At 40.5% G+C, this 57,671-nt stretch carries 46 protein-coding genes (1 of these 46 running past the window's edge); 19 read left to right on the top strand and 27 right to left on the bottom strand.

Annotated elements, in window-relative coordinates:
- The 3 genes from MMU07_RS17110 to MMU07_RS17100 form a co-directional block, all read right to left on the bottom strand.
- On the bottom strand, positions 1-166 hold the start of the coding sequence (locus MMU07_RS17110; RefSeq protein WP_241127646.1) for an ORF6N domain-containing protein. It extends 737 nt beyond the left edge of the window; only the first 166 of its 903 coding nucleotides appear in the window; its start codon is at positions 164-166; its stop codon lies beyond the left edge, outside the window.
- Positions 167-507: 341 nt separating this feature from the next.
- Positions 508-966 (bottom strand): virulence RhuM family protein, encoded by a 459-nt coding sequence (locus MMU07_RS17105; protein ID WP_241127643.1) that lies wholly within the window; start codon positions 964-966, stop codon positions 508-510.
- Positions 967-1,295: 329 nt separating this feature from the next.
- Positions 1,296-1,817 carry an ORF6N domain-containing protein gene (locus MMU07_RS17100; RefSeq protein WP_241127640.1) on the bottom strand — a complete coding sequence of 174 codons (522 nt, stop codon included), beginning with the start codon at positions 1,815-1,817 and terminating at the stop codon, positions 1,296-1,298.
- Between the two features lie 472 nt (positions 1,818-2,289).
- On the opposite strand from MMU07_RS17100, the gene MMU07_RS17095 reads away from it, so the two are divergent.
- From MMU07_RS17095 to MMU07_RS17080, 4 genes are all read left to right on the top strand, one after another.
- Positions 2,290-2,505: a hypothetical protein gene (locus MMU07_RS17095; RefSeq protein ID WP_241127636.1), complete on the top strand. Its 216-nt coding sequence runs from the start codon at positions 2,290-2,292 to the stop codon at positions 2,503-2,505.
- 1,589 nt (positions 2,506-4,094) lie between these two features.
- On the top strand, positions 4,095-5,177 hold the full coding sequence (locus MMU07_RS17090) for an efflux RND transporter periplasmic adaptor subunit (RefSeq protein WP_241127635.1): 1,083 nt from the start codon (positions 4,095-4,097) through the stop codon (positions 5,175-5,177).
- Between the two features lie 30 nt (positions 5,178-5,207).
- Positions 5,208-8,357, top strand: a complete 3,150-nt coding sequence (locus tag MMU07_RS17085) for an efflux RND transporter permease subunit (protein ID WP_241127633.1) — start codon at positions 5,208-5,210, stop codon at positions 8,355-8,357.
- Between the two features lies 1 nt (position 8,358).
- Positions 8,359-9,735, top strand: coding sequence for an efflux transporter outer membrane subunit (locus MMU07_RS17080; protein WP_241127631.1), 1,377 nt, complete (start codon positions 8,359-8,361; stop codon positions 9,733-9,735).
- 433 nt (positions 9,736-10,168) lie between these two features.
- Here the strand turns inward: MMU07_RS17080 and MMU07_RS17075 are convergent, their stop codons facing one another.
- The 3 genes from MMU07_RS17075 to MMU07_RS17065 all read right to left on the bottom strand — a co-directional run bounded on the left by MMU07_RS17075 (position 10,169) and on the right by MMU07_RS17065 (position 14,478).
- Complete coding sequence (locus tag MMU07_RS17075) at positions 10,169-10,990, bottom strand: maleylpyruvate isomerase N-terminal domain-containing protein (RefSeq protein ID WP_241127629.1); 822 nt, start codon at positions 10,988-10,990, stop codon at positions 10,169-10,171.
- Positions 10,991-11,001: 11 nt separating this feature from the next.
- Positions 11,002-11,997, bottom strand: a complete 996-nt coding sequence (locus MMU07_RS17070) for a glycoside hydrolase family 43 protein (RefSeq protein ID WP_241127627.1) — start codon at positions 11,995-11,997, stop codon at positions 11,002-11,004.
- 636 nt (positions 11,998-12,633) lie between these two features.
- The gene (locus MMU07_RS17065; protein ID WP_241127625.1) at positions 12,634-14,478 is read right to left on the bottom strand and encodes a glycoside hydrolase family 2 protein; all 1,845 of its coding nucleotides are present in this window, start codon (positions 14,476-14,478) and stop codon (positions 12,634-12,636) included.
- 325 nt (positions 14,479-14,803) lie between these two features.
- On the opposite strand from MMU07_RS17065, the gene MMU07_RS17060 reads away from it, so the two are divergent.
- Together MMU07_RS17060 and MMU07_RS17055 are read left to right on the top strand one after the other, a co-directional pair.
- A complete protein-coding gene (locus MMU07_RS17060; RefSeq protein ID WP_241127623.1) occupies positions 14,804-16,189 on the top strand; it encodes a 3-keto-disaccharide hydrolase in 1,386 nt (461 codons plus the stop codon).
- 14 nt (positions 16,190-16,203) lie between these two features.
- Complete coding sequence (locus MMU07_RS17055) at positions 16,204-17,556, top strand: Gfo/Idh/MocA family protein (protein WP_241127621.1); 1,353 nt, start codon at positions 16,204-16,206, stop codon at positions 17,554-17,556.
- A 67-nt stretch (positions 17,557-17,623) separates the two neighbouring features.
- Here the strand turns inward: MMU07_RS17055 and MMU07_RS17050 are convergent, their stop codons facing one another.
- On the bottom strand, positions 17,624-18,637 hold the full coding sequence (locus MMU07_RS17050) for a LacI family DNA-binding transcriptional regulator (protein ID WP_241127619.1): 1,014 nt from the start codon (positions 18,635-18,637) through the stop codon (positions 17,624-17,626).
- A gap of 210 nt (positions 18,638-18,847) precedes the next feature.
- Between MMU07_RS17050 and uxaC the strand changes: the two genes are divergently transcribed.
- From uxaC to uxuA, 3 genes are all read left to right on the top strand, one after another.
- A complete protein-coding gene (gene uxaC / locus MMU07_RS17045) occupies positions 18,848-20,266 on the top strand; it encodes a glucuronate isomerase (protein ID WP_241127617.1) in 1,419 nt (472 codons plus the stop codon).
- Between the two features lie 11 nt (positions 20,267-20,277).
- Positions 20,278-21,084: an SDR family oxidoreductase gene (locus tag MMU07_RS17040; RefSeq protein ID WP_241127616.1), complete on the top strand. Its 807-nt coding sequence runs from the start codon at positions 20,278-20,280 to the stop codon at positions 21,082-21,084.
- A 226-nt stretch (positions 21,085-21,310) separates the two neighbouring features.
- Positions 21,311-22,492 (top strand): mannonate dehydratase, encoded by a 1,182-nt coding sequence (gene uxuA / locus MMU07_RS17035; protein WP_241127614.1) that lies wholly within the window; start codon positions 21,311-21,313, stop codon positions 22,490-22,492.
- 24 nt (positions 22,493-22,516) lie between these two features.
- Here the strand turns inward: uxuA and MMU07_RS17030 are convergent, their stop codons facing one another.
- Both MMU07_RS17030 and MMU07_RS17025 read right to left on the bottom strand, forming a co-directional pair.
- Complete coding sequence (locus tag MMU07_RS17030; RefSeq protein WP_241127612.1) at positions 22,517-23,218, bottom strand: LytR/AlgR family response regulator transcription factor; 702 nt, start codon at positions 23,216-23,218, stop codon at positions 22,517-22,519.
- A gap of 1 nt (position 23,219) precedes the next feature.
- Positions 23,220-24,275, bottom strand: a complete 1,056-nt coding sequence (locus tag MMU07_RS17025; protein ID WP_241127610.1) for a sensor histidine kinase — start codon at positions 24,273-24,275, stop codon at positions 23,220-23,222.
- Positions 24,276-24,624: 349 nt separating this feature from the next.
- Here MMU07_RS17025 and MMU07_RS17020 point away from each other — a divergent pair, with 349 nt between their 5' ends.
- On the top strand, positions 24,625-25,500 hold the full coding sequence (locus MMU07_RS17020; RefSeq protein WP_241127608.1) for an alpha/beta fold hydrolase: 876 nt from the start codon (positions 24,625-24,627) through the stop codon (positions 25,498-25,500).
- 228 nt (positions 25,501-25,728) lie between these two features.
- Here the strand turns inward: MMU07_RS17020 and MMU07_RS17015 are convergent, their stop codons facing one another.
- From MMU07_RS17015 to MMU07_RS16975, 9 genes are all read right to left on the bottom strand, one after another.
- A complete protein-coding gene (locus MMU07_RS17015) occupies positions 25,729-27,714 on the bottom strand; it encodes an alpha amylase C-terminal domain-containing protein (RefSeq protein WP_418884521.1) in 1,986 nt (661 codons plus the stop codon).
- Between the two features lie 323 nt (positions 27,715-28,037).
- Positions 28,038-28,163 carry a 30S ribosomal protein THX gene (locus MMU07_RS17010; RefSeq protein WP_241127604.1) on the bottom strand — a complete coding sequence of 42 codons (126 nt, stop codon included), beginning with the start codon at positions 28,161-28,163 and terminating at the stop codon, positions 28,038-28,040.
- A gap of 394 nt (positions 28,164-28,557) precedes the next feature.
- A complete protein-coding gene (locus MMU07_RS17005) occupies positions 28,558-29,589 on the bottom strand; it encodes a LacI family DNA-binding transcriptional regulator (RefSeq protein WP_241127602.1) in 1,032 nt (343 codons plus the stop codon).
- A 401-nt stretch (positions 29,590-29,990) separates the two neighbouring features.
- Positions 29,991-31,706 carry an OmpA family protein gene (locus MMU07_RS17000; protein ID WP_241127599.1) on the bottom strand — a complete coding sequence of 572 codons (1,716 nt, stop codon included), beginning with the start codon at positions 31,704-31,706 and terminating at the stop codon, positions 29,991-29,993.
- Between the two features lies 1 nt (position 31,707).
- Positions 31,708-32,679, bottom strand: a complete 972-nt coding sequence (locus MMU07_RS16995) for a deoxyhypusine synthase family protein (RefSeq protein ID WP_241127597.1) — start codon at positions 32,677-32,679, stop codon at positions 31,708-31,710.
- Between the two features lie 98 nt (positions 32,680-32,777).
- Positions 32,778-33,386 carry an OmpH/Skp family outer membrane protein gene (locus MMU07_RS16990; RefSeq protein ID WP_241127596.1) on the bottom strand — a complete coding sequence of 203 codons (609 nt, stop codon included), beginning with the start codon at positions 33,384-33,386 and terminating at the stop codon, positions 32,778-32,780.
- A gap of 84 nt (positions 33,387-33,470) precedes the next feature.
- Complete coding sequence (locus MMU07_RS16985) at positions 33,471-33,704, bottom strand: hypothetical protein (RefSeq protein WP_241127594.1); 234 nt, start codon at positions 33,702-33,704, stop codon at positions 33,471-33,473.
- 5 nt (positions 33,705-33,709) lie between these two features.
- Positions 33,710-34,612 (bottom strand): histone deacetylase family protein, encoded by a 903-nt coding sequence (locus MMU07_RS16980; RefSeq protein WP_241127592.1) that lies wholly within the window; start codon positions 34,610-34,612, stop codon positions 33,710-33,712.
- Positions 34,613-34,674: 62 nt separating this feature from the next.
- A complete protein-coding gene (locus MMU07_RS16975; RefSeq protein ID WP_241127590.1) occupies positions 34,675-35,238 on the bottom strand; it encodes a hypothetical protein in 564 nt (187 codons plus the stop codon).
- Between the two features lie 127 nt (positions 35,239-35,365).
- On the opposite strand from MMU07_RS16975, the gene MMU07_RS16970 reads away from it, so the two are divergent.
- Positions 35,366-35,794 (top strand): AlbA family DNA-binding domain-containing protein, encoded by a 429-nt coding sequence (locus MMU07_RS16970; protein ID WP_241127581.1) that lies wholly within the window; start codon positions 35,366-35,368, stop codon positions 35,792-35,794.
- 10 nt (positions 35,795-35,804) lie between these two features.
- Here MMU07_RS16970 and MMU07_RS16965 read toward each other — a convergent pair whose 3' ends face one another.
- Entirely contained in the window at positions 35,805-36,170 is a 366-nt protein-coding gene (locus tag MMU07_RS16965; RefSeq protein ID WP_241127579.1) for a phage holin family protein, read from the bottom strand.
- A gap of 371 nt (positions 36,171-36,541) precedes the next feature.
- Here MMU07_RS16965 and MMU07_RS16960 point away from each other — a divergent pair, with 371 nt between their 5' ends.
- Positions 36,542-37,291, top strand: a complete 750-nt coding sequence (locus tag MMU07_RS16960) for an acyl-CoA desaturase (RefSeq protein WP_241127577.1) — start codon at positions 36,542-36,544, stop codon at positions 37,289-37,291.
- Positions 37,292-37,547: 256 nt separating this feature from the next.
- Positions 37,548-37,913 (top strand): BlaI/MecI/CopY family transcriptional regulator, encoded by a 366-nt coding sequence (locus MMU07_RS16955; protein ID WP_241127575.1) that lies wholly within the window; start codon positions 37,548-37,550, stop codon positions 37,911-37,913.
- Between the two features lie 102 nt (positions 37,914-38,015).
- Here the strand turns inward: MMU07_RS16955 and MMU07_RS16950 are convergent, their stop codons facing one another.
- A complete protein-coding gene (locus tag MMU07_RS16950; protein ID WP_241127550.1) occupies positions 38,016-38,498 on the bottom strand; it encodes a SixA phosphatase family protein in 483 nt (160 codons plus the stop codon).
- A 156-nt stretch (positions 38,499-38,654) separates the two neighbouring features.
- On the opposite strand from MMU07_RS16950, the gene topA reads away from it, so the two are divergent.
- The 3 genes from topA to MMU07_RS16935 all read left to right on the top strand — a co-directional run bounded on the left by topA (position 38,655) and on the right by MMU07_RS16935 (position 43,117).
- Positions 38,655-40,979, top strand: coding sequence for a type I DNA topoisomerase (gene topA / locus MMU07_RS16945; RefSeq protein ID WP_241127548.1), 2,325 nt, complete (start codon positions 38,655-38,657; stop codon positions 40,977-40,979).
- Positions 40,980-41,103: 124 nt separating this feature from the next.
- On the top strand, positions 41,104-41,796 hold the full coding sequence (locus tag MMU07_RS16940) for an SIR2 family NAD-dependent protein deacylase (protein ID WP_241127547.1): 693 nt from the start codon (positions 41,104-41,106) through the stop codon (positions 41,794-41,796).
- Positions 41,789-43,117 carry a flavin-containing monooxygenase gene (locus tag MMU07_RS16935; protein WP_241127545.1) on the top strand — a complete coding sequence of 443 codons (1,329 nt, stop codon included), beginning with the start codon at positions 41,789-41,791 and terminating at the stop codon, positions 43,115-43,117. Before MMU07_RS16940 ends, MMU07_RS16935 begins: the two co-directional genes overlap by 8 nt.
- Positions 43,118-43,254: 137 nt before the next feature.
- Here the strand turns inward: MMU07_RS16935 and MMU07_RS16930 are convergent, their stop codons facing one another.
- Positions 43,255-43,422: a hypothetical protein gene (locus tag MMU07_RS16930; RefSeq protein WP_241127543.1), complete on the bottom strand. Its 168-nt coding sequence runs from the start codon at positions 43,420-43,422 to the stop codon at positions 43,255-43,257.
- Between the two features lie 222 nt (positions 43,423-43,644).
- Between MMU07_RS16930 and MMU07_RS16925 the strand changes: the two genes are divergently transcribed.
- Entirely contained in the window at positions 43,645-44,157 is a 513-nt protein-coding gene (locus tag MMU07_RS16925) for a nuclear transport factor 2 family protein (RefSeq protein WP_241127541.1), read from the top strand.
- 252 nt (positions 44,158-44,409) lie between these two features.
- Here the strand turns inward: MMU07_RS16925 and MMU07_RS16920 are convergent, their stop codons facing one another.
- From MMU07_RS16920 to MMU07_RS16905, 4 genes are all read right to left on the bottom strand, one after another.
- Positions 44,410-46,383, bottom strand: coding sequence for a sensor histidine kinase (locus tag MMU07_RS16920; RefSeq protein ID WP_241127538.1), 1,974 nt, complete (start codon positions 46,381-46,383; stop codon positions 44,410-44,412).
- Between the two features lie 122 nt (positions 46,384-46,505).
- Positions 46,506-47,387, bottom strand: coding sequence for an SDR family oxidoreductase (locus MMU07_RS16915; protein ID WP_241127537.1), 882 nt, complete (start codon positions 47,385-47,387; stop codon positions 46,506-46,508).
- A gap of 21 nt (positions 47,388-47,408) precedes the next feature.
- Positions 47,409-48,704, bottom strand: coding sequence for a nucleotide disphospho-sugar-binding domain-containing protein (locus MMU07_RS16910; RefSeq protein WP_241127535.1), 1,296 nt, complete (start codon positions 48,702-48,704; stop codon positions 47,409-47,411).
- 40 nt (positions 48,705-48,744) lie between these two features.
- Positions 48,745-50,040 (bottom strand): nucleotide disphospho-sugar-binding domain-containing protein, encoded by a 1,296-nt coding sequence (locus tag MMU07_RS16905; RefSeq protein ID WP_241127533.1) that lies wholly within the window; start codon positions 50,038-50,040, stop codon positions 48,745-48,747.
- Positions 50,041-50,266: 226 nt separating this feature from the next.
- On the opposite strand from MMU07_RS16905, the gene MMU07_RS16900 reads away from it, so the two are divergent.
- Both MMU07_RS16900 and MMU07_RS16895 read left to right on the top strand, forming a co-directional pair.
- Positions 50,267-51,259, top strand: a complete 993-nt coding sequence (locus tag MMU07_RS16900; protein WP_241127532.1) for an SDR family oxidoreductase — start codon at positions 50,267-50,269, stop codon at positions 51,257-51,259.
- Positions 51,260-51,332: 73 nt separating this feature from the next.
- Entirely contained in the window at positions 51,333-54,569 is a 3,237-nt protein-coding gene (locus tag MMU07_RS16895) for an adenylate/guanylate cyclase domain-containing protein (protein ID WP_241127530.1), read from the top strand.
- 194 nt (positions 54,570-54,763) lie between these two features.
- Here MMU07_RS16895 and MMU07_RS16890 read toward each other — a convergent pair whose 3' ends face one another.
- Together MMU07_RS16890 and MMU07_RS16885 are read right to left on the bottom strand one after the other, a co-directional pair.
- Positions 54,764-55,405: a response regulator gene (locus MMU07_RS16890; protein ID WP_241127528.1), complete on the bottom strand. Its 642-nt coding sequence runs from the start codon at positions 55,403-55,405 to the stop codon at positions 54,764-54,766.
- On the bottom strand, positions 55,377-57,326 hold the full coding sequence (locus tag MMU07_RS16885; protein WP_241127526.1) for a sensor histidine kinase: 1,950 nt from the start codon (positions 57,324-57,326) through the stop codon (positions 55,377-55,379). Before MMU07_RS16885 ends, MMU07_RS16890 begins: the two co-directional genes overlap by 29 nt.
- Positions 57,327-57,671 lie beyond the last annotated feature (345 nt).

Raw genomic sequence — 57,671 nt, 5'->3', positions numbered from 1 at the left:
ATTGAAAAATAAAAGCATTAGGAAATCTAAGAGGATTTCTTTTTACTGCTCTGTTGATAAACTTAGTTTCTGTTCCGTAAAGAAGTGCCAAGTCACTATCGAGCATTACCTGCATCCCTCTTACAGTGAAAATTTTGTTTTCTATATGGCTTATGGTGAACTCCATAGGATTACTATTTTTTAATTATTCACGCAAATCTGAAATTGTGTGCCTTGTTTGGACTTGACACGGTAACCACTAGAAATGATGAAATCAAGGTTATAATGTTATGTAAACGTAGTTTGGGTTTTGCCCCCTATTGCACCGTGCTGAGTGGTATGTGCAAAAAATGCACTAACCACTTTTTCGTCTAACTCATCTTCTTTGAAGATGTTCTTGAGGTGTTTTGTTATAACACTTCGCTCTCTTCCAAACAGTTGGGAAATCTGCTCTTGAGTAAGCCAGAGCGTTTCTTTATCTTTATCAAGCCGTTCTTCAATATGTTCAACAAGTTCATTGGGGCGGTATTATACAATCTCGTCTTTCATGAACCTTCTAATAATTAAATTTGATGTTGCAATACATTTTTTGAAACCTTTATCGGTTTCTGAGAATACCCATGGCAAATACTTGCGGTGTTGCCCTCTACCGGGCTTTTCATTTAAGGTGCCAATCTGGAACCTTAAAGCATCCCATTTATTTCCGCAAATACGGAAATGGGTGACTTGCCTTGACTTGACACGATAACCAACAGAAATGATAACATCGCGATTATTTTTGACAACCGTTTTATCAGAATTAGGAATATGCATTTTTTGCACATTGTTTTTTTTATCAATTTCACCTTCTTTAAAAACAAATGGCAGAGCCCCTCCGAGACTTTGTTTAGAAGGTATCGAATTTTGCGATACCATTAAATCTAATTCAATATCAGTTTGTGCAAGTCCAACTTGCACTATTGGGAAATCAGGATAGTCACTCGTCATGACATCTGTATTTTATTGAGATTTTCAGCAATGATTTTATTAAGTTGGGCTTCCTCCTGCAACTGAGCTTCCAATTCTGCTTTTAAGGAAACAAAGCGAACAGCAAAATCAAAATCATCCTCTGTTTGGCCATGTAGGTAATCGCTAGAGGATTTAATTTTTGATTTGCTAAACTAGTTCAAAAATCCTTTTGTTCCCTATCCCGTGAACAGGGTATTTTTCAAAAAATGGATAGAAGGGTAATATTCCAAAGTAGAATCATGTCATGGTATCCGGGCATGTTTCCCTACCCCTCAAGTATATTCCCGCCCACCTTTCCTTACCCATGGTTAATCTTTTCTAAATCCTACTGTTTTGCGTTCCGTATATGCCGGCCTTACTAGTTCTTCTATTATTTTGTAAATATTTCTGATATGTTCATTGTGCTCGCTTTGATTCTCCCTGAGGTCATCTATTTTTTTCAGCAAATCTTCGTAGTTGGCTGCCCACTGTCTCATTTTTACAAAAACTCGCATAATAGAAATATTAACCTGAATCGCAATAGGGCTGTTAATGACTGACGAAAGCATGGCTACACCTTGTTCAGTGAACATAAAAGGAGGGGTCCTACGGCCTCCCCAACTTGAGGTCGCAAATTGCGACTTCAAGTTTTCCCATTCTTCTTCAGTCAGCTGGAACATGAAGTCTTCAGGGAACCGGTCACTATTTCTTTTGACTTGTTCATTAAGTCTTTTTGTTTTTACACCATACATTTCAGCCAATTCATTGTCGATCATCACCTTGTGGTCTCGAATCAAATAAATGGCTTTTGTGATTCGCTCATGTAAAAGGATCTCTTTTTTATCACTCATATAGATGAAATTTTTTTAATGAATTGATTCTTTATGCGTTCCACACTTTCACCCTTGCAATGAATCAGTGGGTTATTATCGGCATTCGAATCTGATTTGCTAATCTACACCTAAAATCTCTTTTTTCTCCATCCCGTGATAAGGGTATTTTTCAAAAAATTGATAGAAGTGAAATATTCCAAAGTAGAATCATGTCATGGTTTTGGGTATGTTTCCCTACCCCTCCGGTATAGTCCCGCCCACCATGTCCTATACTCCCCCTACCCATACTCCGCCTCTTAGTTAGGGATACTCCGTGTTCTAGCTACCGATACTCCGTGTCTGGGTTACCCTTGAGCTACTTCCTATCTACACTCTTCTTGATGTTCCTTACTAAATTACCCCTACCATTTCGGTATTGTAGATTCTCCTACTTTACAAAATCCATGACCGAAATAAAAATATCGGCATTCCTATTTAACCATGGGCTGCGGTGGATACAGACTCTGGAAAGTATGAAGATGGATTTAGCACCTTACCCATGGCTACAAATATTTCGCTCCGCCGCGGCGGACTGAATGTTTGGAGAAATCTTTGGAACGGCAAGTTTGATAATCAAATACTTAAGGAAAATCCTGTTTTGGAAAACTGGTGGGGAGGAGGATCCGCCGCGGCGGACCGGGCCGGCGGTGGCCGTGTGCGCGGATAGGATTAAAATTTCTTGCCTTTTTTGGTTACTTTTTGTGGTAAGACAAAAAGTGACACAAGGAGATAACATAAATCATTTAATCATCAGGTTTGAAGAGTTGAAATGATAAAATTTTCCCAACCATTTCGGTATTTGAGATTCTTGTATTTACAAGATTCGTGACCGAAATCCCGCAATCATCCGATTCTAAACCATGGGCTGCGGCGCATGAGGATTTGAGAAAGTATGAAAATCAGTGTAGCACCTTACCCATGGCTACCAATATTTCGCCCCGATGGGGCTAGAGCTCCTAGAACATTGGCGACCATTGCGAAACCTTGGTGTCCTTTGCGAAACCTTCCCGTCCTTTGCGGTAAAAAATATCAACTCACGCGGAGCCGCGGAGGAAAAGAATGTTTGTGGAGACACAAACATTGGCAGGTAGAGGATACGAATTTTTGTGGAGACTCAAACATTGGCGGAGAGCCATCTGTGTCAATCTGTGCCATCTGTGGTAGAAAAATAAAACTCCAATTCTCTGTGCCCTCCGGGAGCTCTGTGGTAAAATAATTATTACCTGCTTCTGGAGAAGCAGGATAACGGGAGACATCTGCGTCAATCTGCGATATCTGCGGGAGAAAATTAAACCTCCTATTCTCTGTGCCCCTTGTGTGCTCTGTGGTAATTTTTCATCCAGCTTCTGGAGAAGCAGGATAACGTGAACCATCTGTGTCAATCTGTGCCATCTGTGGTAGAAAAATAACCATCCAATTCTCTGTGCCCTCCGGGAGCTCTGTGGTAAATTAATTATTACCTGCTTCTGGAGAAGCAGGATAGCAGGAGCCATCTGTGTCAATCTGTGCCTTCTGTGGTAAAAAAATAAACCTCCAATTCTCTGTGCCCTATGGGAGCTCTGTGGTAAAATAATTATTACCTGCTTCAGGAGAAGCAGGATAACGGGAGACATCTGCGTCAATCTGCGAAATCAGCGGGAGAAAATTAACCTCCTATTCTCTGTGCCCACTGAGGTAAAACAATTTCATCCAGCTTCTGGAGAAGCAGGATAACGCGTGTTTGAGGAGCTACAAACATCGACGGACATTCATATTCAGAAATATACCCCTTTTGGGAATTGACATACTTGCCAAATTTTGTAAGGAAAAATTGAATTTCATAAATTTATTATTAACCGAAAACCTGATAATTGTCATGTTTGGTTTTTTTTTCTATTTTCGAAAAAAGTATTAATTCTAGAAAAAAGTGGATGTACTCTACTCTTTGAAATTTTGATTTTTTATTGAAAATTCAAGGATAGAATTAAAACGATACAACAACTTATGATTTTCTTTTCCTAAAAAAATCAATGTTTCAGGTTTATTTAGGAATATCAAACCGGGATTTATAACTGTAATGGAATATTTTTCCTCATGGAATCCAAGCAGTATTATTCTTTTTGAATGAAATTAGTAATTGACCGAATACACTTCTTTAAAATTTCAAATAAAAAACAGTCCTCAGACTTTCCTTCCTTCAAGATTATGAGATTTTACCACACCTATTTGCGATTCCTCCAAAAGCCGACTCTGTATTTAATGACAATTGGCTTGGTCATGGGTTGTTCCAAAAAAGAGGAGATCGTTCTTCCTCCTGTAAAAGTTAATGTCGTAAAAGCCATTCAAAAGGATGTCCCCATTTATGAAGAGTTTGTGGCTCAGGTATATGGGGAATCAGATGTGGATATAAGGGCGAGAGTAGAAGGTTGGGTCACTTCTGTCAATTTCAAGGAAGGATCCTTTGTGAAAAAGGGTGATTTGCTTTATATCATCGATGATATCCAATATAAAAACAGGGTTGACCAAGTCAGAAGTCAATTGACCGCCACGCAAACAGAAATGGTACGAGCAGAAGGAGAACTTAGCCGGGTCAAGCCTTTGGCTGAAATGAATGCCTTGAGCAAGCAGGACCTTGACAATGCCAAAGCGAAGTATGAAGCTTCTCAGGCCCAAGTAAGGGCTGCTGAAGCTTCGCTTGAAAATGCCAAAGTAGAATATGGTTATACGAGGGTATATGCCCCATTTGATGGATTGGTCGGAATCTCCAATTTTAGAGTGGGCGATTACGTCACCAGGTCAGGTACCACTTCCGTATTGACGACCATATCCAGTATCGGTGCAGTAAGGGTAAGGTTCCAGATCAGCGAAAGGGAATACCTCAGGTTGACTCAAATGACTACTGAAGAATTGGAGACCGCCAAGAAAAACATTCAACTCATCATGGCGGACGGTTCACTTTATCCTGAGACCGGAGAAGTTGACTTTGCGGATAGAGAGGTAGACCCAAAAACGGGTACACTGACCATTGAGGCAAGATTCCCTAATCCAAGAGGAATATTGAGACCGGGACTCTTTGTCAAATCAAGGGTTTTAATCAAGACCTTTCCAGGTGCCATTATGGTACCGCAGCGTGCTGTCATGCAGTTACAGCATATTTCGAGGGTTTTTGTGGTGACAGATTCCAGTACAATTAAGGCAATTGCTGTAGAAACAGGTCCAAAGTCTGGCGATGGGTGGATCATTTCCAAAGGTATAAATGCAGGTGACAGGATAGCCATCGTAGGATCTGCAAGTTTGACACCGGATGCCAAAATAGAGGTAGTCGAACAAAAATGGCCGGAGAACTCTCCCAATCAATAAAATCAAAACCTTAAACTGAGACCAGTTTTTATGAGTGAATTTTTCATCCGAAGGCCAATAGTTGCAATGGTAATTTCGATCCTGATGATCATCATGGGATTGATTACCCTAAGGGGAATACCTGTTTCCAAATATCCTGAAATCACCCCGCCGATGGTTCAGGTCACCACCAATTATACCGGTGCGAATGCCGTCAACGTCGAACAGGCAGTTGCTACCCCTATCGAACAGCAGGTAAACGGGGTGGAAAACATGCTTTATATGAAATCCATCAATGCCGCAGATGGAACATTGATTCTTCAGGTTTCTTTTGAGGTGGGCACTGATCTGGACAACGCCAACATGCTGACCCAAAACAGGGTCTCGCAAGCAACGGCAAAAATGCCTACAGAGGTCAAGAATTTTGGGGTTACGACCAAAAAATCATTGGTTTTTCCTTTGATGCTCGTTTCTCTTACTTCTCCCAACAAAACCTATGACGGACTTTTCCTGAACAATTATGCGAATATCAATATCGTCGACCAACTGAAGCGACTCAAAGGAGTTGGAGATGTGTTCCTTTTTGGAGGGGCAGATTATTCGATGAGGATATGGTTGAACCCCGACCAACTCACCAAACTCGATCTCACGGTAAATGATGTTTCCAATGCTGTCAGAAAGCAAAACGCAATCTCTCCCGGTGGAAAATTCGGTGCAGCCCCTACCCCTCCAGGTGTCGATTACACCTACACGGTAGCGCTGCAGGAAAGATTGGTGACAGAAGAGGAATTCGGCAATATCATTGTCAAATCTGACGAAAAAGGATCCATAGTCAGGTTGAAAGACATCAGCAGAATTGAGTTGGGAATGGACAATTACAGTTCTTCAAGTAGGTTGAATGCAAATTCTGCCTCAACCATAGTCGTATTTCAAATCCCGGGTTCCAATGCCCTTGAGGTATCAGAGGATGTGAAAAATACCATGAATGATTTGGTAAACTATTTTCCTGAAGACCTCCAATATGAAGTATCCTTGAATACTACCCGGGCAATTTCTGTCGGTATAGAAGAAATTATCCATACGCTTTTTGAAGCGGTATTTTTAGTGATTTTGGTGGTGTTCTTATTCCTTCAGGACTGGAGGGCCACATTAATTCCTTTACTGACAGTGCCGGTTTCTTTGTTGGGCACTTTTATCATTTTCCCTCTTTTAGGATTTTCGGTCAATGTGTTGTCTTTGCTCGGTTTGGTTTTGGCCATTGGACTTGTGGTGGATGATGCGATTGTGGTGGTGGAAGCCGTGATGCACAATATAGAACATGGCATGAAACCAAAAGAAGCCACCCAAAAAGCCATGAAAGAAGTCGGTGGCCCTGTGATTGCCATTGCCCTGATACTTGCAGCTGTATTTGTTCCTGTAGCTTTTGCCGGGGGTATCACCGGTCGTCTGTACCAGCAATTTGCCATCACCATTGCCATTTCGGTTTTGTTTTCCGCATTCAATGCCTTGACACTCAGCCCTGCGCTTTGTGCCATACTTTTAAAGCCAAAGAAAGAGTCAAATAGTGGGTTACAAAGGTTCTTCAATGGTTTCAATAGGTTATTTGACAAATTCACATTGGGATATACAGGTGTTGCCGGGATTGTGGCCAGAAAATCAATCCGCTCGGCGATGATCATTGGGGTTGTCATGGTTTTTGTGGTTTTGTTGGGCAAAGGAATTCCCGGAGGATTTTTACCGGAAGAAGACGAGGGTTACTATTTGGTCAATATCCAATTGCCGGATGCTTCTTCTATTGAAAGGACTGACCAAGTGGCTAAAAAGGTTGAAAATATTCTTTCCGGATTTGAAGAAATCGAATATTCCACCATGGTATTGGGGTACAGTTTGATCACAGGTTCTTATTCTACCAACAATGCTTTTGTGTTTATTTCGCTGAAGCCTTGGGATGAGCGTAAGCGAACAGCAAAAGAATTGGTAGCTGCCACCAATTTTGCTTTCCGAAATTTGGTGTCAGAGGCATCGGCCATTGCTTTTGGACCACCGCCGATCGAAGGTCTTGGAACCTCTGCCGGATTTACCCTACAGCTTCAGGACAGATCCGGGAACACACCACAGTATTTGGATGAACAGGCGCAGCTTTTTATCGCCGAAGCGAAAAAGAGACCTGAAATAGGTAATATTTTCACCCTCTTCAGGTCTAATGTTCCCCAAAAGAAAATCAGTATAGATTATGACAAAGCAGAAAAACTTGGCATTGACCTATCCGAAATTACCAGTACCATTTCTACATACCTGGGAAGTGCGTACCTGAATGATTTCAATAGATTTGGCAGGCAATACAAGGTCTTTGTACAAGCTGAAGGGGAAGATCGTCTCGACCCCTCCGATTTGTCCAAATATTATGTAAGGAGCAAGAAAGGAGAAATTATTCCCTTGGGAACGGTCACCACTGTGGAAGATATTTCAGGACCGGCCACTACAAACAGGTTTAACATGTACCGTTCCGCTGAAATCTCAGGCGCTCCGAAGGCCGGATTCAGCTCCTCGCAAGCCATCAAGGCCTTGGAAGAAGTTGCGGCTGGGCTACCAAAGGAACTCAGCATCGCTTGGAGCAATATGTCTTACCAGGAAAAAGCCGCTGAAGGCACCGGAAGTACCATGTTCTTAATGGCTTTGGTCTTTGTGTTTCTGATTCTCGCTGCGCAATATGAAAGTTGGAAATTGCCTTTCAGCGTATTGCTTGGTGTTCCTGCGGCCATTCTTGGGGCCTATCTCGGCTTATGGTTGGGAGGTTTTTGGAGCTCAAGCTATGTCAACAATGTATTTGCCCAAATCGGATTGGTAATGCTCATCGGTCTTACTGCCAAAAACGCCATCCTGATTGTTGAATTTGCGAAGATGGAATATGAAGGTGGAACGCCACTGTTGGAAGCTGCACTTAAAGCTGCAAAACTCAGGCTGCGACCGATTATAATGACATCCCTAGCTTTTATGCTAGGTGTCGTTCCTTTGCTTACAGCATCCGGCGCAGGCTCGGAAGCCCGAAAAGTCATGGGAATGGCGGTTTTCAGTGGCACCTTGATCGCGACCATAATCGGAGTCATTGTGGTTCCGGGATTATATGTACTCATTGAAAGCATCGGAGCAAAAAAGAAAAAATCAGATGCACCTATTTCACCATCAGAACCGGCACATTGATATGAAGAATATATATTTTCTCCTGTTTGTCCTGATTGCTTCATACGGCTGTGCGGTAGGACCAAGATATTCCCGACCCGAAACACAAAAGCCTGTTGGCTATGTACAAGCTATGTCCCAAACTGATTCCATCACCAATCTGAAGTGGTGGGAGGTTTACCAGGACAGTTTGTTGCAAAGTCTGATACAAATTTCGATTGATTCTAACCTCGACCTGATGACGGCTGTTTACCGGGTGGAAGAGGCCAAGGCAATCTTGGGTTATAACAAAGCCAATCTCTATCCTTTCCTTGATTACAGTGCCATGGGAAGGACTACCGAATTCAGAAATTTATCCGAACAGGCAGGAGTGACTTTTTCACCCAATATGGTGGGATTGTTGGGTAATGTGTCATGGGAAATCGACCTGTGGGGCAAGCTCCGCCACGCCAACCGTGCTGCTTTCGCGGAATTGATGGCAACAGAAGAATCAAAGAAATCATTGTACATCAGTTTGGTCGCCCAAGTGGCAGAATTGTATTTCAGGCTTCGGGGATTGGATGAAAGGCTTGAAATCGCCCAACGTGCCTATGAAACCCGCCTGGAATATCTGGAAATCATCACCGCCCGGTTTGAAAAGGGGAATGTATCTGAATTGGATAAACTCCAGGCAGAGCAAATCGCAGCTGTTGCAAAGGCTCAGATCTACAGCCTTGAGCGAAATATCATCCTCACCGAAAATGCCTTTAATGTCTTGTTGGGAAGAACATATATTCCGATATCTAGGGGCTTGGAAAATAACCAACAGCAGTTGCCTTTGGAAATCCCAAGTGGATTGCCTTCCGAATTGCTTGAAAGAAGACCCGATATCAAGATCGCTGAGCAGCAGCTTATTGCACAGACAGAACGCATAGGTGTTGCCGTTGCTTTGAGGTTTCCTTCTCTCAGCTTGACAGGTTTGTTGGGAGTGGCAAGCCCACAAATCTCTACGTTGTTTGGCAATCAGGCAGGACTTGGAGTTCTCTCCGGTCAATTGGCCGGGCCGTTTTTCAGGTTTGGCCAAAACAAAAGACGGGTTGAGGCTGAAAGGGCAAAAGCTTCTCAGTTGGGATTTCAATATGAGAAGACTGTACTGACGGCTTTTGCAGAGGTAGAAAATTCATTGGCAGAAATCAGGACTTACAGCAATGAATTTGAAGCAAGGAGCACCCAAGTCGCAGCCACCGAAAAATCCTTGATGCTCTCCAAGGCGCTGTATGACAATGGCTATACCTCATTCCTGCAGGTACTTGATGCAGAAAGGGAGTTTTTCAATTCAGAATTTGAAAAATCTTTGGCTTTGGAAAATCAACTCGTATCCACTGTCAGATTGTATAAAGCATTGGGAGGTGGTTGGTAGGATTTACCGACCATTTCTTTTTTGTAATGGCGATTGGTGTAGCCCCATCCTGAGGCCTTCACATTTTAAAATGTTCAGAAAAGGAATGAGGGTTGGTGTTGCGTCATTCTGAACCGCAGCTTGCGAAGGTGAAGAATCTCATTATTCTTTGAGACTCTTTGCTACACTCAGAGTGACAGAAATGGAATTTTCCCCTTCGACAAGCTCAGGGACCTGAGATTCGGCGTTTGGAGGGGGGAGGAGGAAAAAGCGGCTGCGCCGCTTTTTCCTCCTCCCCCTTTCTCAAGCACAACCTCGGTGGCCGAGTTTGCCGAGGCCAAAATAAAATCGTTTCAAAGTCATTCCTTTTCTGAATGTTTTTTTGAAAATTTTTGAGACTCAAGGTGACGACTCCGATAAATTCGTCATTGTTACCGGGCTTGGTTTGGTTTTGTCAAGCCATGACTGAAACCATATCAAGGACTTTTCTTCCCAAATTGAAATCTCCTGAAATATCCACTTGACCCAAAACTTCAACCGGTCGAAGGTTTTTGCAAAAAAGTTTCCAAGCTATTTTATCTTCTAATTGGACAATTGAAGTCGGTGGGTTACTTACCTGATTGAGTAACTTCCAATAATCTTGGTTTTTTTCAAGCCACCAGGATTTTGTAAACTCTCCGCCAATCCTGATTTCTATCACGGTGCCATTTGCTGCATTTTCTTTGGCAAAAGCAAAAGGCAATGCCATCATAAAAGTGGCCATCAGAGGTTCGAAATACCTTACCTGAAGTAATCCGGGTTTACCTACTGCATCCCTGATTTGCTGTTGGTGATGCCATTTTTCAGTGTATTCCCTAGCGAGATGCATCCAATTCAAGCTCTTCTCCTCCCCTGCCCATGCCACAGAAAATATCGCTTCTTCCATATCAGGAAGGCTGACATAATAATCTGAGACTTCTTTCCCACTACTTTCCAATAGTGAAATCAAAACATTTGGACTTAGCCTCTTGGTGGCCTTGATCCAATCTGCATTCAATAGGTTGAGCCAAGCTACCAAATCATCGTAGCCATTGATCTTGGGAGGTTTTTCTCCAAAATGTCTATCTCTTTGGATACTTAAAGTGCGCAAGTTGGTGTCCAATAAATGAGAAGCAACATCCTTCACATTCCAAAGTTTGGCTGAAGTAGTTTTTTCCCAGTCGGAAGGTTCCAGACTTTTGAGCAAGTCAATCAGAAGGATGTCCAATTCATGGAAAAGATGTTTTACTTCAATCATAACCGTATGTGCTACAATGGATTGGCAGCCACTCCTTCAAAAGTAATTTTAACAGGCTTGATAAAACCTTTTTCGTCAAATTCCATTTTGTCGATGCAGGTTACACGGTGGTTTCCGTCGGTTTCACCCAAAGGTCTCCTGTGGTATACCATGTAGTACTGCTCTGAACCGGGTTCAAATAAAACAGAATGATGTCCTGCCCCTGTCGCTACTTCAGGATCCTGCTCGAGGACAACCCCGATTCTTTCAAACGGCCCAAAAGGGCTATCTGAAATCGCATAGGCTACTTTGTAATCAGGACCTGTCCAACCCCCTTCCGACCACATGAAGTAATATTTGTCATCGCGGACAAACATAAATGGTCCTTCTACATAACTTTTAGGAGTCACTTCTTTGTAATATTCTCCATTTTCAAAAGGGAGCAATCCGGTAAATTCATCATTTAACCTGACCACATTACACTTGCCCCAACCTCCATAATACATCAAAAAACTGCCGTCTTTATCTTTGAAAATAAACTGATCAATAGGCTGCGCACCGTTTACGATGTCATTGATCAAGGGCTTACCAAGCAAATCCTTAAAAGGTCCCTGAGGTTGGTCGGCTACAGCCACGCCGATGCCTCCTACCTGACCTTCGTGCACATCGTTGGCGGCAAAGAAAAGGTAATACTTCCCTTTGTTTTCAATCACGCCGGGAGCCCACATCGCTGAATCAGCCCATTGGACCGCCGCGGTGTCGATGATCCGCTCATGTTTGGTCCAATTGACCAGGTCTTTGGAAGAAAAACAATCCATAAAAACCTGTTTGGAAAACTTATCAGAATAAGTGGGGTAAATCCAATAGGTATCCCCATAGATGATCGCCTCCGGATCGGCATACCATCCTTCAAAAATCGGATTGCCCGAGAGTTGGATTTCTGAGGATTTTTTTTCGGGGGAGCAAGATATAATTGCGACCAATATGAATGGAAAAATTACAGAAAATCTATAAGGATTTTTTTTCATGATGTTCAATTCTCAATTTGGATGTCAGTGAGGCGGGAAAAGTGCTTTTTATTTTTGGTTACCAAAATCATCTTTAAAGGTGTTCTTTGGGCTACAGGAAATCGAGTCGTCATTTTTACAGCTACTTTTTTTCTTGACAAAAAAAGTAGCCAAAAAAGTCAAGACGGCGAAATCCTATCCACCCACAAGGCCAGTGCCGGCCCGGTCCGCCGTCATTCCTCCCCACTTCGACCATTTAAGATTTCGTTTTAAATAAGGAGATTTCAGAGATATAAAGATTTTCAAATCCTATTTGTCCAATTTTTTCAATTAATCCATATCTACCTTTCAAAAAGTAAATACAGATATTGGTGTCAAGTAAATAGTTCATCACAATTCCTCAATGTTTCGATCTGTTTTTCTACTCGATCTTAGGTCTTCAATAATCTCTTCGGCACTTTTTGTTGATTCCCAAGCTCCAAAAAGCTCCTTCCTAGAATCCTCAGTTTTACTTTTTTCGCCTGTAGATCGGTAATCTAAATTAAATCTTGCCTCCAAACTGAAATGCCCGGTACATCGGTCTTCCGACTTCCGTCTTCCGTCACACTTGAAGAATAACATAGAGTTACAAGCAAAGAAACGGATCACCATATAAAATTACCTATACAACTCCCCATGTAACTTTTTCAAAACATCCACAGGCATTTTGATCACTTTCCGGTCGTAAGTCATGACTCCGTTGGTCTCAATTTCGACATCTGTCGTTTGTGTGTAGACAGCTGCTGCCAAGCCCTTTGGAATCAGGTCTTGCAGGTCTTTCATCAGGATTTTATACCTGTCCAACAGTTCTTCTTTGGACTTGAAACTCTGGTATCCCCAATTGTCTTTTTCCTGCCAGGTATGTCCTTCGACAGGTAATCCCAATCCGCCAAACTCTCCCAAAACAAGGATCTGAATTTTTCCAAACAACTCAGCAGAAGGCATCACCGGATCCGGATAGTTGTGAATGTCCAAGATATCACCGGCGATTTTTGCTCCTTTCAGTTCAAAATTCCCTCCGCTGGCGCTGTTGACCAATCTCGTCGGATCATAGGATTTGGTCCAATCGGATATCTCATGGGTTTTGAACTGACCCCAAGCTTCATTGAACGGCACCCAAACAACGATAGAAGGAAAATTGTAATTGGCATCAATGATGGCTTTCCATTCGTTTTTGAAAATGGCTTCGGATTCAGGAGTCCTTTCCCGATCAGTCCCTTTTCCGATTACGCCTAGCTTTTGTTCCCATCTATTTCCCATGTCCCCGCTAGGCATGTCCTGCCATACCATCATGCCCAATTTGTCACAATGATAATACCAGCGGGCCGGCTCGACTTTGACATGTTTTCTGATCATATTGAAGCCCATTTCTTTGGTTTTGATGATGTCAAAAGCCAAAGCTTCATCTGTTGGAGCTGTATACAATCCATCCGGCCACCAACCCTGATCCAAAGGACCATAGTGGAATACCTGTTTATCATTTAATGCAAAACGCTGCATTCCTTTGGAATCATAAACAATGGAAACCTTTCTCAAGGCGCCATAGGAAGTGACTTTGTCAAGGACATTTTTACCTTTTAGCAAGCTGATTTCAAAGTCATATAGGTGAGGATTCTCCAACGACCAACTGATTGGATTGGGGATTTTAAGGATTGATTCTTTTCCAAAAGTCCCTGAGCTTTCAGCCACTTTGGAGCCTTTGTCCATAGCAATGATTTTATAAGTCAAAGTCGGATCTGAAGTATTGGCATTTATGGAAAATTGAAAAGTCCCGTTGTCCCAATCAGGCGTGGTTTTGATGTGGCTGATGTAGGTAGTTGGAACAAACTCCAACCACACAGTCTGCCAAATGCCTGTTACAGGCGTATACCAAATCCCTCTGGGTTGGTTGACCTGCTTTCCGCGAGGCTGAGGACCTTTATCGCTTGGATCCCAAACCCTGACGGTGATTTTTTGATCCACACCTTTGGCTAGAAAATCCGTGATGTCAAATGAAAAAGGATCATATCCTCCCTGATGTTTGCCAACTGATTTTCCATTGACAAAAACCTCCGATTCCCAATCCACTGCTCCAAAGTGAAGCAATACCTTCCCCTTTCTTTCAGTATTGGAAACGTGAATGACCTTATCGTACCACAATTCCTTTTCTGCACCGACCGCCTTGGTCACTCCGGAAAGGTAAGATTCAACAGGAAAGGGAACAGTGATCTTTCCATCAAAGGTTACAGGAGCTCCATTTCCTTTTTCTGAAATGGCGTAATCCCATTGGCCGTTGAGATTTCTCCAACTTCCTCTGACCATCTGAGGCCTTGGATATTCCGGATGAGGCGCATTGGAATCTACATTCCCCCCCCATGGAGACAGTATGGGTTTGGTATTGATCTGCTGTGCAAATGAGGGTGAATATGATCCTAAAAGAAATATCAGGATGAAGTATAAAAAACTCAAGGATTTGGTTTTCATAGGTTTTATTTTGGGAAGATAGTTAATAAGCATTCACTGGATTGGATTTCAATATAATAGAAACTAAGTCAAACTAAAAGAAAGAAATTTCCAAAAGGATGCTGCTAGATTTGGGAGGAGAATTTCTTCATTTGGGAGTATTGGCTCAAACATCCAATTGTCCTTTTGTCAATTCCGGGAAATTTATTCTCTTATAATTTTTTACCTTGTTAAAATAAAGTTTGACAATAGCCAACTCGAAATCGATTGCGTAATTTAGAACTTGTTAACCTTGAAAATGACCTTGTTTTTAAGGACTTTGGTATCTGAAATAAAACCCAATTTTATGAATAGAACTTCAATTCAATTACTCTCCCTAGTTTGTTTTATGGCAATTTTTTCTTGTCAACCCAAGGAAAAAAATACTGCGGATGTATGGACCGAAGTATTTAACGGTGAAGATCTTAAGGGATGGAAAATCTTGGGTGGAGAGGCTGAATTCAAAATTGAAAATGGAGAAGTTGTAGGATATGCAAAAGCGAATACGCCCAACACTTTTTTGGTCACAGAGCAGGAATTTGGTGATTTTATACTGGAATTGGACCTCAAAATCGAAGACCTTTCAAGCAATTCCGGAATCATGGCAAGGGGACAATATGATCCTGCCGGTAGGGATGGGCAAGGTTTGGTCTTTGGCTATCAGATCGAGGCAGATCCTACAGAAAGGGCTTGGTCAGGAGGATTGTACGATGAGGCAAGAAGGGGTTGGTTGTATCCTTTAGATTTGAATCCGGCGGCAAAGTCAGCTTTTAAGATGGGGGAATGGAATTCCTACCGGATCGAGGCGATAGGGAAGGAAATAAAAACATGGGTCAATGGCCAAGAAGTCGCCTATGTTGTAGATGACATGGACGCCAAAGGTTTTATAGGACTGCAGGTTCACAGTATCAACAAGCCTGAAGATGAAGGAAATAAAACTTATTTTAGAAATGTAAGGGTACAAACCGAGAACCTGACCCCTACCCCATTTACAGGGGATGTTTTTGTGGTCAATACAGGATTGAATGAATTGACATCATTTGAAGAATCGAAAGGATGGAAACTGCTTTTCAATGGACAGAATGCTGAAGGTTGGAAAAGTGCCAACAAAGAGACATTTCCTGAAAAAGGATGGCATATAAAGGATGGGATTTTGACTATTCAAAGTGCAGATGGCGGCGAATCCAGCAATTTCGGAGACATTGTCACAGTGGATAAATACAGTGCATTTGACTTGGCTTTTGATTTCAAATTTACCGAAGGGGCAAATAGCGGTTTGAAGTATTTTGTCACACTAAATGAACAGACCTCAGGTTCGGCGATCGGATTGGAATACCAGATATTGGATGACGAAAACCATCCCGATGCCAAAATGGGAATCGAAGGAAACAGGACTTTGGCGTCACTTTACGATCTGATCAAGGCAGACAAGCAGCCCCGTTTTGTGAAAGGTCCCGGAGAATGGAACAAAGGCCGTGTTGTGGTGTATCCTGACAACAAAGTAGAACATTACCTCAATGGGGTCAAAGTGGTAGAATATGTGAGGGGTTCGGAGGAATACAAAAAACTGGTAGCCATCAGTAAGTATAAAATATGGGAAAATTTTGGCGAAGCATCCGAAGGCCATATCCTGCTACAGGATCACGGAAATGAAGTACATTTCAAAAGCATAAAAATCAAAGAACTGAAGTAAATAACCCAATAACCATGGACAACAATAATAACAACCGAAGGGAATTCATCAAAAAAGCAGCTTTGGCCACAGCGGGAGTTTCTTATTTGGGAGCTTTGGGATTTTCAGCCAAAAGCTACGGAAACATTATCGGTGCAAATGACCGACTCAATGTCGCAATAGCAGGATTGGGAAGAAGATTAGGCGCATTTTACGAGCCGATTGCAATGCCGAAAAGCAATGTCAGACTCGTTACATTATGTGATGTGATGAAATCCCAAAGGGATAATGCCGCCGCGAGTTTTTCCAAGCATATAGATTATTCACCCAAGCTTGAAAACAGCATTTTAAAAGTCATTGAAGACAAGGAAATAGATGTCCTGATCAATGCTACCCCTGACCATTGGCATGCGCCCGGGACTTGGATGGCTGTGGAAGCCGGAAAACATGTCTATGTAGAAAAACCTTGTAGCCACAATCCTTGGGAAGGTGAATTATTGATTGCTTATAAAAACAAGTACAACAAGGTAATCCAAATGGGTAACCAACAGCGGTCCTCTGACCATACCATTGAAATCATCAATCAGATCCATAATGGCATTATTGGTAAAGCTTTTAGAGCCGTTGCTTTTTATATCAATGGCCGGGGCGAAGTTCCCTTGCAGACAGCAGCCAATCCACCTGAAGGATTGGATTGGGAGCTATTCCAAGGACCGGCACCAAGGAGAAATTATACCCACAATACCTGGGATTATAACTGGCATTGGTATGGTTGGGATTATGGGACAGCCGAAACAGGAAACAATGCCACCCATGAGTTGGACGTGGCACGTTGGGCACTTCAGGTGGAATTCCCTAACCATGTGACCGTAGATTCAGGCAAATACCATTTTGTCAACGACGGTTGGACCATGTACGATACCATGCTTGCTACTTTCAAATTTGAGGGTGACAAGACCATCCTTTGGGATGGGAAAAGCAGAAACAACTACGCCACTTATGGTTCTGACAGGGGAACTATCATCTATGGTTCTGAGGGTTCTGTATTTGTAAATAGAGAATTTTATAGGCTCTTTGACCGCAATGGCAAGCTCATCAAAGAAGTGAAAACCGGAAATGTAGAGGGAAGCACCAACTTGGGCGGCGGCGGAGATATGACTACAGTCCATGTGACAAATTTCTTTGAAGCCATCAGAGGTAAAGAGAAGCAAAACTCTACCATCGATGAAGGTGCTGTCAGTACTTTGCTTTGTCATTTGGCAAATATCTCCCACCGAATCGGGGAAAACTTCGAATGTGATCCTACAAACGGTCACATCAAAAATAAAAAAGGAATGGAGCTTTGGTCGAGGCCATATGAAAAAGGATGGGAACCGAAGCTAAAGTAATTTCTCTTGTTCAACCTATTAAACAGCCCTATCGGAAATTTTCGATAGGGTTTTTTTTATGGATTTCTCAGTTTGATGATTCCCTAAAATCTATTTGTGAAGGCATTTGGATAACCTTGTTTTCAAAGGCAGGTTGATTGGGTTTGGTAAGTTTTTTCATGAGTAGCTTTGCCATTTCGGATCCAATCTCAAAGGCCGGCTGGGAAATGGTTGTTAAAGACGGTTTTAATAAACCTGCGATTTTCATATTGGAAAAACTTACCATTTTAAAATCCTTTGGCATTTCAAGTTTTGTTTCGCGAGCTGCATGGTAAGTCGCAATGGCTAACTTTTCTACAGAAGCCAAAATTCCGTCCGGTCTGTCCAAGCCGTATAGAATCTTGGCAATCAGTTTGATATTGGCCTCCTCGGATTGACTGCACTGGACAATCCAATTTTCTTCGTAAGGCAAACCATGTTTTTTGAGTGCATCCTGATAACCACGCAAGCGTTCTTTCCCTATTGATATTTCTTTTGACAACATTAAAAAGAATATTCTTTTGCAACCCTTTTCAATCAGGTGTATAGTGGCCTTGAAACCATTCTCATAATCATTGCTGATAAATTTTGTGGTCGGGATTTCCTGGCAGATTCGGTCAAAAAATATCAGAGGAACAGCTTTTTCAAAGACAGTTTCGAGATGATCTGTTTTTTTTGTTTGACTGGAAACAGACATCACGATCGCATCGACACGTCCATTCAATAGGTAAGAGACTATTTTTCTTTCGGTCTCGACATTTTCATGGGTACTGTAGACCAAAAGATGGTAGCCATATTCTTGGGTGATTTCTTCAATCCCATCTATTACCTGACTAAAAAAATTATTGATCCTTTCGGGGATGATGACTGCAATGGTTTTACTTTTTTGTTCCCGAAGACTTCTCGCAAATGGATTGGGTTGGTAATTGAGCTCTTTTGCCATTGCTACGACCCTCTCTTTGGTCGGTTGGCTGATTTCATAGCTGTCATTGAGCGCTCTGGAGACCGTTGAAGGGGAGAGTTTCAATTTTGCAGCGAGGTATTTGATGTTAACTTCTGCCATTTTTTCTTTGCAAAGAGTAATTCATTTTTAAAATAACCATCCTTTTTTCGATTAAGCAAACTAACCACAATTCCTTGATCTTAACAGTTAAAATTGAACCTTTGACCCGAAATCGTTTGCATCAATATTTGAATAATGATTAATTGGAATTCTCTTTAATGGATTAAATTGACATTATCTTTGTAATCCTTGAAACCCATGCCTGTGTCAATGTCAAAAGTAAGCCCATCATTTATAACAGAAGATTTTTTGCTGGAAAATAAGTATGCAAAGATTCTATACCATGACTATGCTGCCGGTCAACCCATCATTGATTACCACAATCATTTGGCTCCGGATCAAATAGCAGAGAATAAAATTTTCGAAAACATTACTTCCATTTGGCTGGCAGGTGATCATTATAAATGGAGGGCAATGCGTGCTTTGGGTATTTCCGAAGAATACATCACAGGAAAGGCAAGTGATTGGGAAAAATTTGAAAGATGGGCCTATGCCGTTCCCTATACCATGAGAAACCCGCTATACCATTGGACCCATTTGGAACTGATGCGGTATTTTGGAATACATCATACACTGAATCAAAACAATGCAAGGGAAATATATGACTTGACTAACAGTCAACTTCAATCTCCCGAATTCAGTACCCAAGAATTACTTTCAAAAATGAATGTGAAGGTGGTCTGCACGACAGACGATCCTACAGACAATTTGATCCATCATCAGAATTTTGCCAAACAAGAAACAGGTTTAAAAATGAAACCGGCTTTCCGGCCTGATAAAGCCTTTGCGGTTGAAAATCCATTGACTTATCACAGCTATATAGAAAAGCTTTCCGAAGTGACTTCCATTTCCATTAACTCATTCGCAGATCTTTTGGCAGCACTTCAAAACAGGATAGATTTTTTTCATCAGGTTGGTGGCCGATTATCCGATCACGGATTAGAGAGCCTATATTTTGAACCAGATTCAAAGCTTGATTTGGATACCATATTCAAAAAAGTAATTTCAGCACAGGTTCTCAGCAAGGAAGAAATCTCCTTCTTCAAATACCGGACATTGATAGAATTGGGAAAAATGTACCATGCCAAAGGTTGGGTACAACAGTTCCATTTGGGTGCTTTGAGAAACAACAACACCAGAAGTCTTACTAAATTGGGACCTGACACCGGATTTGATTCCATCGGGGATTTCAGTCAGGCTTCTGCCCTGTCGGGATTTCTCAATGAATTGGATAAATCAGACCAATTGGCAAAGACCGTCATCTACAACCTCAATCCATCGGACAATGAAGTAATCGCTACCATGGCAGGCAATTTCAACGATGGAAGTGTCAAAGGAAAAATTCAGTTTGGGTCGGCTTGGTGGTTTTTGGATCAAAAAGACGGCATGGAAAAACAGATCAATTCATTGTCAAATATAGGCTTGATATCCTGTTTTGTCGGGATGCTTACAGATAGCAGAAGTTTTCTTTCCTTTCCCCGTCATGAATATTTCAGGAGGATTTTATGCAACCTATTTGGTAGAGATATCGCAAATGGAGAATTACCGAATGATGAGCAGTGGATTGGAAAAATCATCAGCGACATTTGTTATAACAATGCCAATGAATACTTCGATTTTGGCAATTAACCCAAAAAAGCATGTTTGATATCACTGACAAAAAAATCATCATCACAGGTGCCACGGGAGTATTGGGCGAAACGATGGCTTTTCACCTAGCTAAGGAAGGTGCCAACGTCTTGGTTATTGGCAGGACAGCATCTAAGGTTGAAAAATTAGTCAGCGAAATCAGGTCTAGAAATGGGAAAGCAGATGGTTTTTTAGCGGATGTGACCAAAGAACCCCAAGTCGAAGCTGCAGCAAGACAGATTCAGACGAGGTATGGAACCGTTGATATCCTTATCAACCTTGCCGGAGGAAACTTGCCCGGTGCTGTAGTCAGGCCGGATCAGACGATAGGTGAATTGTCCGTAGAGGCTGTAAAAAATGTGATGGATTTGAATTATCAGGGGACTTTTATCCCCATCAAGCACTTCATTCCCTTGATGCTACCAAATGGCAAAGGAAATATCATCAACATCTCCTCCATGGCTGCAAGCAGACCGATGACCCGTGTAGTGGGCTATGCTTCTGCCAAAGCTGCTATCGATAACCTGACCAAATGGATGGCCGTAGAGCTCAATACCAAATATGGACCTGAGTTCCGGGTCAATGCCATTGCTCCCGGATTTTTTCTGACAGAACAAAACAGGTCATTGCTCACAGAAGTGGATGGTAGCCTTACCCAAAGAGGAAATCAGATCATCAACCACACACCAATGGCCCGATTCGGAAAACCCGAGGACTTATTGGGAACACTTCAGTGGCTTTGTTCTGATGCTTCAAAATTTGTGACAGGAACCATAGTCGCAGTCGACGGGGGTTTCAGTGCTTATTCAGGTGTTTGAAACGAAGTACGAAGTACCAAGTAAGAAGGAAAGTACGAATAAAGCAAATGAAAAGAAATCGCGCCTCTTCCAACTTGATAACCTGACAACGCGAAGCAGAGAACTCGAGAACTTGACAACGCGAAGCAGACAACTTGATAACCTGACAACGCGAAGCAGACAACAATTACAACCACTACAACATTTCCAACCACTACAACAATTACAACCCTTATAACAAAATACTATGGCTTATAAAATGGAGCAAACCATGCGTTGGTACGGACCCAAAGATCCAGTAAGCTTGGCAGCTATCCGTCAGGCGGGTGCCACAGGGATAGTTTCTGCCCTTCACCATATCCCAAACGGAGAAATTTGGACCAAAGAGGAAATAAGGACCCGAAAAAAAACCATCGAGTCAGCAGGCTTGAAATGGTCTGTCGTGGAATCTGTTCCTGTACATGAAAACATCAAAACCAGGTCAGGGGATTTCCTAAGAAACATTGAAAATTATAAAACCACCTTAGAAAACCTTGCTTCAGAGGGCATCCATATCGTCTGCTATAATTTTATGCCGATTTTGGATTGGACCAGGACAGAATTGGCATGGACACTTCCCAATGGCGCAAAGGCACTTCGGTTTGAGAAAAAGGAAGTCGTGGCCTTCGATTTGTTTATGTTGAAAAGAAAAGGTGCCGACAAGGAATATACTCCACAGGAAATCCAAAAAGCCAAAGAATTTTATGAAAATGCATCCGAGGAAACTCTCAAAAGGGTGAATGACAATATCCTCAAAGGTCTTCCCGGATCTGAAGAAGGATACACCATGGAGCAGTTTCAGACCGCTTTGGATTCTTACCAAGGAATCGGACATGCAGAGTTGGAAAATAATCTGAAGTTATTTTTGGATGCAATACTGCCGATTGCTGAGAAAAATGGGGTCAAAATGGCCATACATCCCGATGACCCTCCTTTTGATGTGTTTGGATTGCCAAGAGTGATGAGTACCGCAAAGGATATGAAAAGGCTCATTTCGGATAATAACAGCCCAAATAATGGATTTACTTTTTGCACAGGATCTTATGGTGTCAGAGCGGACAATGACCTTCCTGCAATGGTGGAGGAGTTTGGTGACCACATCCATTTTATCCACCTCAGAAGCACGAGAAGGGACGTTGATGGCAACTTCTATGAAGATGATCACTTGACCGGCGATGTCCCCATGGAGGCAGTGATCCATCAAATTCTGAAAGTCCAGCAAAAACGTCAAATATCCATTCCGATGCGACCAGATCATGGCCATCAGATGCTTGATGATATCAAAAAACCGATTGTAAATCCAGGCTATACCGCAATAGGAAGGTTGAAAGGATTGGCGGAAATCCGGGGAGTAGAAGCAGGTCTGATCTATTCTGGGATTCTCCGGTAATTTTGAGCGAAAAATTACAAGAAATCACCTCCCTATCAGTTCATCGATGATTTCATTTCTTCTATTTCTGGACATGGGAACTTTTGTTTTTCCCATGTCTATTTCATTTCCTTCTATTCCCTTGACGTGCTGTTTTGAAATAATGTAGGTCTTGTGAATCCTCAGAAATCTGTCAGTAGGAAGGTTTTCCTCCATGCTTTTCATAGTCATAAGGGTAATCAGCCGACCTTCGCCGGTGTGGATCGCTACATAATTTTCCATTCCTTCTATGTAAATGATATCCTGAAGCAGGACCCTTTTCAGGATATTATCGACTTTGACAAAAATCGCCTCTTTTTGAATCGGGTTTTCTTTAGGATTTTGTCTCAGCTGGAATAAATCCTTGGCTTTGTTTACAGCTTTCAAAAACCTGTCAAAGGGATAAGGTTTGACCAAATAGTCCACCACATCCAATTCAAATCCCTGTAGGGCATAATTGGGATAAGCAGTGGTCAGGATCACCATCGGTGGCGTTTGGAGAGATTTGAGAAAGTCAATTCCTGTGATTTTGGGCATTTGGATATCCAAAAACATCAGATCCGGCTTTTCTATTTTGAGCACCTCATTGGCTTCAAGGGCATTTTCACAGGTAGCACAAAGCTCCAAAGAATCAATTTCCCTGACATAGCTTTTCAGTCCTTCCCTTGCCAACGGTTCGTCCTCTACAATGATTGTCCGGATTTTCATATTACTTAATTCTGATTTTCAACTTGACTTCGTAACTGTCATTTTCCGCTTTGGTTTCAATCCAATGGGATTTTGGATAGAGCAGTTCTAGCCTCCTTTTGATATTTACAAGTCCTATTCCCCCTGTATTTCTTGCCTGATTTTTTTCTTTGGGTTCGGTAGTGTTGTAAAAATAAGCCAAAAGGAAACCATCCTCCAACCAAATTTTAACCTTGACTATATTGGGTCGATCGGTATGGGTAGAGAGATGTTTGAAGCAATTTTCAAGAAACGGAATCAAAATCAACGGGGCAATTGAAAAGTCTTCAAGATTATCGCCTTCTTCAAAGGTCAGTTCGAGGCGCTGTCCTTTGCGGATTTTTTCCAGTTCAATATAATTTTTGAGATACTCGATTTCCTGCTGTATTTCAATCTTTTCGGCCGAAAAATCATAAAGTTGGGAACGAAGCAAATTGGAAAGTTTGATCAAAGTATCCGATGCCAATTCGGGATTGATCCGGATCAAAACATACACACTGTTGATTGCATTGAAAAGGAAATGGGGATTGACTTGGGATTTCAGAAACTGCAACTCGCTTTCAAGTCTTTCTTTCTCTAGCAGTTCATTTTTTCGATGCATTTTTCGGGTATCAAAATACCCCTTTATCGCCAACATGATTCCTGAGGCAAAGAAATTGGAGAAGAAAAAAACAGAAATGATTTGGAAAAAAGAAGCTTCAAAAAGGGCATCGGGAGATTTACCCATGATCAATGCTATTGCTGCATACATCGCTAACGAAAGCAATACACATAGACCCAAAAATGAAACGAGAAAAAGAAAATACCGGTCTTTCTTCAATAATTTGGGATTGAGGAAATACTGAGAGGTATAATAAAGTGTCGCATGCGAAAACAGATACACCGAGGTTACCTTCATGAGTAGCCCAAAGTCCTTATACATACCCTTGTATGTAAATAGCCAAAACACATAATACAACATCCAAAACAGGACATGATGTATTTTATACCTGCCTACTTTTGAAAGAACACCATAGGTCCAATTTCCGAGATTTACCATTTTAAAATTTGATTAAAAACACTCTTGGTCTTACAGTAGGATCCGTATCCTAGTCAAGATTCAAACCAATCAAATCAAAACTCTGCATATGTTTCGATGCTAAATTAACCATACTCCTGTTTTCAAAATATTGGTATTGACCAAAAATAAGAATTACTTGACCAAAGGGATAATATGAAGGACAAACCAAGATAAATCACCATATCAAGATTATCAAAAGGGTAAAAACGCTCTTTTCCAAAAATTGACCCAATTCAAGCAGATGGTCAGGAAGTACTCTCTCTTGGTCAAATGATTTTTCTCAGTTGGTTTTCAACCTCCAATTTTGGACAAACAAAAACGAAAAACTATGAAAACCAACAAAATCAAATGGATGTCAGTGGTCTTTTTGATGGCCATTCTCAAATTGTCAAATCTTTATGCCAGTCAGGAATTGATCTCAACGACAATTGTCGGAAAAGGAAAGCCCATAATATTAATCCATGGAATGGCCTGCGCACCTGAAGTTTGGGATGAGTTTGTCGAAAAATACAAAACCAAAAATGAACTCCACCTGGTCAGGATCAAAGGATTTGGAAATGGAGAAAAAGGCGAAGCAAATCATTATCTGGAAGCGGTCAAAAATGAATTGATTGCTTATGTAAAGGAAAACAAACTGAATAAACCAACCCTTATCGGGCATAGTATGGGTGGCTTTTTGGGTCTTTGGGCTGCTTCTGAGGCACCGGATATTTTTGGCAGAATCGTGTCAGTGGACGGTGTGCCCTATTTCCCTGTTTTGGTAATGCCCGGAATTACTGCAGAGACAGCCAAAGCAGTATCTTCCCAAATGACCACGGCAATGTCAAACATGTCACCTGAGGCTGCAATGGCAAATCAAGAAATGATGATTGCCTCTATGATAGCTACTGAATCTAAGCGTCCAAAGGTGGTCGAAATGGGTATCAAAAGCAATCCTGCCATCATAGGACAAGCTTATGGAGAAATGTACACCACAGACATCAGGCCATTAATGGATAAAATAAAAGTTCCTGTCTTGGTTTTTGGTTCTTGGGCTGCTTATGGACCTTATGGCACCACAAAAGAATCTGTAGAAAAAAATATGGATGACCAATTGAAAACCATTCCTGAATACAAGCTTTTGATTGCCGAAGGCGCCTACCACTTTATATTTTACGACGAGCCGGAGTGGTTTTACTCCGAGTTGGAAAAATTCTTGAATTGATTAGAAAGAAAATAATCTAACCAAACTCTTGCTCATTTTTGGATAGGTTCATTAAAAAACCTATGATACCTATTAATAAATTTAATTCAACATTAAGAATTGTGGTACGTTTTAAACTGAAGACAATGACCTCGAATACCTTTCTGCTCATACGGAGAGTAAGGCTTTTCTTGAAGTTTAGTTGATACCTGTCATTGGATAGAAAAAATAAGGGGGCTTTTGGCCCCTTTATTGTTTTTTAAAAATCAGACAAGTCCTATTTGGAAGGTAAATCTGAAGTTTTTGGTTTTTATCCGTGGGATAAATTGGGTCACCCTCTATCCTTTCAAATCCCCCGTACTTTTTATCGTCAGAGTTCAAGATGATCTTGTACTTTCCTTTTTCGGGAACTTTGAATTCAAAGCCAAAATGGGATTCCGAAACGTGAAAACAAAATGCAAAAATCAATCCTGCCCTTTCAAAAACGAGGATTTTCTTGTCAGGATCCAAGTTAAGTTGAGATGCAGGTGGGGAAGCAAGTACTTGGTAATCAGTGACCAGTTTGATCATGGCTTTATCCCAATCAAACAAATCATGGTACCTGAGATGGTCGGTGTCCACCAAAGACCATTGCCTACGGGCATATTGGTAGCTCCAATCATTGCCTTTTCTGGGAAAATCTATCCATTCCGGATGTCCAAACTCATTTCCTATGAAATTGAGGTAACCCTCTCCTCCCAAGGAAATGGTTATCATTCGAATCATTTTATGAAGGGCTACTCCCCTATCTACCACAAGACTGGATTGAAGTTTGGACATGCTCGAATACATTTCTTTGTCCATCAACCAAAAAGCAATTGATTTATCGCCAACCAAGGCTTGGTCATGGGATTCAGCATATGCTATTGTCTTCTCAATCGCGGGCCTGTTTGTCAGTTCATGCCACATGTTGAAAAGGTCCCAATGCTCATCAGGTTGGTGCTTCAATGTTTTGATCCAAAAATCCGGAATTCCCATCGCCAAGCGATAGTCAAACCCAATTCCACCATCCGCGATTTTCCGGCAAAGCCCCGGCATTCCGGTTACTTCTTCAGCTATGGAAATGGCATTTTGAGAAAAATCATGAATTAACTTATTGGCCAATTGCAGGTAAATTACAGCATCCACATCCACACCCGCATCGAAATACTTGTCCAAACTGTCAAAGGAAATGTTACCATGATGAAGGTAGATAATAGAAGTAGCTCCATCCCACCTAAATCCATCAAAGTGAAATTCCTCCAGCCAATACCTTACATTGGAAAGCAAAAAGTGTTTTACTTGCAATTTTCCGTAATCGAAGAGCTTGGAATCCCAACCCTCATGATAGCCCCTGCCTCCCGGGTGAAAATATTGGTGGTCTGATCCATCAAATTCGTTGAGGCCTTCAAATACATTTTTGACTGCATGAGAGTGCACCAAGTCCATAATTACAGAAATCCCTATTTCATGGGCTCTGTTGATCAAAAATTTCAATTCTTCGGGCGTTCCAAATCTGGAAGTAGGGCAAAAGAAATTAGAGACATGATAGCCAAAAGATCCATAATACGGGTGCTCCATGATAGCCATCATTTGAATGGTGTTGTATCCGGCAGCTTTGACTCTGGGAAGAATGTTTTCGGCAAATTCCAAGTAAGTGCCGACCCCTAGTTTTTCTTGGGCCATTCCTACATGACATTCATAGATCAGTGGTTGTTTAAGATTTTCTGAAGGGTCAAAACCCAGGTCTGTCCATTTAAATTGCTTCTCAGGAAACCAAAGCTGACCGGTAAAATCATGGGTAGCCTCATCTTGAATCACCCTTCTGATGTATGCCGGAATCCTGTCCAAGGCTCCGTTTTCACCTTCAATATGAACCTTTACCTTGCTTTGGTGAACAAACAAATCCTTATATTCTTCATAGGGTAAAAATATCTCCCAATCGCCTCGGTGGTCTTTTTTCATTGGATGGCTGTACCTGTTCCAGTGATTGAAATCCCCCATCAAAAATAAATTAAATGCTCTTGGAGCCCATTCCCGGTATACCCAGCCCTTTCTAAAGCTGTCAAAATGGATACCATAATACTCATGGGCTTTTGCGAATTCTAGAAGACTTCCATAATCATGGTTGATAAATTTAATTGTGGCGAGGTATCTTTCATACCTTTCTTGGATATCCGCTGTATGGGCCTCAAGCCAAGGGGAGTCCTTAATTATCTGCAAAATTTCAGGGTTGTTCACAAAAAACAAATTAGTATTGTTCCAATTTAATTAATAATCATCAGGCAAACCAAATCTATCAACATTTTAAAATTTACAAGGGTATTCGCTACTTGGGCATCAACCCTTTATTGTTCTTTAATCCGCACAGGACGGATCCTGTTAACCCACAACCAAACCGGCATCCCAATGGACGGTGTACTGGGCTTTTCATTGGGCAGAATTGGATAAAAATGGACATCCATTCCACAGATGTAATTGCCTGCGTACATTAAATTTAAAAAGCACTGCCTGTAGGGCAATGCTTTGTTTCAGAAAAATCACTTACGTGGCAAGCCAAGTTTGATTTTCTTAGTGGCTACGTTTCGCTTTGATTTGGGCCTACTTGCACCAAAAGAGCCAATCTTGATTTTTCCTTTCCTGGATTTGATATCTCCTTTTCCCATAGAACATAGTTTTAAGGTTGAAAATACATTCAAACTTAAAAAGTTCGATTCAAAAACTCAAGAACTTAATAGATAATTGGTTTTATTATCTCATAAAAATAAATACCACTGTAGCGGCCAAGGAATATCCCAAAAGAAAAGAAAAGAATATGGGCGCACTTAAGGAAAATTTTCTGTGTTCGGGAAAATTCTTGTGGCTATAAATGTGGCTAATTTTTTTTAGATACTTTTCGGGATATATAGATAAAAAAAACAAACCATAGGTAATGGTCAGCAGGAATAGAGTAAAGAAAGTCTCCATAAATTGTATTTTGAATACGCAAATATAGAACTCGATTCAATTTGACAAAAAATATATTAAAAAATCTTTATGCCAATGTTAATAAAATATTACCTAATCCTGATTTCGTAGAGAAGACTCTCTTACTATCAATTTGGTCTTAAGTTGTATTTCATCATGATTTTCCAAATCATGGTTTTGTATCAGTTCAATAAGCAACTTCATGGACTTGATTCCCATTTCGTACCCATGCTGGTCAACTGAACTTAATCCCGGACTGACTACTTCTGCGAGTTTCCAATTACTAAAACCCATCACTCCAATTTGATTAGGGATTTTATATCCGGAATTTTTAAGGTAATTGATTACGCCCAATGCTACCAAATCTGTGATACAGAAAAAAGCATCAGGAGGATTGGCGGATTCCATAAGTTCTTTTGCAAAATCATAACCTTCTTTTTCGCTGATTGCAACACAGGATTTTACCCAACTATCTGAAATTTCTACATTATTATCGGTCAAAGCCCTGCGATATCCTTCAAATCTTTCATTTGCATTTTTTACTTTATTTCTTCCACGAAGGTGGGCGATCTTCCTATATCCCTGACTTATCAATTGATTGACGGCTTGGTACGCACCCTCAAAATCATCTACAGTTACTTTTGGCGTATCCAAACTGTCTGTTATTTTATCAAATTGGACAACAGGTTTTCCTTCCGACAGAAATTCAGATAAATGCTCTCCTTCTTGGGTTTCATTAGAAATAGAAATCAAAAGACCATCAACGCTTGATGCTAGCATGGTCCTGCAGGCCACTATTTCATCTTTCAACAAGTCATTTGATTGACTTACCAATACATTATATCCGCATTTTTTGGCTTCATCAATTGCGCCGCTGATAACAGTTGAAAAAAAATGATGAACCAATTCCGGTACAATCAGCCCAATATTAAACGTCCTGCTTTTTCTAAAATTAACGGCCAAAAAATTAGGCACATAATGATGGGCTTCAGCATACTCCTTTACTGCCCTGATGGTATCCTTTGAAATATCAGGATGTTCTTTCAATGCCCGTGACGCGGTAGATACAGATATACCTAATTCTTTTGCGATATCTTTTAAGGTTAACTTTTTCTTTTCTATCATCGGATAATTTGGGTATATACTAATACAAATACCTTTAGCAGGTATTTACTATAACATACTTGAATTATTATTTTTTGTTTACACAAAGGCAAAAAATGTCCAATGATTCGGATACTGAAGATTTAACCAATATGATAAAAGGTAATGACTAGATGACTTTAAATACCCTGTTTATAAACTGAAAAAAAGGTAAAATAAATGGATATATACTATTGATTTTCAATAATATATATCCATTTATCAAAACTTAATATGAGTATCCGAAAAGTTACACGGTGGGCTTGAAAGTACATTATCGGATGCGAATACATTTCCAAAGAACACACTAATTTCCCGACCATTATTTGTGTGGCTACATTCATTAATGCGTTTACAAATAAAACTTATCAAAGAAATTTAAACTAGTTCTCAATCAGCATTTCTACCCTTCTGTTTATCGTTCTTCCTTCCTCAGTGCCGTTATCGGCAATAGGTCGTGTCCCACCCCATCCTGAAGTTCTGATTCTTTCAAATTCAATTCCATTAATGGTAAGGTATGCTCTGATTTTTGAAGCCCTTTTCATTGACAAGTCCTTGTTGAGTGACGGATCTCCTGCATTATCAGTATGCCCTTCCAACCTAATTTTGATTTCAGGATTTTCTTTGAGAAAAAATACAAAGTCATCAAGAACCTGAATAGATCTAGAATCTGCAAAATCTGATGTACCGCGGTTAAACTGAATATTTTCCAAAATGATAGCCGTTCCTGCAACAGCCGGTTTCATCAACATTTCTTTTCCTTCTAATTCCATCCAGTTGTTTTTATCAAGTAGTTGGGGAATATATCCTTTTGAGCTTACTGTAAAATTGACCCATTGCGGATCTTCTATTTCATTCCAAAGCTGTTCCTGATTTTGGATTTCCTTTTTTATGCCTCTTGCATTTCCAATTTCGATTTTGTATGCTATAGGGCTTTTGGTTTGGGCATCTAAAACTTTAACCTCTTCCCTTGACCGGAACGTATTTACAGTTGGGGTTTGGATAGGGATTTCTTCGGAAATAACTACCGGAACCTTAGCCACTGTGTCAACCAATGTTTCCGTAATGATAGGTTTGACTGTTTCTGTTTTTGGTTTTAAAGTATCAATTTCTTCCTTAAGGCCTATACTTTTCTCTTCAGGGATTGTCTCAGGTTCTTTTACTTTGGGTAATTCGGGTAATTTTTCTTCCATTTCCGCGATAAGCGGTGCCACGGTCTGAAATTTTACGATAAAAAAGTCTCCAAAACCTTCACTATTTTGCGTACTTGTGTAAATGGCATTGTTTTCTTCTCCGGGAATTCTTGCATAGCCCATTTCAGAACCTTGTGTATTCGTATATTCTACAGGCGACGGTGTGGTCCAATTTTCCCAGGTAGTACCTGTTCTTTGGGAAAAATAAATATCCTTTCCCCTTCTATTTTCCTTGTAGTTGGATGAAAAATAAATGGTCTGAAGATCATCAGAAAGGTATGGACTATGTTCTTGTGCAAATGTGTTTATTTGAGGCCCCAGATTTAAAGGTGAGGACCAAACACCTTCGGATTGCCTAAAACTGACATAAATGTCCTCATTTCCAAAACTTCCAAATGAATTCATTGACATTATCATGATGTTTCCATCCAAAGAAAGTCTGCCGCTGAAGTGGTTTCCATTGTTTTTGAAGTTACCCATTTCCACGGGCTTAAGGTAATTCCAAGAGGTACCAAATCTGGAATATAGGTGAATCCCCTGTTTCTTTCCATTTTGACCACTATGATAAACCATAGCAGTAAGGGCATCAGAAAACCCAACAAGAACGTCCATGCCACTGGTGGATAAATCAGAAACCATTTGGGGGACCTGCCAGTCTCCCTTCCCATCCAATTTGCTAAACCAGACATCACCAAAATCAGTAGGTCCCCCGGAATTTTCAGGATGAAAACCTATAGTATAAAAGAGCTCACCCCCGGATGAGAAAACAGGATTTTGCTCATCATATGGGGAATTTAAGGCTTTTATGGGTCTGATTTCTTGCCCGGCTACGGCCGAAAAAAGGAAAAAAGCAAGCAGGAATAGCCCACTTGCTTTTGGAGAGTTACTGATACTTTTTGAATTCATTTTATTGGTCTAGGACGATAGCGAAAATCAGTGGCGCAACAATTGTTGCATCTGATTCTATGATATATTTTGGTGTGTTAAGTCCAAGTTTACCCCAGGTGATCTTTTCATTAGGTACTGCACCGGAATAAGATCCGTAAGAAGTAGTAGAATCTGAAATCTGACAGAAATAACCCCAAAGAGGTACATTATCTCTTTGTAAATCCTGATGAAGCATCGGAACAACACATATTGGGAAATCACCAGCAATTCCCCCGCCAATTTGAAAAAATCCGATAGTACTTTCATCTTTTGCATTTTGGGTGTACCATTCGGCCAAAAAAATCATGTATTCGATTCCTGTTCTGACTGTATGTACATTCTTTACATCTCCTGCGATCACGTGTCCGGCAAACATATTTCCGAGTGTTGAATCTTCCCATCCCGGTACGATCATAGGGAGGTTCTTTTTGGCAGCTTCCAAAAGCCAGGAATTTTTTGGATCTATCTGAAAACTTGCATCTAACTTGCCTGAAAGGAGTATTTTATAGAAAAACTCATGGGGAAAATAGCATTCACCCGCTTTATCAGCTTTTACCCATTCTTCCAAAATCACATTTTCAATTCTTCTCATTGCCTCCATTTCAGGGATACATGTATCCGTAACCCTGTTCATGTGCCTGCTCAATAAGTCTTGTTCCTGTTCAGGAGACAATTCCCTATAATTTGGAATTCTTTCATAATAATCATGGGCAACAAGGTTGAAAACATCTTCTTCCAAATTGGCTCCTGTACAGGAAATAATTTGGATCTTATCCTGCCGTATCATTTCGGCAAGTGAAATCCCCAATTCGGCGGTAGACATAGCCCCTGCCAAGGTTACCATCATTTTGCCATTGTTATCTAAATGGGTTTTATATCCTTCAGCGGCATCTATCAATGCTGCCGCGTTGAAGTGTCTGAAATTATGTTTTAAAAATTCTGTGATTTTCATAAAGTGATTGTTGAATTTTTCGCTGCAAAAGTACCAATTTAATATACATAAAAAAAGCCCGACAGGATATGCCGGGCTTTTTCCAAACCGTTAAGTTCTTATTTCGTAGCAGCAGAAACTTTGGAAGCTTCATACTTTTTATTGATACCTTCTACCACTATGTCTGTGATATCCAAAGCCTTATTGGAATACCAAATGGCACCACCACGGGTATAAGACAATATCATTTCCAGGTCGTTGGCCTCTGCATATTCGGTTAGAAATACTTGAATCTGATCATATACATCGCTGTATAACTTAGCTTCATCTCCTGACAATTCCTGCATGATGTTGTCTCTGTAGGTCATTAGGTTTTGTTCTTTCTTGACCAATTCATCTTGCTTTGCTCTTGCTTGGTTAGGCGTCATCGCTTGGGCAGTCTGCTGGAAATTTGCGACTTCCTGCTCAAAACCTTTGGCTCTTGAACCTAGTTCATTTTCAAAGTTTTTCCCTTTTTGGGTGATTTCTCCTGATTTCTCTTTGAAATAGGTGTACCTAGCGATCACACTGTCTGTCAGCACATAGGCTACTTTCAGATCTGCCACACTTACTGCCTCATTTGATTCGGTCGATGCCGCTCCTTCTGTGCTTTTACCTGCTTGGTCACATGAAGAAAATGTCAAAGCTGAAATTCCTGCCAAGACTAATAATTTTGCTGTTCTTTTCACGATTGTCTTTTTTCTAATTGGCGCAAATATAAACAAAGTATCTTTTTTGCAAATTTTATTTAGGGGGTCAATTGTTAATTTCCGTTAAAGATTCTGTTTCTTTTGGTCAATAATGGTTTTGTAAACAACACCTTGACCAAAAATAGACAAACCTGCAAAAATCAGTGCCAACCCGGCTGTTCCCATCAAAAACCAATTCAAAAATCCTTTTGTAAGTGCCTTTGCTATTATTGCCTCGCCTAAAACACTTAATCCTATCCCCATAATCAGAATACCCAAGGTGGAATAAATGAACCATTTTCTTTTTAACTTTTTCATATCTTTTAAAAGAACAAATCTTGTGCAAGCCTGAAAGTATTGGCATGAGCATCTACGATGAGACTCAACTTTTCGGAATATCCTCCCCCCATACAACACATTATTGGTATAGAATGAAGCTTGGCTAATTCAAGTACCGTTTTGTCTCTTTCCTTGCAACCTGCGACGGTCAGTCCCAATCTACCCAATTTGTCAGAATACAAAACATCAACCCCGCTTTGGTAAATAATAAAGTCAGGCTCAAATGTATCGATCAACTTTGGAAGTGTTTCCTTTAATATCTTCAGGTATTCCCCATCTGAAATCTTGTCAGGCAAGCCAATATCAAGGTCTGATTTTTCCTTATGCATGGGATAATTGGATGCTCCATGCATACTGAAGGTAAACACAAAGGAGTTGTTTTCAAAAATACTCGCTGTTCCGTTACCCTGATGCACATCCAAGTCCACTACCAATATCCTACTCGACAATTTATTTTTCAATAGATAGTTTGATGCAATTGCAATGTCATTCAAAAGACAGAAACCTTCTCCCCTATCGGCAAATGCATGGTGTGTGCCTCCGGCTATGTTCATGGCTATTCCAAATTCAAGCGCAAATACCGCAGCTTGTACTGATCCGTGCATGATCAGGATTTCCCTTTCAATCAGTTCAAGGCTTAGTGGGAAGCCTGTTTTCCTGATTTCAGATTTTTCAAGAGAAAGCGATGTTAATCGTTTAAAATAAGTGTGGCTGTGGGTGTTTACTATCCATTTTTCTTCCAATTTGTCGGGGGAAAAAAAATTGGATTCCTTGACAGTCCCTTCGTAAATAAGCTGTTCGGGGAGTAGATTGTATTTTTCCATTGGGAATCGGTGTCCTGCAGGAAGCGGGTGGCAATAAATGGGAGACCAGGCAATTTTGAGCATAACATAAAAAACGCTTGTTGTGTAACAAGCGTCTTCAAAAATAGTTTGGTAAAAAACCTTGCCTAATCATCCACATCTTCTTCCTCTGATTGGAATGCATAAAGTGTATCATCCAAAACCAGACTGTCATCATTAAATTCTTTGATAAATTTGACAATCACCTTTTCGGTTATTTCGTCCACGTTAAGGGCTGCGTCCAACCCTATTCCATAGTCATGGTTCATGTCCACATCTACAAATTCTTGGACTTTGACAGATTCATCTTCTTCAATATCCATGATGATCTCAGTCATAAACCACCCTATCTCCTCTTCCTCGCTGCTTAGTGGTTTGAGGTTTCCATTTTCGTCCTCCTCATAATGGATGCCTTTAAAATTAGAAAATTTCTTAGCTGCCTCATGTTCGGCCAATTCATAGACCTCTGAGGCATGATGAAGCCTCAATGTATAAAGGGCTGCATCATATACCACTTCTTTTCCTTCATGCATGCCTATAAAATAAAAATTTACAAATTCCTCGGAATTATCCTCCCCGGGAACAATCTTGAAGCTTTTTTTTGAAGCTTCAAGTTCTTTTTTCAAGGCTTCAATTGTTTCAGGTGCAAAACCTTCATTTTTATATTTCATATGATAAAAGTTGGTAGAATCGGAGACAACATACAATGCTTTCTGCTAACTTAAAAGCATTCTGAGCAAAGAATAAGCATAAACAAGATTCAAGTAATTAAAATACAAGGATTTATATTAAAAAAAAATGTTGTTACCGAAAAAAAATGAAGAATTTTTAAAAACCCTCCTGAGAACAAGTGAAGGCCTAACTATCGATTTCAAACAATCCATCACTTCAGCCCAAAAAATTGCAAAGACATTGGTTGCTTTTGCAAATTCTGAGGGTGGTACAATAGTTATAGGTGTATCGGATAAAAAGAAAATTGTTGGAATCGATCCGGAAGAGGAAATTTTTATGATCGAAAAAGCAGCCAATCAATATTGTGACCCATCCCCGCAGCTAGAATTTGAAGTTTTTGAGAATGTGGAGTTCGATGATAAAAATATAGAGGTTGAAAAAGCCATATTATTGGTTCTGGTTAAAAAATCCGACCAAAAACATTTTTTCAAAAATCAAAGCGGGAAGAAAGTCCTTTACATGCGGAAAGATGACCAAACACTTCCTACACAATAATTTATCCTTTTTAGGTATTGCGGCCAAGGTTGACACCCAATAGAGAGTTAACAATACTTAATATCAAACTGAACAATAATGCCCACCAAAATCCATCAACTGAAAAACCAGGAATAATCTCTGCCGTCAACAAAATAAGAATAGCATTGATCGCAAGTAAAAACAAACCCAAGGTCAAAATTGTAATCGGTATCGTTAAAAAAATCAAAATCGGCTTAATCGTAAGGTTCAGCAAAGTCAATAATGCAGCCACAACAATGGCTGTAAAAAAATCTTCAACAGCAACACCCGGCAGGATATATTGAACAATCAAAACCGAAACAGCACCTAAAATCAATTGTAAAATTATTTGGATAGCCTTATTGGATTTGCTCATTGGGTCAAAGGTTTTAAAATTTCTCTTAATTTAAGAATCGGTTTCTAAGGTTCAAGCGTTTTGTAAGCAGTGTTCTTTGATTCGCTTATTTTGCAAACTATTTGTTAGGATAAATAATTTAGATGTAAGATTATAAGTAAAAAAAAACAACACAGGATCCGGTAACTCAATATTAGTTTTTCTCTAATCCTCAATAAGTTAAAATAACAGCATTATCCCCTCTAAATTCAAAATGAATTTAATTTACGATGATGTCAACCTACCCTAAAGGAAGTTTTTTAAATAATATTTCCGTTCCTACAACTTTGATTTAAAATTTTGATTATTGTGTATATCTTTGTAGATAATTATTAATTCTTAATCCCAAATCAGTGATATTAATTGCTTTCTTTCTTCTCCACTGGTATTTCTCTTTGTTTTGCCAGAGTTTCTTCCTCCACAGGTATGCTGCCCATCAGATGTTTTCCATGAACAAGTACTGGGAAAAGTTTTTCTACTTCTTTACATGGCTTTGTCAGGGAAGTTCTTATCTGTCACCAAGGGCCTATGCGATCCTTCACAGAATGCATCATGCCTACAGCGATACTCCAAAAGATCCGCACAGTCCGCATCATACTGAAAATTTATTTACCATGATGTGGAAAACAAAAAACATTTATAATGACTACTTTAGCTTCAAGCTCAAGCCGGAGGAAAGGTTTTCAAAAGATGTTCCTGATTGGAACAAATTCGATTTATTTGCTGACACCATGATTGTCCGATTGGGATGGGGTCTCTTTTATGTATTGGTATATGTTTTGAGTATCTCGGTATTTGAATTGGCCGGAACCCATTGGTGGATGTATTTTTTATTGCCAATCCATTTTATGATGGGGCCCGTTCATGGAGCGATTGTTAATTGGAGTGGTCATAAATATGGCTATGCAAATTTTGATAATAACGACAAATCAAAGAACAGTTTACTACTTGACCTTTTGATGTTGGGAGAATTATTCCAAAACAACCACCACAAATTACCCAACCGTCCCAATTTTGCTGTTAAATGGTATGAGTTTGACCCCACTTATCCAATTGTGAAATTGCTCCATGCCTCTGGAATCATTAAACTTCGGCCTATTTAAAAGAAATAATTATTTTTATTCTTTAAAAACCTCTATTAAGAGGTTTTTTTATTTTATATAAATATATTTGTTAGTAGAATATAAATATGTGGTTTTATAATTTTTTTGTGATTTTATTTACCTTTTTAAACCTCATAAATCACCGCCAAAACCCTTTTAAAAAAAAAATAATAAACTTGAAAAAGATTTAATTCCTTTTCTTGGATTTAAGAAACTAAATGGATAAGTTGGAAACGAATTTAAACTTAAACACATTATGAGAGAACTAACCCGTGCAGAAGAACAGATCATGCAGATTCTGTGGGATATCGAGAAAGGCTTTGTCAAAGATATCCTTGAAAAAATGTCAGAACCAAAACCAGCCTACAACACTGTATCTACTATAGTGAGGATTTTGGAAAGAAAAGGATTTGTCAATCACAAAGCTTATGGAAAATCACATGAATATTTTCCAATAGTTTCTAAAGACGAATACAGAAGTTTTTCCATTAAAAACCTTCTTAACGGCTATTTCAGCGGATCATTTGCTAAACTTATTTCTTTCCACGCCAAGGACAAAAATCTTGATTCAAAGGACCTTGACAAAGCAATGGAAGAAGTAAAAAGTGACCTTAAGAAATAATCCATCAAGATTAGTCATTTGACCGAAAAGTCGCTTTCCTATTGGAAAGCGACTTTTTTTTTGAATGGAAAGAGTCAGTACCAAAAAGACTCAGAATTCAAATTACAAAATTATTTCTTTCAGAATACCGGTATTTTTTCCAAGCAGGTTCCAATTTTCAACGCTAACCTCAACAATGGCTAACATTCCCGGATGTAAATTGACCGAACCATTTCCTGTCAGGTATAAAATCAAGGCACTTAATGAGGGATTATGACCAATCAACAACAAATTTTCCACAGGTTCATTGATTTTATTTAAAAGATGTAAGAGTGCCATTGTCTCAGCTTCATAAATATCATCTTCCACAATAATTTCTTTTGAAAAAACATACTTTGAAATAATTTCCCCTGTTTGGGAAGTCCTTATTGAAGGACTCATCAAAACCAAATCAAAAGATATTTCCCTGCCTGCCAAGATCTTGGATAACTTCTCAATGTGCTTTTGCCCCTTTTCGGTAAGGGGTCTTTTGATGTCGCCAAGATGACCAATCCCCGGCTTGGCTTCACCATGTCTTAATACATATAAATGCTTGATAGATGCCATTTTGAATTAATTTTTATGATTATAAATATGTCGAAAACCAAGCCAATTAAAAAGGTGAAGCAAATGTTTATTTGGATAGGAATATATTGCAGTCTATTTTTAGGATTTTAAATGGAAAGCCACAGAAGCGAGCCAATCTTTTAAAGCAACATACTTATGTCAAAAAATTTAGTAATAGTAGAGTCACCGGCCAAAGCGAAAACCATTGAAGGGTATCTCGGTAAGGATTATAAGGTTGCCTCAAGTTATGGTCATGTCCGTGATTTGCCAAAAGGAGATCATGCTATTGATGTTAAAAATAAATTCAAACCGACCTACGAAGTTACTCCCGACAAGAAAGATGTAATCAAACAGCTTAAAAGTTTGGTAAAAGAAGCTGAAACCATTTACCTAGCAAGTGACGATGACCGCGAAGGAGAAGCCATTTCTTGGCATCTCAAGGAAGTATTGAATCTGAAGGATGAGCAAACAAAGCGAATCGTATTTAGGGAGATTACCAAAAATGCTATCCTCAAAGCAATAGAAAACCCAAGGAAAATTGACATTGACCTTGTCAATGCACAGCAGGCAAGAAGGATTCTTGACAGGTTGGTAGGTTTTGAACTTTCTCCTATACTATGGAAAAAAATAAAAGCAGGCCTTTCTGCCGGAAGGGTTCAGTCTGTGGCTGTAAGGCTGATTGTAGACAGAGAAAGAGAAATTGAAAAGTTCAAATCAAAATCATCATATAGGATTACCGCAGTATTTGAAGTCAAAGGAAAAAGACTTTCGGCGGAGCTTCCGAAGAAATTTGAAAGTCAAGCTGATGCGGAAGAATTTTTGAATAAATGTCTCGGAGCTGATTTTACAATCGAAAACCTCGAGAAAAAACCCGCTAAAAAAACTCCTGCTCCACCTTTTACCACCTCTACCCTTCAGCAGGAAGCAAGTAGAAAACTGAGTTTCTCTGTGGCGCAGACCATGTCAGTAGCCCAAAAACTATATGAGGCGGGAAAGATTACATACATGCGTACGGACAGTGTAAACCTTTCAGAAGATGCAATCGCTGCGGCCAAAAACGAGATTCACGCTTCTTACGGGCCTGAGTTTCACCAACCCCGCAAGTTTTCCACCAAATCTGAAAGCGCACAGGAAGCCCATGAAGCTATCCGGCCTACAGATTTTGCAAAAAGTGAGGTAAATGGTGACCGTAATGAGCAGCGCCTGTATGAATTGATCTGGAAGCGTGCAATTGCTTCACAGATGGCTGACGCCCAGCTTGAAAGAACCATAGTCACCATCGGTATATCTACAACACCCGAAAAATTGATTGCTTCAGGTGAAGTCATCAAGTTTGAGGGATTTTTGAAGGTATATCTTGAAGATACCGACGATGAACCGGAAGATGAGGAAAATGGAAATAAAGGGCTGATACCCCCTGTAAGCATTGGTCAAAATCTTGATTTGGAAGAAATGAAGGGAAAAGAGACTTTCTCCAGGCCTGCACCAAGGTATACTGAAGCATCTCTTGTAAAAAAATTGGAAGAGATGGGCATCGGCCGTCCTTCCACCTATGCCCCTACCATTTCTACTATCCAAAAAAGAGATTATGTGACCAAAGAATCAAGAGACGGTACCGACCGAAACTACACAGAAATGAAAATTGTGAAAGGACAATTTTCAAAAGAAACAAAAAAAGAGGTAACCGGTGCTGATAAAAACAAGCTCTTCCCGACTAACATCGCCATGGTGGTCAATGATTTTCTCGTGGAGCATTTTCCTAATGTAATCGACTTTTCATTTACTGCCAAAGTAGAAAAAGAGTTTGATGATATAGCTCATGGCGGGCAGAATTGGGAGGATATGATCGAGGGATTCTATAGCAAATTCCACCTCAGAGTAGAAGAGACAGCAAATGTGGCTCGAGCTGATATAAACAGTTCACGTGAATTAGGCAAGGATCCAAAATCCGGTAAATCAGTGTTTGCAAGGTTAGGGAGATTTGGACCATTGGTTCAGATCGGTGATCAGGAAGATGAACAGAAGCAGTTTGCCAGCATGAAAAAAGGACAGTTTATCGAAAACATTACCTTGGAAGATGCCTTGGAACTTTTCAAATTACCAAGAGAAGTAGGCCACTTTGAAGATAAAAAGATCGTTGCGGCTGTAGGTAAATTTGGCCCTTATCTCAGACACGATGACAAATTTGTTTCCCTAGGAAAAGAACAAGACCCAATGACCATCACTGAAGATGAAGCCATCAAGCTCATCGAAGACAAAAGAGAAGCTGATGACAAGAAGCATATCAAAACCTTTGAAGAGAATCCTGAAATACAGATTTTAAATGGTAGATGGGGGCCTTACATTAAGTTTGGAAAAAACAATTTCAAAATTCCGAAAGGGAAAGAAGCTGAAAATTTAACTTACGCTGAAACATTAGAAATCATTGAAAATCAACCTGATATAAAAAAGAAAGGTAAGTTTACCAAAAAGAAAGCATAGATTTTAGGGGGCCAATTGGCCCCTTTTTTTATCCATTTTTGATTTTAAACTCTTTTCTTTTTTTCACTTTTTTTCTTGAGATTGAGCCCTTAAATCAATCCTTTACCTCAACCTGATTTTTGAAATGAAAAAATTGGTAGTCCTTACCGGTGCCGGGATTTCCGCCGAAAGCGGAATCAGCACTTTCCGTGACAGGGGTGGACTTTGGGAAGGACATGATGTAATGGAGGTCGCTTCTCCGGAAGGATGGAGAAAAAACAGGGAACTTGTGCTTGACTTTTATAACCAAAGAAGGAAACAGGCTCTGACTGTAGAACCCAATGAAGCCCATCTGGAACTGGTAAGGTTGGAAAAATACTTCGATGTAACCATCGTCACCCAAAATGTGGACCACCTGCATGAAAAAGCCGGTTCCTCCAAAATCATCCATCTCCATGGAGAACTGTTCAAATCCCAAAGTACTGTTGATCCCTCTTTGGTTTATGATATGGATGGTTGGGAAATCAAATTGGGAGACAAATGTGAAAAAGGAAGTCAATTGAGACCATTTATTGTCTGGTTTGGAGAAATGGTCCCAATGATGGAACCTGCCATCGATGCCGCCATGGAAGCGGATATTTTTGCCGTAATCGGCACTTCCATGTTGGTTTACCCTGCAGCCGGCCTAATCCAATATGCCCCTAAGGAAAGCTTGAAATATATTATTGATGTTAAAGTTCCTGAAACCGGATTTTTTGATAATTTGAAGCCAATTGAAGCAAAGGCATCCATAGGTACAGCTATGATGTCCAAAGAACTGATAGAAAAATATGCCTAAAAAAGTCGCAGTCATTGGGGCTGGTCCTTCCGGAATTACTGCTTTGAAAAATCTCCTGGACCAAAGTATTGACGCAATATGCTTTGACCGGAATTCAGAAGTGGGCGGAAACTGGGTTTATTCTGAAAATGAAGGCCACTCTAGCGTTTTTGAAACCACCCATATCATCAGCTCCAAAACACTATCCCAATATTCGGATTTCACTTTTGACGATTTTGATACCACGGTTTCTGATTATCCATCCCATGATGAATTGAGAAGGTATTTTCAGGCTTATGCTGATCATTTTGGCTTGGTAGAACATATTAGGTTCGATACCATGGTGATTCATTGCGAATGGATCAGCCAAAAAAAATGGGAGATTACCACTGAAACAGGTGGAATCCGAAAAACTGAAGAATTTTCAGATCTCGTCGTCTGCAACGGCCACCATTGGAATCCTAGGTGGCCAAATTACCCGGGAGAATTTACAGGGGAATTTTTGCATTCTCACACGTTTAAAAAGGCTGAACCATTCAAGGATAAAAGGGTTCTTGTCATAGGTGGCGGAAATTCCGCCTGCGATGTCGCTGTGGAAACCAGCAGAGTCAGTAAAATGACTGCCATTTCCTGGAGACGTGGTTATAGAATCATCCCAAAGTTCTTTTTTGGCCAACCTTCAGACAAAATCGGTGAAAGAAGCGCATGGATTCCTTTGAAAATAAGAAGTTTTTTCTTCGATATTTTACTCAAAATAATGGTAGGTGACAACCACCTTTACGGTTTGCGAAAAGTGGAAAACAAATTCGGCGAAACCCACCCTACGATCAATGATGAACTGCTTTATAAAATCCGACATGGGAAAGTGAAACCTCGACCTGATATAAAAAGATTGGAAGGGAAAAAGGTGATTTTTGAAGATGGTATGGAGGAAGAGTATGATACTATCATTGCCTGCACCGGCTACTACCTCTCCCACCCTTTCTTTGATAAAAAGTTTATTGACTACAGTTCAGGTCCGGTCCCACTTTACCTCAAAATGTTCCATCCCGAATTCCGGAATCTCTATTTTGTGGGAATGTTCCAACCTTTGGGCTGTATTTGGCCCGGAGCGGAATTACAGGCAAAGATCATGGCAAGGGAAATCGCCGGAAAATGGAATAGACCTTCCAATATCAAAGAACTTTGCGAAAAAGAGGTAACACACCCTCATTACAAGCAAATAGATACTCCTAGGCATACCATTACTGTGGATTTTCACGCTTTTAAAAAGCAGCTGCTAAAGTATCTTCCCAAGGATTATGTTTCAAAAAATAGGGTCGCTAAGATGGAATTTCATTGATGGTTTAGCTAATCAGGACGGAAGACTGAAGCGATATTCCGGGCATTTCAGTATTCAGAAGAGAATTGATATGTATGTCCAATCTTCTGGAATAATTGCTTGTATACATAAATAATTATAAACCTTATTGATAATAATTATTTTTTAAAATCCGGATTGAATAAAGCTTGATCAGCGATAGGTTTCATAAAGGTTTTAGGGACAGATACCTCAAATCCATATTTAGACAGCATCACAGCGGCAGCAAGCAGTTCCCCGTGTTTGCCATTAATAACTATAGGATTATTTTTTGAATTGGGATTCATTGGATTATTTGTTTGAACCTTGAATGAACCATTTGAATTTTTTGGGAACCTGATTCCAGTATCTTCTTTTTGAAATTAATTTTAGTAAAAATCAAAAAAAATTGACTTTGAAAAAATACATCAAAAGGGGTATTGACAACTAATAAGGCCTTGAAGAAATACCACTTAAGCAGTATTTTATTTTAGGTTCGTTTGAAATAGCTTTCTGAAAAAACAAAAGCTATGAAAAAACTTATTTTTATTCCGACAATGCTGCTGATATTGCTTTCAATGACAATACAGGCACAAGGTAATTTTGTTCTCAATCCCAACGGGGAAAAAGATCAAGCTGTAATCAGGGCTTATATCCAAGCCATGACATCCAGAAATGCAGCTCAGCTGGGGCAGACACATGCTGCTAACTACGTTGAATTTGGACCAAGATGGGATTCTCCAGGAACCAAGGATGATATGATCCGGAATATCAAAAGCATTTGGGATATGACTTCTGAAGTCCGGTATGACCGCACCAGAATGATCAGTGTAAATGTGTCGGGGGACGAAATTCCAGAATACAATGGAAATTGGGTATTCTTATGGAGTGTATTTATAGGTAAATCCAAAGATTCAGGAAAAGAAGTTTATCTGGACATCCACCAAACTTTTAAAATTGAAAATGGCTTGATCACACTTTCTGTGGTTTACTTCAATGAGTTGGACAGCCGTATGCAACAGGGGGTTTGGGATGGAGATTAATTCTTTTTAAAATGATCTTTTTTAAAGCCGCCAGATGGTGGCTTTTTTCATTGGGTTCAAATATGTACTGAAGGAATTCCAACTCCCGGGATTCCTCAAGACAGGCTCATTTCGATTATCCCACATTCAAAATCCCGATAGGGATTGAAGACCGACAGGTTATTGGCCCCGGATGCCAATCCGGTGGTAAAAAGAAAAGACGGTTGACGCTCCTCCCAACCCCGAGAGGGGTTGAATTATATTACCGGCTCATCAATTAACCGAACCAGACCTTTCACCCACTACCGGCACCCAAATACTGACCCTCGTCCCCAAACCGCTACTTCGGATATCCAATCGGCCATTTAGAAAACTGACTCTGCTCTTCAAGTTGGAAAGACCCATTCCCGTTACTTTTCCATCAAGGATTTCTTTTGGAATCCCTCTACCATTGTCCTCCACTAGCAGCTTCAATTCGTTGGAATCCTCGTCCAATTCAAGTTTGATTTTAGCTTGGGTGGCTTGGGAGTGCTTGAGGATATTGTTGGTCAGTTCCTTTATGATTCGGAAGATATTGATCTTGACGTCCATATTGAGGGGAGGGAAATCCCCTACCTCATAGCTGAAGTGTAGCTTTTTTTGTGAATTGATCTTTTCCAGCAATTCCTCAATCATCGTTCGGAGAACCTTGGATGAAAAATCCGAGGGCATCAGTTCATAGGAGATATAGCGCAGGTCCTTGCAGGAATCTTCCATCATGCTGACCAAGTCCTCAAACTCAGCCTTATACCCATTTCCGAGATTCTTATCAGCAAACAGTTCCATTTTCAGTTTGATCAAGGCGAGGTTGCCACCCAAGTCATCGTGCAAGTCTTTAGCAATCCGATGTCGCTCATTTTCTTGAGCTTGAATTGAATGCTTCAAAATCTCCCGTTCGGTATTGATCTGTTCTTGGGCAATTTTATCCTTTTCTTTTTGAGTTCGGTGGTATTGGTACACCATTCCCACCATCAAAATCGCTGCATGGAACAATCCTCCATAGCCCTGAAAATACATTTCCAAAGGATGGGCTTCATACCAACCCAATATCGAAATGTAGTAGAAAATCATGCCTCCGGATAAGAAAAAGTGCGCTCCTAATGCAAATAACGCTTCATTTCTATGATAGCGATATTGAAGTATACAGAGCCAAAGCACAGCCAATAAGGTGGCCATAGTCACAAGAATTGCGGCTTCATAAATTAGGATCTTCAACCCAAACCAATCAGGATAGGCCAAAGTGGTCAAAACCAAAACAGCCAAAACTGTCAATACTTTTTTCCAAGCATTGAAAGAATGGTATATCGTATTTTGGCGATTCCTGATTGAGAAAAACTCCAAATTGAAATTAATAAGGAAAAAGGCCATGATCAGGCTAAAAAAGGGAAGGATTATCTGTCCCAGAAGTAAGTAAACTTCACCCTCGTATCTGAAAAAAATATAATTGTCAATGTCAAGGAGAATTATCAAATCCGCCGTCAAGTATAGCGCAAAATAAAGGTAAAGCCTCTTCTTGAAAAAAAGCAGCAGGACAATCCCGAGGAAAATAATCAAAGAAGTTCGACCTGCTATTTCACCATAAGCAAATCCTCTTTCGATCTCATTCCACCAATAGTCCCAATCCAAATCCAGGTAAAAAGTAGTAAAAGTTGATCTGCCTTGGGTATCCACACGCAGGAGAAAATCTCTGGCTTCACCCGCTGGTACGTGTAATTCAAAATTGACCACCCAATACTTGATTGGTCTATCTTTTTGTAAAACTCTGTGGCCTGATTGGAAAGAATCAAGCAATTCTCCAGATTCATTGATCACGAATAAGTCCGCAGTGGTGTGACTGGAAGAATAAGGGTTAAAGATGAAAGTGATATCCGAGTCGAGTGGATTTTCCAATCGAAAAGCAAACCACCAAACGGATTCGGTAAAACCCTTATTAAAGACCCTACCCTCCAGCAAATCAAAATCTCCGGAATGGAACATTGCTTTCGCTTCCTGCCATTCCAAGGGCTCTTTTTCTTCCAAAAAATAGATCATGTCCTCCATCCAAAAATTGAAATATGGCCAGTTTTTCAAAAAACCCGGTTGATGCTCTGTTTGTGGGGTAACGATCTTGTGGCTCTTGATTGTCTGGGCAAAAGCATTTTCCCACCTACCAATAAGGCAAAAAGTGAACACCAAAAAAGAAGCAAGCCCTATTCTCACAGCGATCATTTTTTTATAAAAACCAATCAGTTCATATTCATTAAGTTAGAAAATCCTTTTGATAAAAAAAGGCTATCCCAAAACGGAATGGCCTTAGTGTACTTTAAACCCTTTTTGATTTAACCAAAAAGTCAAGCTTTGGGAACTTGAGACAAATACGGTCTGATATCCATTCCCATTTGAAGCATTCCTTCTGCAAAGGTTTCGGTATCCATTTTTCCGTTTTCGATCCACTGCTCGTCGTTCATAGAGAATCTAAAGGCCAAAAGTGGCTCGGCATCGGGACCTACTACATTGGAAAAAGTACTGGATTTTCCCGTAATGATATCCTGTATTTTCTCTGCTACCACGATGGGATGCGCTTTAGTCAGTGCCACAGAAGCTTGCCCCAAGGCAGTCAATTGCTCCCGGTTGGGATAAATGGATTGGAGAGCCGTATCGTATTTTTTGAGGATGGGGGTATCGATAAATCCCGGTTCGACGATCGCCACCCGTATTCCAAACCGCCCGACTTCACCTGCCAAACTCATGCTGATGGTATTCAGGGCGGACTTGGTAGCGGCATAGGCTGCCATGCTTGGAGATTGGGTTTTTCCGGCGATGGAGGAGACATTGATGATCAATCCCTCTCCCCGCTTCCGCATCGGAGTGATGACCTCCTTCATGCAGCGCACGGCCCCAAATACATTGGTCTGGAAAATCTGCTGGAACAGCTCCATGGAAGTTTCTTCCAAAGGAAAATCTGAGGCGATTCCCGCATTATTGACCAATACATCGATTGGTCCAAATCGGTCCACAGCCTCCTGAAAGGCATTTCGGACAGATTCGTCCTGGTCTACATCCATGGTCAGAATGGTAATGGGCAAACCTTCTTTTTTGGCCAATTCCCCGAGTTCAGGGCTTCGCGAAGGATTCCTCATGGTGGCTATTACATTGTAGCTGTTTCTTGCCAGATGCGCTGCGGTCTCAAAACCCAGTCCGGTACTGCAGCCGGTAATCAATACATTTTTCATAATCGGTTGTGTTAAGTGATATCAAACAAGGACTATATTTTTCTTATTGTACTTGTCCAAAAGCTCTTTAATCGCCTTATCCAACAAAGCCACGGAATCATAGGATTCGATTTCGTTTTTCAGGCGAAGGGCATTTTGCTTGTATTTGGGATTAGTGAAGACTTCATGGATAGCGGCCTTTAGTTTTTCGGGTTTGGGTTTCATGGTTTTCATATTGATGCCTGTTCCCGAGATTGTCACCCGCATCGCCACTTCCATTTTATCTTCCGTGGCTCCGCCGATCACCAAAGGGATTCCATATCCAAGCGCGATATTGGTTCCGCCGTAGCCTCCATTGGTGACAAAAAGGTCCACATGCGGCAAGAGATTGCCGAAGGGGATAAAGGGTGCTACCCGGGCATTGGCTGGAAGATTTGGGATTTCCTCATTTACCGGAACGGCAACCACTAGTGTATCCGATTCATCTTTGAGAGCGATTAGCGTGGGGATAATTAAATCCTGAATATTATTTGCGACAGTGCCTTGATTGACAAGTACCACTTTCTTGGCCTTTTTCAAATCTCCCCACCAATCCGGTTTTTGCCAGTTGGGATCTTCCTTGGGAATATAAGGGCCGATAAATCGATGATTATCTGGCATGTCCGAACGCTCATAGTCAAAACCTGGCACAGAAGTAATGAGCACCCTATCGATTGACTTGATTCCATCCCTGAAAAGTCTAGGAAAAATGGGAAGGCCAAAATCTTTCAAAACCCTATTGCAATAAGCAGCAACGTCCTTAAACAGTATCCCATCCACCAAGTAATTTAAAAACTGGTTTCGGAGACGCATGAGGGGACTACTTCCGGGCATCAGCCCCGAACCAAAAGGAGCTGTATCTCTGCTGGTAACCGAGGGAGGAATTACTTCCAATCTTATCGTTGATTTTCCTAGTTTAAAACCAAAAAAGAGTGGAGAATAGGTAGACGTATCTCCAATGAAAACATCAGGCTCAACCTCGTCTACCAAAGCATGAAATGGCTCCCGCAATTCCGCCACCTCGTCATAGAACCATTTGACATATTCTTTAATCTGGTCCAAACCCTTCTTATTGGCAAAAATGGGTCGGTATTCATAGAGGGTTTTTCCGGCATGCTTGTAGTCCATTTTCTCTGGGATCGGGTGAAAGATCGCGCCGGTTTTCTCGATTTTTTGCTGAAAAAACCGACTGCCAAGCCAATGAACTTCATGGCCCAAATCCACCAATCCTTTCATCAAAGGAAGCGATGGGAACATGTGGCCTTCCACTGGTACCACTTGGATTAAGATCTTTGCCATAGGTGAAGGTGATTTGTTGAAGAAGAATTTGGATTTAAGATCAAGCAATTAATTCTTTCTTTCCCTCATACTTCTCCAAAAGCTCTTGAATCGCTTTATCCACCAAAGCAATGGAGTCGTAGGATTCGATTTCCTTTTTAAGACGCAGGGCGTTTTGCTTGTATTTGGGATTGGTAAACACTTCTTGGATGGCGGCCTTCAGCTTTTGCGGAGTGGGCTTCATGGTTTTCATGTCAATTCCTGTTCCTGAGACCGTCACCCGTTGTGCCACCTCCATCTTATCCTCAGTCGCTCCCCCTATCACCACCGGGATACCAAAACCCAAGGCCATGTTAGTACCTCCGTAGCCTCCATTGGTAACGAGTAGGTCCACATGAGGCAGAAGGTTGGCAAAAGGAATAAAAGGTGCTACACGCGCATTGGAAGGAAGATTGGGGATTTCCTCCTTGATGGGAACCGCCACGACCAAGGTATCCGGTTCGTCTTTCAGGGCAATCAGGGTGGGCATTATCAGGTCTTGAATATCATTGGCAATGGTGCCCTGATTCACGAGCACCACTTTTTTGGCCTTTTTCAAATCTCCCCACCAATCCGGTTCCTCCCAATTTGGGTCAGGCTTTGGCAAGGGTGGACCGATAAACTGATGGTTATCAGGCATATCGGACCGCTCATAGTCAAATCCCGGTACTGAAAAAATCAAAACACGATCAACAAATTTGTTGAAATCACCAAAAAAGCCTTGGTATGTGGGGAGATTGAATCTTTGCCTGACTTGATTCCCATAGGCTGTCAAATCTTTGAACAGCACCCGGTCAACGAGGTAATTTAATAACCTGTTTCTAACCCGCATCAAGGGACTCTTCCCCGGCAGCAAACCCGAACCAAATGGAGCCGTGTCCTGACTGAGTATTAGTGGGGGTACAACATGAAGGTTGATGGTTGGTTTCCCAAGGATTTCTCCAAAAAATAAGGGGGAAAAATTAACCGGATCTCCTATAAAAATGTCAGGCTGGACTTCTTTAATCAAGTGATTAAAAGTATCAAAAAACTCCCCTACCTCATCAAAAAACCACATTAAATACTCTTTGATTTGGTCCATTCCTTTTTTCTTTGCCAAAGCAGGACGGAATTCATAGATCGGAATACCTAGGTAATGTGGATCATATTCTTCAGGAAAGGGATAGAATTTAGACCCGGTTTTTTCGATGGCTTCCCGGAAACTACCGCTTCCAATCCAATGAACTTGATGGCCCAACTGAACCAAACCTTTGGCTATGGGAAGGACTGGGAAGGTATGTCCTTCGACCCCACCGACTGAAATTAAAATCTTTGCCATGTTGAATGTTGTTTAAGCAAAAAAGATGAGTTATAAATCTTAACACTATTTTAAATTTCTGATTTTGAACCTGATAAAAAAATACTGCTAAAGGGGTATTTTTAACTAAATAACTTTTCAAAAAAATATGAATCCAACTAAAATGGCGAGGCTAAAATACCCCATTGGGGGTATTTTTACAAAAATGGTTTTCAAGTAAATTTAGCTATACTTAAATACTCTTTTTATGAATATTTTAATTGTTGGAGCCACCGGTCAATTGGGATTTACGATAGTCCGAAAACTTTCAGAACAGAAAACCGCTCATTCCATTTTTGCAGGCCACCGAAGGACATCAAATACAAAACCTTTAGAGAGGCTTCGAAATGTAAATTTTCGATTAGTGGACTTGTTGGATTCCAAAACATTTGAAACCGGATTGAGGGATATTGATATTATCGTCACTACTGCGACTACCGCCACACCAAGTCAGAAAGGGGATCATTTGGAAAAAACAGATGAAAATGGAACTATGAAATTAATTGATGCAGCAAGATCAGCCGGGATAAAACATTTCATTTATGTATCTGCCCTGCCTTTTCCAAAATTGGAAAATACCGTCCCCTTGAGTCGGGCAAAAAGGCGGGTAGAAAGTCATCTCAAACGATCCGGCTTGCCCTATACTATTATACAGCCTACTGCTTTTATGGAGGTATATTTTCCTTTCTTTGGAACCACCGTCCCTCTTCGAGGTGCTGAGGTCAATACCGTTGACAGACCATTTAAATTTTCAAATGATTTTTTCGCAGGAATCAAAAATGATATCGAGCAGAAGGAAACGTTCAACGTCATTGGAAAGGGAGACAGGAAAAACGCATTTATAAGCGTAGAGAATGTGGCAGACTTTTGTATTGCCGCCATTTCTAATCCCAAAGCAATCAATCGGATTATTGAAATAGGCGGCCCTGAGGGACTTTCTCCTTTAGATATCAAGAAAATATTCGAAAGGCTTTATGGAAAACCTTTGAAAATAAAGTCCACTCCGCCTTTTGTGATCCGATTGATGTCCAAAATACTAGCCTTGGTTAATCCCGCAGCAGGCAATATCATGGCATTGAACTATGCAGTCGCTAACAATGATGCGCTACCCAGAGATATGAAAAAGACCGCAGAGGAATTTGACATTAAACTGATTCACCCTGAAGAATTTTTGAGTCACAAATTTGCTCTGCCATCCTAAATCATGAATTTTACCTAAGTTTTTTGATAAATTCTTCTATCCATTTTGTCACGAAGGCTAAAAAATAAATCGGGTGAACGAGATTCAGCAAGTAGAAAAAGCCATTAAATCACTTGAAGCCCAGCGAGAGCATTTGGGAGATAGCATTGTGGATTTGGCCCTCGAACCCCTGAAACAAAAGCTCGCTACGCTGAGAAATATTTCTCAGGAACCAAAAAGCCTTGACGAACGAAAATTGGTAACGGTCATGTTTGCAGACCTATCCGGTTTTACGGCCCTTTCTGAAAAATTGGATCCTGAACGAGTCAGAGAAATCATGAATGGCTGCTTCAATGTATTGGTTCCGATCATCGAGAGATACGGTGGCACCATAGACAAGTTTATCGGTGATGAAATCATGGCTCTTTTCGGAGCACCTATAGCACGGGAAAACGATGCAGAAATGGCCTTAAGGGCTTCCTTAGATATGATGGAAGCCTTGAATCAATTCAATCAAGACCAAGGTCTTCGCTTGGGGATGCATTTTGGGATCAATACAGGCGTAGTCGTGGCAGGAGGTTTAGGTTCTGAGTATCGACAGCAATATTCTGTCATGGGAGACGCAGTGAACCTTGCAGCAAGACTCGAGGGTGCTTCCGAATCCGGACAGATTTTTATTGGTCCTACCACTTACAAACTCACTGCTCCCTACTTTGAATTTGACATTTTGCCGCCCATTTCTCTCAAAGGAAAATCTCAACCTGTCCAAATTTATTTACTAAAGGCAATCAAAAAGTATATCACAAGGGAAAGGGGCCTTGATGGACTTTTCTCCCCCATCATTGGACGGGAAAAGGATATGGGAAGAATTGAGGTTGGCTTGGAAAATTTGGACAAAGGAAAAGCCGGAGTTTTTTTCCTATTCGGAGAAGCAGGAATGGGAAAAAGCAGGCTTGTTTCAGAGTTACGCACCAAATTCTCAGGTCGTTTCCAATGGTTTGAAGGACGCGCTTTTGCACACACAGAATCAGTAAGTTATAAAATAGTCAATTCTCTCTTGGATGATATCTTAAAAGTAGAGAAAGACACTCCTCCTCCTATTGTATCCGATATTTTGGAGAGTTTTCTTGAGCAAAAATTTCTCAATCAATCAACTCAAAGGACGGCATACTTATCCAGACTTCGGGGACTTCCATTGAAACAGGAATTTGAGGAGATTTTTAAGGACGTCATGCCTTCTGCAATTCAAGTCAGAATGTGGGAAGCTTTTGCCCAATTGATAACCCAACTGGCTAAAGACCGTCCCTTGGTTTTGGTTTGGGAAGATCTTCATTGGGCGGATGCCTCCTCTATCCAACTCCTTCAACACATCCTCCAAGGATCAAAAAAACTCCCGATTTTCTTTTTGATAGTGAGTCGGACGCAAGAAAATATCTTGGAGTGGTTTGAAAATCTTACCCAACTGGAGCTCAATCCCGAAAAATTAGAACTCAGTCCACTATCAGCAGAGCAAAGTGCCGAGTTATTGGAAAACCTTTTGAAAATAGACAACCTACCCTCCAAAACCTTGGAAATGATTCTTTCGAAATCAGAAGGCAACCCCTTCTTTTTGGAAGAGTTGCTTCGTTCCTTAATTGAAACGGGAATGGTGATTTTGGATTCCGGCAGGTTTACGGTAAGTGATAAAATCCAAGATCTGCAGGTTCCGGATACCCTACAGGGAGTGATTGCAGCAAGGATTGATCGTTTGCCTGCTACCAGCAAACATACACTTCAGAATGCTTCTGTGATTGGGAGGATATTTCAGGATTCGGTATTAAAACTGATTATAGAACAGGAAACTCCAAGGTTTGACATTGACCAATCCTTAAATGAATTGCTAAAGAAAACACTTATCAGAAACAGGGAAAGCGAAGAATACATCTTTAAACATGCCATTACCCATGACGTGACCTACCAGAGTTTATTGATTTCAAGAAGAAAGGCGCTTCATTTGCTGACCGCTAAGTCAATGGAAGACATTTTCCCTGAGCAACTCGATGAATTGGCACCTAGCTTGGCTTTTCATTTTTCCCTGGGAGGGGAACCTTCGAAAGCCTCCTATTACTACCAAAAAGCAGCCGAAAAAGCAGAACAAAACTATTCCAACCGGGAGGCACTGAATCTTTACCTCAAAGCTGTTGAGGAAATCAAAAAAAAGGACGACGGCATCCAAATTAAGGAATTGGAATACTGTTTAGAGAAAATTGGAGGGATTTACAGCTTATTGGGAGAAACAGCAGAGGCACTTAAGTCATTGGACCAAGCACTTGCCAATCTCGATCCAAAAGAAATTTTCAAAAAAGCGCAGATTATCCGGAAAAAGGGACTGGCATTCAATGCGGCACGAAATTTTCCAAAAATGATCGAAAATTATCAGGATTCAGAGCAGCTTTTAGGCGAATTCAGCGAAGCAAATGGCCAAATGTGGATAGAAGAATGGATCGACCTTCAATTGGATTTGGCTTGGGCTTATTATTTTGGAAATAAAGTACCTGAACTGGATGAAACCATTAATCGGGTAAATCCCATCATTGAAAAATTTGGGAATCTTGTCCAAAAAAATCGCTTGTACGGAACACTTTTCCTTTCAGACCTTAGGCGCTTTAGGTATTTCCAACTTCCTGATTTTATGATTGACAGGCTGAATCTGCAATTGGATACGGCAAAGCAAATAGGTAATAAAGCCTTGATTGGAAGGGCATTGGCTAAATCCGGATTTGCCCGAATGTGGAGAAATGAACATGATTTGGCAGAAGAGATTTTTCTGGAAAGCTTCAAATATATCGAGCATGTGGGGGATATGGATTCTCTCCTTATTAGCAAAACCTATATCGCACTCGCCATGCGGAAAAAAGGAGATTTGTCAAAAACCCTTGCTTTTGCAGAAGCCTCTTTGAATCTGGCAAAATCAGTCAATAGCCATTACTATATCGGTGCTTCCGATAGCATTTTAGGATGGGCATATTGGAAGTTGGGTAATCGGGAGAAAGCTGATCAATTTTTAAGATCTGCCATCGAAGCATATAGGCAATTTCCAGGATCCAATCCCATAGAATTTCTTTACAAAGGACCTTTGATGGGGATGGCCGTGGAAGAGGAGAATTGGGAAAAAGCCGTGGAATACAGCAAAAGTTTCTTGGATTCCAGTCAGCAAAGAATGCCTGAAGAGGCCTATAAGCTAATTGAAATTGGGATGAAAAGTTGGGAAAAAAGGAACCTGTCTGCCACAAAGGACGCTTTTCATGAACTTCTTTTTCTTCTGAAAAAAGAGCAAACGGGCTATGCCTAAAGTAGCTCCTGTTTAGGATCAAAATCCGTAAAATTGGTGACAGAAAAATTTTCAAAAACAGCTAATCTGCCTATTGAACCCAGTTCAATAAAGTATTCTTAATCAATTTAAATTCAGACCGTTAAAAGGGATTTTACCAACTATTTTTGACCATCAGATCATTTTCATATTCAAAAGAATAAAAGAAGTAATCCTCACCCCTTCATCTCATTCAGCAAATTCATAAGCCCCACTACATTGTTGATTTTAAGCTTTTTAAAAATATTTTTGCGATGGGTTTTTACAGTCAAGGGACTAAGATGGAGTTTTTGGGCTATGGCGTTGGTTTCCTGTTGATGTAGAATCATTTGGATGATCTCCATTTCTCTGAAGGACAATTGGTAGGTCTCTCTGAGCTTTTCAAAAGTATCATCAATAGTATAAACCCTGTTTTCCATACCGGTACGAACAGGTTGAAAATATCCCCTCCCTTCTGAAACTTCTTGCAGGGCTTCCTTAAAAATGGCAAGACTGGCATCTTTGCCCACAAATCCCTTAGCACCCAAGTTCCTGCACAATTCCATGGTGGCAGTTGTATGTTGACCTGTGACGACCAAAACATTCAAAGAAGGAAAGTTCCGTTGTAAAAAAGGCAAAGCCTGCATGCCATCCATCAAAGGCATACTTAAATCCAGAGCCAGCAAATCAACCTGGTCATGGTTTTCCAAAAAATCTATCAGTTCTTTTCCATTGGAGACCTTGCCAATCATTTCAAAAGCGGGCATGGTCTCCAAAATAAGTTTCAAACCACCTGCAAAGAGGTCATGGTCATCTGCGATCAGTATCGTTTTCTTCATAAGCCAATTGATTGGATTCCAAGGGTATTTCTACTTTTATCAATGTTCCCAAGCCACTGCTTTGGATTTTCAGTTTTCCATTTAAATAGTCCACCCGATTTTTAAGATTTTTCAGTCCCATGCCTTTGGACTTCCCTTCCAGTACTTCCTTGGGCATGCCTTTGCCGTTATCGCTGATTTCCAAGGTGATCGTGTCGGAATCGGGAAGCTTGAAGAGATGGATACTAGCCTCGGTGGCCTGCGCATGTTTGAGGACATTGTTCATCAGTTCCTTGATGATTCGGAATAGATTCACCTTGGTATCTATGGAAAGGACGGGAATTTCTTCCATTTGGGCGCGGATGGCGACTCTTTTCTGGACGGAGAGCTTTTCCACGAGTTCTTCAACCATGGTTCGCATGACCTTGGTCGAGAGGTCAGCGGGCATCAGCTCGTGGGAAATATAGCGCAGGTCCCTGCAGGCCCCGTCGAGCAGTTGATGGATTTCTTCCAGATTCTGGTTACTGTGATTCGGCTTGGTTTGGTTTTCCATCAAAAGCTCCATGCGGAGTTTGATCATCGCAAGGTTGGAACCCAAGTCATCGTGCAGGTCCTTGGCGATGCGCTGCCGCTCTTTGTCTTGGGCTTCGATGGTCATTTTGACCATCTGTTGCTCAATTTGGTTTTGTTCGGTAAGGAGGCGGATTTTTGTTTCCTGCGAAACAAGAAATTGGTACACTAAGCCAATGATGATGATAAGGACGTTGAACGTCAAACCATACGTTATAAAACCAAAATCAAACGGCAAAAATCGCGTAGATCCTAAGCTAGTAGCGAAATAAACAATCCCTCCAAAAGCTAGAAGTAGATTTGCGATCAATGCGAAACCTGCCAACGCCTTATTTTCCCTGAAATAAACAAAGCAAATTGCCAAGCACAAAACCAAATTGATAATTCCCAGATATTGAGAAATAGTGTAGAAAATCGGCATTTCCTTAGGCTCAAGAAAGTTAAAAAACAGCAGCAGGCAAATGCCCACATAAGCAAGTTGAAACATCCCAAATCGTGGAATCCAAAGAGTTAGGGTCTGTTCTTTCACATTGATTCGAAAAAGCTCATGCGTAAACAAAAGGGCAAAAGTCGAGAACAATAAACTCGAAATTGGCGCAAACCAAGGACCCATCTTTATATATGTTGCATTGTCCAAAACATCCAAAATGCTTTGGTCTGCGTCCAAAAAAATCAATATACCAAATCCAATATAAAGGGAAAGAAACAGGTAAACCTTTTGCCTGAAAAACAAAAAAACCAGAAGCCCTAACACCGCGATTGCATACAATCTTCCGGAAATCAAACCAACTAAAAATGCCCTCCATCCAGAATCTCTCAACACCGATTGATATTCACCACTGTAGAATGCTGAACTCGTTTTTCCACCCATAAAATTCGCCCTTATAAAAAGCGTTTTCTTGGATCTAGGAGGTAAGACAACTTCAAAACTATGATTTCTGTGGTTAAGTTTTCTCTTATTTCCAGGAACAGAGTATCCGGCCGCATCAGTTGTTAAGAGATTCCCATGCGCATCAAACTCATAATAATCGATTCTATAAAAAGAACCATAGTAAGCATCATATGTTATTTGATGCTCCCTATTGGTCATATTCTCTATATCAGTTGCAAACCAATAATCAAATTCCTGAAAACCTTTGTTGAACCGTGCCCTTTGGGGTATACGGACGAATTCACCCGCAAAAAACTTTTCATACGCCTCTGCCGCGGATGTGGGCTCGATCTCTTTGAAATAGTAAACCGTGCCATACAGCATAATATTCAAAATATTAAACTCTTTATCTAATTCCGAATCACGAATAATATAGGTTACGGGTCGTTCATCCACAGGCTGCAAGAGTTTCAAAAAACAAAAAATCAGACTGAAAATCATAATAAAATAAATTTGTTAAACTTATGAGATTGGCAAATTCAATATAGTTTGAAACCATTGAATATCAAAGAATTGGGTTTAATTTTTGGGGATTAAATTAATGAAAAGGAAAAAAACCTAGAGAAGTAGTGATTAAAGTTAAAGTGCTGAATTTGAATCCCTACAAATCTGAATTTGGAATAACCCCTACTCGGCGGCTGACGGGAACATCAAATAGTGAAATTGCCCGCATAACCTTAGACTGAAATTTCAATTGTACAATTAATTTTATGTGTATCCGTATAAGTGCACGTAACAAAATTTGACAATTAGTGTCAATGATTTGGTGTTGTATTTAGGTAGGCG

The organism is Cognataquiflexum nitidum, assembly GCF_022538055.1.
Classification (GTDB): Bacteria; Bacteroidota; Bacteroidia; order Cytophagales; family Cyclobacteriaceae; genus Cognataquiflexum; species Cognataquiflexum nitidum.
The sequence above is the reverse complement of the archived record's forward strand: the minus strand, read 5'-3'. Positions and strand labels throughout refer to the sequence as shown.

Excerpts from the sequence above, each read along its gene's own strand:
- MMU07_RS17105 (WP_241127643.1), bottom strand. The coding sequence starts at position 966 with ATGACGAGTGACTATCCTGATTTCCCAATAGTGCAAGTTGGACTTGCA.
- MMU07_RS17100 (WP_241127640.1), bottom strand. The coding sequence starts at position 1,817 with ATGAGTGATAAAAAAGAGATCCTTTTACATGAGCGAATCACAAAAGCC.
- MMU07_RS17090 (WP_241127635.1), top strand. The coding sequence starts at position 4,095 with ATGGGTTGTTCCAAAAAAGAGGAGATCGTTCTTCCTCCTGTAAAAGTT.
- MMU07_RS17085 (WP_241127633.1), top strand. The coding sequence starts at position 5,208 with ATGAGTGAATTTTTCATCCGAAGGCCAATAGTTGCAATGGTAATTTCG.
- MMU07_RS17080 (WP_241127631.1), top strand. The coding sequence starts at position 8,359 with ATGAAGAATATATATTTTCTCCTGTTTGTCCTGATTGCTTCATACGGC.
- MMU07_RS17075 (WP_241127629.1), bottom strand. The coding sequence starts at position 10,990 with ATGATTGAAGTAAAACATCTTTTCCATGAATTGGACATCCTTCTGATT.
- MMU07_RS17070 (WP_241127627.1), bottom strand. The coding sequence starts at position 11,997 with ATGAAAAAAAATCCTTATAGATTTTCTGTAATTTTTCCATTCATATTG.
- MMU07_RS17065 (WP_241127625.1), bottom strand. The coding sequence starts at position 14,478 with ATGAAAACCAAATCCTTGAGTTTTTTATACTTCATCCTGATATTTCTT.
- MMU07_RS17060 (WP_241127623.1), top strand. The coding sequence starts at position 14,804 with ATGAATAGAACTTCAATTCAATTACTCTCCCTAGTTTGTTTTATGGCA.
- MMU07_RS17055 (WP_241127621.1), top strand. The coding sequence starts at position 16,204 with ATGGACAACAATAATAACAACCGAAGGGAATTCATCAAAAAAGCAGCT.
- MMU07_RS17050 (WP_241127619.1), bottom strand. The coding sequence starts at position 18,637 with ATGGCAGAAGTTAACATCAAATACCTCGCTGCAAAATTGAAACTCTCC.
- uxaC (WP_241127617.1), top strand. The coding sequence starts at position 18,848 with ATGTCAAAAGTAAGCCCATCATTTATAACAGAAGATTTTTTGCTGGAA.
- MMU07_RS17040 (WP_241127616.1), top strand. The coding sequence starts at position 20,278 with ATGTTTGATATCACTGACAAAAAAATCATCATCACAGGTGCCACGGGA.
- uxuA (WP_241127614.1), top strand. The coding sequence starts at position 21,311 with ATGGCTTATAAAATGGAGCAAACCATGCGTTGGTACGGACCCAAAGAT.
- MMU07_RS17030 (WP_241127612.1), bottom strand. The coding sequence starts at position 23,218 with ATGAAAATCCGGACAATCATTGTAGAGGACGAACCGTTGGCAAGGGAA.
- MMU07_RS17025 (WP_241127610.1), bottom strand. The coding sequence starts at position 24,275 with ATGGTAAATCTCGGAAATTGGACCTATGGTGTTCTTTCAAAAGTAGGC.
- MMU07_RS17020 (WP_241127608.1), top strand. The coding sequence starts at position 24,625 with ATGAAAACCAACAAAATCAAATGGATGTCAGTGGTCTTTTTGATGGCC.
- MMU07_RS17010 (WP_241127604.1), bottom strand. The coding sequence starts at position 28,163 with ATGGGAAAAGGAGATATCAAATCCAGGAAAGGAAAAATCAAGATTGGC.
- MMU07_RS17005 (WP_241127602.1), bottom strand. The coding sequence starts at position 29,589 with ATGATAGAAAAGAAAAAGTTAACCTTAAAAGATATCGCAAAAGAATTA.
- MMU07_RS17000 (WP_241127599.1), bottom strand. The coding sequence starts at position 31,706 with ATGAATTCAAAAAGTATCAGTAACTCTCCAAAAGCAAGTGGGCTATTC.
- MMU07_RS16995 (WP_241127597.1), bottom strand. The coding sequence starts at position 32,679 with ATGAAAATCACAGAATTTTTAAAACATAATTTCAGACACTTCAACGCG.
- MMU07_RS16985 (WP_241127594.1), bottom strand. The coding sequence starts at position 33,704 with ATGAAAAAGTTAAAAAGAAAATGGTTCATTTATTCCACCTTGGGTATT.
- MMU07_RS16980 (WP_241127592.1), bottom strand. The coding sequence starts at position 34,612 with ATGCTCAAAATTGCCTGGTCTCCCATTTATTGCCACCCGCTTCCTGCA.
- MMU07_RS16975 (WP_241127590.1), bottom strand. The coding sequence starts at position 35,238 with ATGAAATATAAAAATGAAGGTTTTGCACCTGAAACAATTGAAGCCTTG.
- MMU07_RS16970 (WP_241127581.1), top strand. The coding sequence starts at position 35,366 with ATGTTGTTACCGAAAAAAAATGAAGAATTTTTAAAAACCCTCCTGAGA.
- MMU07_RS16965 (WP_241127579.1), bottom strand. The coding sequence starts at position 36,170 with ATGAGCAAATCCAATAAGGCTATCCAAATAATTTTACAATTGATTTTA.
- MMU07_RS16955 (WP_241127575.1), top strand. The coding sequence starts at position 37,548 with ATGAGAGAACTAACCCGTGCAGAAGAACAGATCATGCAGATTCTGTGG.
- MMU07_RS16950 (WP_241127550.1), bottom strand. The coding sequence starts at position 38,498 with ATGGCATCTATCAAGCATTTATATGTATTAAGACATGGTGAAGCCAAG.
- topA (WP_241127548.1), top strand. The coding sequence starts at position 38,655 with ATGTCAAAAAATTTAGTAATAGTAGAGTCACCGGCCAAAGCGAAAACC.
- MMU07_RS16940 (WP_241127547.1), top strand. The coding sequence starts at position 41,104 with ATGAAAAAATTGGTAGTCCTTACCGGTGCCGGGATTTCCGCCGAAAGC.
- MMU07_RS16935 (WP_241127545.1), top strand. The coding sequence starts at position 41,789 with ATGCCTAAAAAAGTCGCAGTCATTGGGGCTGGTCCTTCCGGAATTACT.
- MMU07_RS16930 (WP_241127543.1), bottom strand. The coding sequence starts at position 43,422 with ATGAATCCCAATTCAAAAAATAATCCTATAGTTATTAATGGCAAACAC.
- MMU07_RS16925 (WP_241127541.1), top strand. The coding sequence starts at position 43,645 with ATGAAAAAACTTATTTTTATTCCGACAATGCTGCTGATATTGCTTTCA.
- MMU07_RS16920 (WP_241127538.1), bottom strand. The coding sequence starts at position 46,383 with ATGATCGCTGTGAGAATAGGGCTTGCTTCTTTTTTGGTGTTCACTTTT.
- MMU07_RS16915 (WP_241127537.1), bottom strand. The coding sequence starts at position 47,387 with ATGAAAAATGTATTGATTACCGGCTGCAGTACCGGACTGGGTTTTGAG.
- MMU07_RS16910 (WP_241127535.1), bottom strand. The coding sequence starts at position 48,704 with ATGGCAAAGATCTTAATCCAAGTGGTACCAGTGGAAGGCCACATGTTC.
- MMU07_RS16905 (WP_241127533.1), bottom strand. The coding sequence starts at position 50,040 with ATGGCAAAGATTTTAATTTCAGTCGGTGGGGTCGAAGGACATACCTTC.
- MMU07_RS16900 (WP_241127532.1), top strand. The coding sequence starts at position 50,267 with ATGAATATTTTAATTGTTGGAGCCACCGGTCAATTGGGATTTACGATA.
- MMU07_RS16890 (WP_241127528.1), bottom strand. The coding sequence starts at position 55,405 with ATGAAGAAAACGATACTGATCGCAGATGACCATGACCTCTTTGCAGGT.
- MMU07_RS16885 (WP_241127526.1), bottom strand. The coding sequence starts at position 57,326 with ATGATTTTCAGTCTGATTTTTTGTTTTTTGAAACTCTTGCAGCCTGTG.